General features: G+C 55.5%; 58 protein-coding genes and 2 tRNA genes (2 of these 60 only partly in view). 39 read left to right on the top strand and 21 right to left on the bottom strand.

Features of this window, described 5'->3' with window-relative positions:
* Positions 1-1440 carry the 5' portion of a DNA topoisomerase (ATP-hydrolyzing) subunit B gene (gene gyrB / locus QY332_07195; protein ID WKZ37716.1) on the bottom strand. Its footprint begins 489 nt before the window's first position, so only the first 1440 of its 1929 coding nucleotides appear in the window; its start codon is at positions 1438-1440; its stop codon lies off the left edge, out of view.
* 23 nt (positions 1441-1463) lie between these two features.
* Complete coding sequence (locus QY332_07190) at positions 1464-2453, bottom strand: hypothetical protein (GenBank protein WKZ37715.1); 990 nt, start codon at positions 2451-2453, stop codon at positions 1464-1466.
* 63 nt (positions 2454-2516) lie between these two features.
* Between QY332_07190 and QY332_07185 the strand changes: the two genes are divergently transcribed.
* Genes QY332_07185 through QY332_07175 form a run of 3 tightly spaced genes read left to right on the top strand, consistent with a single transcriptional unit; the run spans position 2517 to position 4476 of the window.
* On the top strand, positions 2517-3329 hold the full coding sequence (locus QY332_07185; protein ID WKZ37714.1) for a hypothetical protein: 813 nt from the start codon (positions 2517-2519) through the stop codon (positions 3327-3329).
* A 2-nt stretch (positions 3330-3331) separates the two neighbouring features.
* Positions 3332-3730 (top strand): M67 family metallopeptidase, encoded by a 399-nt coding sequence (locus tag QY332_07180; GenBank protein ID WKZ37713.1) that lies wholly within the window; start codon positions 3332-3334, stop codon positions 3728-3730.
* A 56-nt stretch (positions 3731-3786) separates the two neighbouring features.
* Positions 3787-4476 carry a glycerol-3-phosphate acyltransferase gene (locus QY332_07175; GenBank protein ID WKZ37712.1) on the top strand — a complete coding sequence of 230 codons (690 nt, stop codon included), beginning with the start codon at positions 3787-3789 and terminating at the stop codon, positions 4474-4476.
* A 59-nt stretch (positions 4477-4535) separates the two neighbouring features.
* Here the strand turns inward: QY332_07175 and QY332_07170 are convergent, their stop codons facing one another.
* From QY332_07170 to QY332_07150, 5 genes are all read right to left on the bottom strand, one after another.
* Positions 4536-5348 (bottom strand): type II CAAX endopeptidase family protein, encoded by an 813-nt coding sequence (locus QY332_07170; protein WKZ37711.1) that lies wholly within the window; start codon positions 5346-5348, stop codon positions 4536-4538.
* Between the two features lie 15 nt (positions 5349-5363).
* Positions 5364-5774, bottom strand: coding sequence for a VOC family protein (locus tag QY332_07165; protein WKZ37710.1), 411 nt, complete (start codon positions 5772-5774; stop codon positions 5364-5366).
* Between the two features lie 21 nt (positions 5775-5795).
* Positions 5796-6290 (bottom strand): hypothetical protein, encoded by a 495-nt coding sequence (locus tag QY332_07160; protein WKZ37709.1) that lies wholly within the window; start codon positions 6288-6290, stop codon positions 5796-5798.
* Positions 6291-6450: 160 nt separating this feature from the next.
* On the bottom strand, positions 6451-6711 hold the full coding sequence (locus QY332_07155) for a hypothetical protein (GenBank protein ID WKZ37708.1): 261 nt from the start codon (positions 6709-6711) through the stop codon (positions 6451-6453).
* Between the two features lie 360 nt (positions 6712-7071).
* Positions 7072-8085: an NAD-dependent epimerase/dehydratase family protein gene (locus QY332_07150; protein WKZ37707.1), complete on the bottom strand. Its 1014-nt coding sequence runs from the start codon at positions 8083-8085 to the stop codon at positions 7072-7074.
* Positions 8086-8350: 265 nt separating this feature from the next.
* Here QY332_07150 and QY332_07145 point away from each other — a divergent pair, with 265 nt between their 5' ends.
* The 10 genes from QY332_07145 to QY332_07100 all read left to right on the top strand — a co-directional run bounded on the left by QY332_07145 (position 8351) and on the right by QY332_07100 (position 16838).
* The gene (locus tag QY332_07145; GenBank protein WKZ37706.1) at positions 8351-9097 is read left to right on the top strand and encodes a hypothetical protein; all 747 of its coding nucleotides are present in this window, start codon (positions 8351-8353) and stop codon (positions 9095-9097) included.
* A 9-nt stretch (positions 9098-9106) separates the two neighbouring features.
* Positions 9107-9916: a DNA methyltransferase gene (locus QY332_07140; GenBank protein ID WKZ37705.1), complete on the top strand. Its 810-nt coding sequence runs from the start codon at positions 9107-9109 to the stop codon at positions 9914-9916.
* A gap of 46 nt (positions 9917-9962) precedes the next feature.
* Positions 9963-10937, top strand: coding sequence for a hypothetical protein (locus tag QY332_07135; protein WKZ37704.1), 975 nt, complete (start codon positions 9963-9965; stop codon positions 10935-10937).
* A gap of 65 nt (positions 10938-11002) precedes the next feature.
* Complete coding sequence (locus QY332_07130) at positions 11003-11809, top strand: N-acetylmuramoyl-L-alanine amidase (protein ID WKZ37703.1); 807 nt, start codon at positions 11003-11005, stop codon at positions 11807-11809.
* Positions 11806-12531 (top strand): L,D-transpeptidase, encoded by a 726-nt coding sequence (locus QY332_07125; protein ID WKZ37702.1) that lies wholly within the window; start codon positions 11806-11808, stop codon positions 12529-12531. Before QY332_07130 ends, QY332_07125 begins: the two co-directional genes overlap by 4 nt.
* A gap of 100 nt (positions 12532-12631) precedes the next feature.
* Positions 12632-13597, top strand: a complete 966-nt coding sequence (locus QY332_07120) for a L,D-transpeptidase family protein (protein ID WKZ37701.1) — start codon at positions 12632-12634, stop codon at positions 13595-13597.
* A gap of 54 nt (positions 13598-13651) precedes the next feature.
* On the top strand, positions 13652-14683 hold the full coding sequence (locus QY332_07115; protein ID WKZ37700.1) for a L,D-transpeptidase: 1032 nt from the start codon (positions 13652-13654) through the stop codon (positions 14681-14683).
* A 55-nt stretch (positions 14684-14738) separates the two neighbouring features.
* Positions 14739-15761, top strand: coding sequence for a L,D-transpeptidase family protein (locus tag QY332_07110; GenBank protein WKZ37699.1), 1023 nt, complete (start codon positions 14739-14741; stop codon positions 15759-15761).
* A 74-nt stretch (positions 15762-15835) separates the two neighbouring features.
* Positions 15836-16411 carry a hypothetical protein gene (locus QY332_07105; GenBank protein ID WKZ37698.1) on the top strand — a complete coding sequence of 192 codons (576 nt, stop codon included), beginning with the start codon at positions 15836-15838 and terminating at the stop codon, positions 16409-16411.
* 4 nt (positions 16412-16415) lie between these two features.
* On the top strand, positions 16416-16838 hold the full coding sequence (locus QY332_07100) for a hypothetical protein (GenBank protein WKZ37697.1): 423 nt from the start codon (positions 16416-16418) through the stop codon (positions 16836-16838).
* 33 nt (positions 16839-16871) lie between these two features.
* On the opposite strand, the gene QY332_07095 is transcribed toward QY332_07100, so the two are convergent.
* Positions 16872-17591: a class I SAM-dependent methyltransferase gene (locus QY332_07095; protein ID WKZ37696.1), complete on the bottom strand. Its 720-nt coding sequence runs from the start codon at positions 17589-17591 to the stop codon at positions 16872-16874.
* Between the two features lie 152 nt (positions 17592-17743).
* Between QY332_07095 and nusA the strand changes: the two genes are divergently transcribed.
* From nusA to QY332_07055, 8 genes are all read left to right on the top strand, one after another.
* Complete coding sequence (nusA, locus tag QY332_07090; GenBank protein ID WKZ37695.1) at positions 17744-19621, top strand: transcription termination factor NusA; 1878 nt, start codon at positions 17744-17746, stop codon at positions 19619-19621.
* 44 nt (positions 19622-19665) lie between these two features.
* Complete coding sequence (locus tag QY332_07085) at positions 19666-19986, top strand: YlxR family protein (GenBank protein WKZ37694.1); 321 nt, start codon at positions 19666-19668, stop codon at positions 19984-19986.
* 89 nt (positions 19987-20075) lie between these two features.
* Entirely contained in the window at positions 20076-21848 is a 1773-nt protein-coding gene (gene infB, locus QY332_07080) for a translation initiation factor IF-2 (protein ID WKZ37693.1), read from the top strand.
* Between the two features lie 39 nt (positions 21849-21887).
* Entirely contained in the window at positions 21888-22241 is a 354-nt protein-coding gene (gene rbfA, locus QY332_07075; GenBank protein ID WKZ37692.1) for a 30S ribosome-binding factor RbfA, read from the top strand.
* Between the two features lie 19 nt (positions 22242-22260).
* The gene (locus QY332_07070) at positions 22261-23217 is read left to right on the top strand and encodes a bifunctional oligoribonuclease/PAP phosphatase NrnA (protein ID WKZ37691.1); all 957 of its coding nucleotides are present in this window, start codon (positions 22261-22263) and stop codon (positions 23215-23217) included.
* 97 nt (positions 23218-23314) lie between these two features.
* Positions 23315-24238, top strand: coding sequence for a tRNA pseudouridine(55) synthase TruB (gene truB, locus QY332_07065; GenBank protein ID WKZ37690.1), 924 nt, complete (start codon positions 23315-23317; stop codon positions 24236-24238).
* A 161-nt stretch (positions 24239-24399) separates the two neighbouring features.
* Positions 24400-25323 (top strand): bifunctional riboflavin kinase/FAD synthetase, encoded by a 924-nt coding sequence (locus tag QY332_07060; protein ID WKZ37689.1) that lies wholly within the window; start codon positions 24400-24402, stop codon positions 25321-25323.
* A 162-nt stretch (positions 25324-25485) separates the two neighbouring features.
* Complete coding sequence (locus QY332_07055) at positions 25486-26433, top strand: DUF4349 domain-containing protein (GenBank protein WKZ37688.1); 948 nt, start codon at positions 25486-25488, stop codon at positions 26431-26433.
* Between the two features lie 56 nt (positions 26434-26489).
* Here the strand turns inward: QY332_07055 and QY332_07050 are convergent, their stop codons facing one another.
* Entirely contained in the window at positions 26490-28289 is a 1800-nt protein-coding gene (locus QY332_07050) for a DUF5939 domain-containing protein (GenBank protein WKZ37687.1), read from the bottom strand.
* Positions 28290-28430: 141 nt separating this feature from the next.
* Between QY332_07050 and QY332_07045 the strand changes: the two genes are divergently transcribed.
* Together QY332_07045 and QY332_07040 are read left to right on the top strand one after the other, a co-directional pair.
* Complete coding sequence (locus QY332_07045) at positions 28431-29141, top strand: response regulator transcription factor (protein ID WKZ37686.1); 711 nt, start codon at positions 28431-28433, stop codon at positions 29139-29141.
* A 26-nt stretch (positions 29142-29167) separates the two neighbouring features.
* Entirely contained in the window at positions 29168-30394 is a 1227-nt protein-coding gene (locus QY332_07040) for an ATP-binding protein (protein WKZ37685.1), read from the top strand.
* On the opposite strand, the gene ppk1 is transcribed toward QY332_07040, so the two are convergent.
* Genes ppk1 through QY332_07020 form a run of 4 tightly spaced genes read right to left on the bottom strand, consistent with a single transcriptional unit; the run spans position 30374 to position 35358 of the window.
* On the bottom strand, positions 30374-32461 hold the full coding sequence (ppk1, locus tag QY332_07035) for a polyphosphate kinase 1 (protein ID WKZ37684.1): 2088 nt from the start codon (positions 32459-32461) through the stop codon (positions 30374-30376). The two genes, QY332_07040 and ppk1, sit on opposite strands and share 21 nt — an antisense overlap.
* Positions 32458-32958: a phosphohistidine phosphatase SixA gene (gene sixA / locus QY332_07030; protein ID WKZ37683.1), complete on the bottom strand. Its 501-nt coding sequence runs from the start codon at positions 32956-32958 to the stop codon at positions 32458-32460. The genes ppk1 and sixA overlap by 4 nt, the downstream gene beginning before the upstream one ends.
* Position 32959: 1 nt before the next feature.
* On the bottom strand, positions 32960-33847 hold the full coding sequence (locus QY332_07025; protein WKZ37682.1) for a CHAD domain-containing protein: 888 nt from the start codon (positions 33845-33847) through the stop codon (positions 32960-32962).
* A gap of 2 nt (positions 33848-33849) precedes the next feature.
* Positions 33850-35358, bottom strand: a complete 1509-nt coding sequence (locus QY332_07020) for a Ppx/GppA phosphatase family protein (GenBank protein ID WKZ37681.1) — start codon at positions 35356-35358, stop codon at positions 33850-33852.
* 156 nt (positions 35359-35514) lie between these two features.
* Between QY332_07020 and QY332_07015 the strand changes: the two genes are divergently transcribed.
* The 3 genes from QY332_07015 to surE all read left to right on the top strand — a co-directional run bounded on the left by QY332_07015 (position 35515) and on the right by surE (position 38517).
* Entirely contained in the window at positions 35515-36534 is a 1020-nt protein-coding gene (locus tag QY332_07015; GenBank protein ID WKZ37680.1) for a hypothetical protein, read from the top strand.
* A 355-nt stretch (positions 36535-36889) separates the two neighbouring features.
* Positions 36890-37582: a PHP domain-containing protein gene (locus tag QY332_07010; protein WKZ37679.1), complete on the top strand. Its 693-nt coding sequence runs from the start codon at positions 36890-36892 to the stop codon at positions 37580-37582.
* 149 nt (positions 37583-37731) lie between these two features.
* Positions 37732-38517: a 5'/3'-nucleotidase SurE gene (surE, locus tag QY332_07005; protein ID WKZ37678.1), complete on the top strand. Its 786-nt coding sequence runs from the start codon at positions 37732-37734 to the stop codon at positions 38515-38517.
* Here surE and QY332_07000 read toward each other — a convergent pair.
* Complete coding sequence (locus QY332_07000; protein WKZ37677.1) at positions 38514-39455, bottom strand: class I mannose-6-phosphate isomerase; 942 nt, start codon at positions 39453-39455, stop codon at positions 38514-38516. The genes surE and QY332_07000 overlap by 4 nt on opposite strands.
* A 215-nt stretch (positions 39456-39670) precedes the next feature.
* On the opposite strand from QY332_07000, the gene QY332_06995 reads away from it, so the two are divergent.
* From QY332_06995 to phoU, 6 genes are all read left to right on the top strand, one after another.
* Complete coding sequence (locus QY332_06995; protein ID WKZ37676.1) at positions 39671-40711, top strand: PstS family phosphate ABC transporter substrate-binding protein; 1041 nt, start codon at positions 39671-39673, stop codon at positions 40709-40711.
* 182 nt (positions 40712-40893) lie between these two features.
* The gene (pstC, locus tag QY332_06990; protein WKZ37675.1) at positions 40894-41850 is read left to right on the top strand and encodes a phosphate ABC transporter permease subunit PstC; all 957 of its coding nucleotides are present in this window, start codon (positions 40894-40896) and stop codon (positions 41848-41850) included.
* A gap of 4 nt (positions 41851-41854) precedes the next feature.
* A complete protein-coding gene (gene pstA / locus QY332_06985; protein ID WKZ37674.1) occupies positions 41855-43087 on the top strand; it encodes a phosphate ABC transporter permease PstA in 1233 nt (410 codons plus the stop codon).
* Between the two features lie 9 nt (positions 43088-43096).
* Complete coding sequence (gene pstB / locus QY332_06980) at positions 43097-43879, top strand: phosphate ABC transporter ATP-binding protein PstB (GenBank protein WKZ37673.1); 783 nt, start codon at positions 43097-43099, stop codon at positions 43877-43879.
* Between the two features lie 2 nt (positions 43880-43881).
* A complete protein-coding gene (locus QY332_06975; GenBank protein WKZ37672.1) occupies positions 43882-44304 on the top strand; it encodes an arsenate reductase ArsC in 423 nt (140 codons plus the stop codon).
* 37 nt (positions 44305-44341) lie between these two features.
* Positions 44342-45031: a phosphate signaling complex protein PhoU gene (phoU, locus tag QY332_06970; protein ID WKZ37671.1), complete on the top strand. Its 690-nt coding sequence runs from the start codon at positions 44342-44344 to the stop codon at positions 45029-45031.
* A gap of 42 nt (positions 45032-45073) precedes the next feature.
* Here the strand turns inward: phoU and QY332_06965 are convergent, their stop codons facing one another.
* The 7 genes from QY332_06965 to QY332_06935 all read right to left on the bottom strand — a co-directional run bounded on the left by QY332_06965 (position 45074) and on the right by QY332_06935 (position 52081).
* Entirely contained in the window at positions 45074-46417 is a 1344-nt protein-coding gene (locus QY332_06965; protein ID WKZ37670.1) for a nicotinate phosphoribosyltransferase, read from the bottom strand.
* 15 nt (positions 46418-46432) lie between these two features.
* Positions 46433-47437: a hypothetical protein gene (locus QY332_06960; protein WKZ37669.1), complete on the bottom strand. Its 1005-nt coding sequence runs from the start codon at positions 47435-47437 to the stop codon at positions 46433-46435.
* Positions 47438-47440: 3 nt separating this feature from the next.
* Positions 47441-47881, bottom strand: coding sequence for a hypothetical protein (locus QY332_06955; GenBank protein WKZ37668.1), 441 nt, complete (start codon positions 47879-47881; stop codon positions 47441-47443).
* 95 nt (positions 47882-47976) lie between these two features.
* Positions 47977-49401: an ATP-binding protein gene (locus QY332_06950; protein WKZ37667.1), complete on the bottom strand. Its 1425-nt coding sequence runs from the start codon at positions 49399-49401 to the stop codon at positions 47977-47979.
* Positions 49402-49405: 4 nt separating this feature from the next.
* On the bottom strand, positions 49406-50077 hold the full coding sequence (locus tag QY332_06945) for a DnaD domain protein (protein WKZ37666.1): 672 nt from the start codon (positions 50075-50077) through the stop codon (positions 49406-49408).
* Positions 50078-50119: 42 nt separating this feature from the next.
* Positions 50120-51499 carry a replicative DNA helicase gene (gene dnaB, locus QY332_06940; protein ID WKZ37665.1) on the bottom strand — a complete coding sequence of 460 codons (1380 nt, stop codon included), beginning with the start codon at positions 51497-51499 and terminating at the stop codon, positions 50120-50122.
* 15 nt (positions 51500-51514) lie between these two features.
* Positions 51515-52081, bottom strand: coding sequence for a bifunctional nuclease family protein (locus QY332_06935; protein ID WKZ37664.1), 567 nt, complete (start codon positions 52079-52081; stop codon positions 51515-51517).
* Positions 52082-52199: 118 nt separating this feature from the next.
* On the opposite strand from QY332_06935, the gene QY332_06930 reads away from it, so the two are divergent.
* From QY332_06930 to QY332_06900, 7 genes are all read left to right on the top strand, one after another.
* Positions 52200-52274, top strand: a tRNA-Pro gene (locus QY332_06930).
* Positions 52275-52478: 204 nt separating this feature from the next.
* Positions 52479-52573 (top strand) — tRNA-Sec (locus tag QY332_06925).
* An 88-nt stretch (positions 52574-52661) separates the two neighbouring features.
* Positions 52662-53840: a site-2 protease family protein gene (locus QY332_06920; GenBank protein ID WKZ37663.1), complete on the top strand. Its 1179-nt coding sequence runs from the start codon at positions 52662-52664 to the stop codon at positions 53838-53840.
* Complete coding sequence (locus tag QY332_06915; protein ID WKZ37662.1) at positions 53837-55210, top strand: extracellular solute-binding protein; 1374 nt, start codon at positions 53837-53839, stop codon at positions 55208-55210. Before QY332_06920 ends, QY332_06915 begins: the two co-directional genes overlap by 4 nt.
* Positions 55211-55270: 60 nt before the next feature.
* Entirely contained in the window at positions 55271-56056 is a 786-nt protein-coding gene (locus QY332_06910; protein WKZ37661.1) for a hypothetical protein, read from the top strand.
* A gap of 172 nt (positions 56057-56228) precedes the next feature.
* A complete protein-coding gene (locus QY332_06905) occupies positions 56229-56369 on the top strand; it encodes a hypothetical protein (protein ID WKZ37660.1) in 141 nt (46 codons plus the stop codon).
* A 51-nt stretch (positions 56370-56420) separates the two neighbouring features.
* A protein-coding gene (locus QY332_06900) for an NBR1-Ig-like domain-containing protein (GenBank protein WKZ37659.1) crosses the window boundary here: on the top strand, positions 56421-57325 show its 5' portion. It continues 67 nt past the right edge of the window; 905 of the gene's 972 nt are visible here — the first part of the coding sequence; the start codon lies at positions 56421-56423; its stop codon lies beyond the right edge, outside the window.

Genomic DNA, 57325 nt, shown 5'->3' with positions numbered 1-57325 from the left:
CAACGACCGGACTTCATTATTTCCAAGAATCTTATCGAGGCGGGCGCGTTCGGTGTTTAAAATTTTGCCGCGCAACGGCAGAATCGCCTGAAAGTGACGGTCGCGTCCCTGCTTGGCGGAACCGCCGGCCGAGTCACCTTCCACGATATAGAGTTCGGTCTTGGATGAATCACGCTCCGAGCAATCCGCCAGTTTGCCGGGCAGTGTGAGCGACTCAAGCGCAGACTTGCGGATGACGAGATCGCGCGCCTTGCGCGCCGCATCCCGCGCACGGGCGGAGGTGAGGCATTTGGCAATAATGGACTTGGCTGCCTGCGGATTCTCCTCAAGGAACGTGCCAAAGGCCTCGCCCACCACCTGTGTAACATAGGTCTGCACTTCCGGATTCATCAATTTGACCTTGGTCTGCGATTCAAACTGCGGGTCCGGGTGCTTGATGGACACGATGGCGGTCAACCCTTCGCGTGTATCGTCGCCGGAGAAATTCGGGTCGGCATCCTTGAGCAGTCCATTCTTGCGCGCATAGTCATTGACCACGCGGGTCAACGAGGAACGCAGGCCTGTCAGGTGCGTGCCGCCGTCGATGGTGTTGATGGTGTTCGCAAACGAATACACCGACTCCGTGTAGGCGTCCGTATATTGGATCGCGGCTTCTATGCCGATATTATCAATGTCCTTTTCAACGTGCATGACAGGATGCAGGTTCTGACGGTTGCGGTTGAGGTAGCGCACAAAGGAAGTGATGCCGCCCTCAAAGTAGAAGGTCATCTCATGGTCGGCGCGCTCATCCGTGAAGCGGATCGTAACGCCGCGGGTGACAAACGACATCTCGCGGAAGCGCTGAACCAGCGTATCGAAGCGATAGTCTATCTCTTCCGTGAAAATCTGTTTGTCAAATTTAAAACTCTGCCGGGTGCCGGTCTCATCCTTGGCTTTGCCGATCTGTTTAATGGGACCCTGCGGTATGCCGCGCTTGTATTCCTGCCGCCAGTGTTTGCCGTCACGCCGGACCTCGGTCACCGTCCATTCAGAAAGGGCGTTCACGGCGCTGATACCCACGCCATGCAAACCACCGGAGACCTTGTACCCGCCGCCGCCGAATTTACCGCCCGCGCCGATCACCGTCATGACCACATCCACGGTTTCCATGGGGCGTCCCTTTGCATCCTTTTTCGTAGGGTGCGGACCAACCGGGATACCGCGGCCATTATCCTCAACCGTCACACTGCTGTCCGCATGGATGGTGATATTGATGGCGGTGCAGTACCCTGCCAGAGCTTCATCGATCGCATTATCAACCACCTCATAGACAAGGTGATGCAAAGCCTTGATATCCGTACCGCCCACATACATGCCGGGGCGCTTGCGCACATGCTCGATACCCTCCAGCGCCTGGATGGAACTTACATCGTAGTTTATTTTCTTCTCTTTTTCAGCCATGACAACCTCCGACGATCGATAATTTACGCCTTTTTGACCGCATGATTCGGGCGCAATCTTTCGATCACACCCTGCACCCAAACGCTCATATCCCGATAATAAATGAAACTGCCGGCCAGCAGGGCGGTTGTTACGAACGAATGGCCAAGGATGCCCACCAGCGTCATCCACGAATTCTGCGGGGGGATCCTCCACAAATAGTTCAGTCCGAATGCGAGCAGGAAGACCGTCAGCACGAACAAACTACTGGTCGGGAGCGTGAAGCGCATCAATTGCAGACTGCTCAACATGGACGTGAACACATTCTGCCTCTTCACAAAAACGCCATGCGGCCAGAAGAACACCGGCACGACCAACCGCATGGAAACCAGACAGACCAACAAGACAAATACATTCGCAAGGAATGCATTCAGCTGCAGGACAAGGAACAGGACCACCAAAAGCGGGATGCCGATGATCATCAGCAGGATGGCACAGGCAATGGAGACGAGGATCGTCTGCACAACAGCGTGGAGAGGCTGGACCCGTTGTTCCACATCTGAAACCACAACCCATGCCACACTGCGGAAGTACAACGCCCCGCCGATCCAGCCCAATACCGTGAGCAGGATGATCCAGCCGGGGAAACTCAAGGCGCTCACCTGCAAAATGGCAGGCTCCCCCAAAGGTGTTTGAGTCACATTTTGAGACTGGAGCAGGCTGGAGATCCCGACAGGAAGCGTCCGTAAAAACCAGAACAGGTTAATGGTCGGAATCGTATTCTGATACCAATCCAGCACGCGTTGAATATCCTGGGCAGACACGCCGCCCCTCTGCCAGATGAGCACCACGTCATCCACAATCGAGTCGAACAGGGCATTCATGCGCAGGCGCGGACCCAGCCAGATGAACAGGTTCAACAGGAGCGGCAGAAGAATCGCGGTGATATGTGAAGCGATTGTATCGAAACCCGCTTTAATGGAACTGATGATGCCCGGTGGAGGCGGGAGGTTTTCTATGCGTGAGACTTCCATAACCAGTTGATTCTACCATACCCCTGCTTGCGCCCGCAGGCGCGCGCAGGTACAATCCTTGACATGCAGGAGAACCGTTCCCATCTGCCCTCCGCAGACCGCATTGGCGTTTTGATCGCCTCCGTATTGCTGGCATTTGCGCTGACAAGGTTGATCCAATCGCCCCGCCTCACCCTGACCCTGAGCCTGCCCGGTTTCTACTATGCCTTTCCCCTCACCCTCGGCACGTTCATGACCATTCTTGCCGCCGCGCTGACCGCCGCCGGCATGGACTGGCTCACACGTGCCCACCCCACACTGGAAACAAAACCCAACCTCGAACACCTGCTGCTCCCCACCGTGACCACCTTTGTGATCGGCGCGCCGCTCGCACTGTTGACGGACGTCCGTGCATGGTGGATCGGCTTCGCCTTTGGCGCAGTCCTGCTCGTCGCTGTTTTTTTGGCGGAATTTATTACCATCAACCCGTCCGCGCCAGGCTATGCGGTTGCGCGTGCGGGGCTCACCGCGCTGGCGTATGCGCTGTTCCTCATCCTTGCCACTTCGCTGCGTTTTTCCGGCGCGCGCATGTTCCTGCTCGTGCCGGCCGTCTTCATCGTGGCAGGTCTGATCAGTCTGCGCATCCTCCACCTTGACGGTACGGACCGCTGGGATTTTCCCTGGGCGATCGGCATCGGCATCATTTGCGCTCAAATCGGCGCGGGCCTGCATTACTGGTATCTCACCCCCATACAATTCGGCGTTGCAATAACAGGACCGCTGTACGCGCTGACGATGTTATCCATGAGCCTCACGGAAAATATCCCGCTGCGCCGCGCGGTGGTGCTGCCCGTCATCATTCTTGGCATCGCGTGGACCACGGCGATATTTTTATAGCAATGCAATCCCTCGGCCTTTCAAAGGAACAACTGCAAGGCATGATCGCGCACGCCGCTTTGCATGCACCGCTCGAGGCGTGCGGTCTGTTGGCGGGACGCGATGCAAAGGTGGAAAAAATCCTCTGCGTGCAGAATCAGGCGCAAAGTCCCGTGCGATACGTCATGGATCCCATCGAACAGCTGCATGCCTTTGAGTGGATCGACTCCAACGGCATGGACCTGCTTGGCATCTTCCATTCGCATCCAACGGGGCCTGAGACTGTCTCGCCCACCGACATTGCAGAGGCCGCCTATGCAGTGGTCTACATCATTCTCGCACGCGTGGACGGCGAGTGGCGGGCGCGCGCCTTCTGGATCGAAAACGGCGGCTTTCACGAAGTGTCCCTGCAGGTCCTGTAAGCAACCATATTTGACTTCGCGTGTTTTATGGTTACACTCAAATCGGAGGAGTTTTGATGCAAACTGTTATAGACCTTGGGCTTATCCTTCTGGCGTATATTTTCGGATCGATCCCATTCGGATTGCTGATCGTGAAACTGAAGACAGGAAAAGATATCCGCGAGGTGGAAAGCGGCAGGACGGGCGGGACGAACGCCATGCGCGCCGCAGGCTTTTGGGCGGGATTCGGGACAGCCATGATGGATATTGTGAAAGGCGCGGGGGCGGTCTGGGTGGCGCAGTGGGTCTCACCGGACAATCATTGGGTGCATGTGATCGCCCCGCTGGCCGCCATCCTTGGACATAACCACTCGATCTTTTTGCCCGAACGTGATGAAAACGGGAAACTGATACGTTTGCGCGGCGGCGCGGGCGGGGCGCCCTGCGTAGGCGGCGCGATGGGACTTTGGCTGCCTTCCATCCTCGTCATCCTGCCGCTCGGCATGTTGACCTTCTTCACCATCGGGATCGCCTCCATCACCACGCTGGGGGTGGCATTTTTCGCCATACTTGTGTTCGCCATCCGCGCCTCGCAGGGACTGACGCCCTGGATCGATATGTGGTACGGCGTCGGTGCGTTGATCCTGCTCATCTGGGCATTGCGCCCGAATCTGAAGAAGCTGTTCGCGGGCGAGGAACGTGTGGTGAAGTACAGTTTGAATGGCTGGCTGAGGGCTAGGAAAGAGCAGGGGAGCGCCAACGGGTAATGAGTGCTGAAAAAGAGACTGCCTTCGGGCAGTCTCTTTTCGTTTGAAAAGCCGGGATACTACTTTGGCGGTTCAAACCACTTCGAACGGTTTGCCAAAATTAGAACAAGCGCGAGGAGTGCATAGAACACCATCAAGTAGAGGAAGGCAGTTTGATCCCCGCCAACGCGTTGTTCGATGGGCGGGAAAAGGGAGATGGACGTGTTGATGGCGGTGTGAAATAGCAGGGCGGTAAACAGGTTGTTACCTGTCTTCAAATAGAACCAGGTGAAGAATACGCTGAATCCAATTCCAAGAAAGACGAATACATCGAAACGCATGAAGGCTTGGGATGTGTCCGCAATATGGAAGAGCGGAAGATGCCACAAGCCCCAAATCGCGCCGAGGACGTTGCTGGCAATCAGCGGATTCCACTTCTCGAGCAGGCGCGGCAGGGCAAAGCCTCGCCAGCCGAACTCCTCCTGAAATGAGCCGCCGAGGAAGAACAGCATCAGGAAGGTCGGCAGGATCAGCAACGGCTCGGAGAGTAACGTCGAATCGGGCTGGAATCCGCTTTGGGCGACATTGATCTGCACTGCCAGAGCGGCGAGCAGAAACGGCAGGGACAGGATGACCAGCCACCAGATGAGTCCGAGGCGCAGGTCGAAGCCTGAGCGCAGAAACTTCCTGACGGCTGTCCATCCGCCTGCCTTGTACGTCAACGCCATGGACGACACGAGCGGACCGTGCGCGCCGATGATGACCAACACCATGTTAGGGAAAGGCAGTGTAAAAACCCCGAGCGAGCCCAATACGGCGATTCCCCAAAACGCCCATGAGAATGCGAATGCCCAAACGAAAAAAGAGATCAGGGATTTATTCGATGATTGCATGGATTGCATTCCTTTTTATTCTTTGTTCATCACCTGAAACAACGTGACCTGCATCCCGTCCGGGTCTTGCAGGCGGACATTGTAATCGCCCCAGGGAGTCATCACGGGCGGATGGACGAGCGTGGCGCCGTTGGCGAGCAGCCGTTCCATCGCGGACTTCAAGTCCGGCACTTCGAGCGCGAAGCGCACCTGCCCGCTGACCCGCCGCCCCGCTTCGAGTTGATCGATCACTTCCGCCTGCCGTTCGTCGAAGAGTTCGAGCGTGGCGGAGCCCATCTCCAGCATCATGGCTTTGCCGCCGTCGTTGTTCCAGATCGCGGACGGTTCGATGCCGAGACCGTCGCAATAGAATTTGACCAGCCGCTCGTAGCCGCCGGCGGTGAGCGCAATACGCAGTTGCAGCACGGGGGGATTTGGGGTGGGCATGGGGGATTCCTTTCAAATATCCTATTGCATACTCTGCATCCAAAGCTTTGTGTCCTCTGCCTTCACGGCTCGCTCCGCTTCATGGATTAACATCTTTAAGCTTCGTCTGCGCCTGAAGGGGGCATTGGGAGGTAAATAGAAATCTGGCAGAGGGGTTGGCTGACTGTTCTGCGATAGATTAAAGCAGGGTGACCAACGCTGGATCTGCAACCGCTCGGCAGCGCTCACGTCATTCCCAACATCATCGAATTGCCCGGATTGTGAGCTCAACAATTCGATGGTGAAGTTCATGGATTTTGGCCAGTTGCACCAAACAAACCGGCCCATGATCGAGTGGCCTTTGAAGCCGCTGAGAAGGTGTTCCCAAACCCGCGCAAAGGCAAAATGGGACTGACCGACGTAGAAGGCCACTGTTTCGTCTCGAAACAGATATAGATCGAGGCGCTTCCAATCTGGCGGGCATTGCCCGACGAGCAGGAAACGTTTAAGAGAAATGACAACCTTCTGATCGTTCATGGAATGGTTCTATCAGGAATTGAATTCAATTGAAAGTCGGTTAATCCGCTTCAGCGGATTTTGCAGGCGTAGCCTGACGGTTCATCGTCGGGCGGATTTGGGATTCGTCCTGTTTATCAAGGTGCCGCACGCAGCGAAGCGAGACAGAGTGTATGCTTTGTTAGGCTGAATTTATCGCTTGTCTGAGTGGATCAAGTGCTTTAAGAATTACGCGTGCAATAGCCATAAGTTGACGTACTGAAGAAGCATATCCTCCAACAGAAAAGGTTGAATCAATTTCCTTTAATACACGTTCTTTCTCAGTTTTAGGAGAACCAGCGTGAACGCCTCCCATAACATTTGCCTCAAATTGTATAACATCTCGAACAGTGTATTTGTGGTTATTGACCACTGTAACAATTGTTTGAAAAAAACTGGTCACGATTAATAGAGAGATGTTTCTTGAAGGGCGGTGCAGTATCTGGGTCGAGACCGTCTTGGATGGTCCAAAAAATTGGGTAAGGCTCATTGTTTGGAAGAGATATTGGCACCGTTGTTACAAAAACAAGCTTTATTCGATGCTCTCGATTAACTTGATCAACAAGTGGAAAGTCATCAAGAAATAGTTTCCGTATCAAACCAGAAATCAAGAGGATTTCATATGGTTCGGTCTCCGAGAGACGTTTTTCAATATCTTCGAGGGTTTTCTTAAAAAGGATTTCAGTTTCGTGAATACTTTCCTCAGCCCAACTAAGGCGTTATACAGCGCCCTGTATAACGCCTTATATACTCCATTTTACCCCTACCTCCCATACCGCTTCCGTATCTCCGGCAGGAAGTACTCCTCGAAGAAGCGGTCCACGTCGTAATCGGGAGACCAGCTCCAATCGGCGCGGGCACGGGCATCGTCCACGTCTTCGGGCCAGGAATCCACGATTCCCTGGCGGCGGGGATTCGGCTCGAAGGTGATGTTCGCGCCTGCGAAGGCTTTCTCTGCGCGCTGGCGGAACTCGTCCGCGCTGATGGCGAACGCCGCCACGTTGTAGACATTGCTCGTCAGCGACCCGCGCGGTGCGTCCATCAGCATCAGCATGGACTTGATCGCGTCGGGCATCGCCATGAAGGAGATCTTCGTATCAGGGCGCACGAAGCAGGCATAGGGTTGTCCCTGAGCCGCGGCGTGCAGCATCTCCGGTCCGTAGTCGCTCGTCCCTCCGCTGGGAACAGTAAAGGCGGAGATCAAGCCCGGGAAGCGGATCGCGCGGAAGTCCAGCATGACCGGGGGGGTTTCATCCAAATGTTTTTGACCGTAGAACCTGCTGTAATAGACCCCCAGTTTTTCACAATACAATTTATTGCATCCGTACATCGTGTGCGGGTTATCCCAATCCTCCTCCTTCACCGCGCCCGCCGCGCGCTTCGTCTCCAGGTTCGGCATGCCATACGCCGCGATGGAACTGGGGAAGATAAACTTGACCGCCTTGCCGTACTTCTCCGAACGGTACGCCGCCAGCATCAGCAATTGCATCGTCCCTTCCACGTTGATGCGGTGCGCCTCCTCGGTGGCGACCTCCGCCTTCGATGAAAGCGACGCCGCCAAGTGGAAGATGATATCGAAATCATAATCATAAAAGGTTTTTATTTTATAGACCAGGTCCCCCTGCACATGCTCCGCTGAAAGGTCTTGAATCGAATCGGGCAAGGGCATAAAATCCGCTGTCACGATCCGATAGCCTCCCCGCCTCGATAATTCCTGCACAAGCGCCTGCCCGATCTCGCCGCACGCACCCGTCACCAGCACCTGCTTATCGGTCATCGTATTCTCCTGATATGCTAGAATGATATGGCTTTATTTTACGACACATCGAATGAAATTTTGTCACAAAATGGTTATGATTTTAAAACCCTTAATGTCGTTCCCCAAAGGGGAGGCTGTGCGAGCCGCCGCTGGTCGAGTAGAGCGAGTGCTTGTCTTGCTCGTATCGAGACCAACGCGGCGACGACATCGTACCCAAAGGGTAAGCAATCTCCCAATAACCGGGAGATTGCTTCGTCGGACTATCGTCCTCCTCGCAACGACAATGTTAATTTCCTGCTCCACAATGGACGCCTGGCTGTTCACACCCACGCCCGTCACCCCGACGGAAACCCCGCCTCCCACGGCGACCATAAACTGGTTCCCCGCCACAGCCACGTCCACCCTGCAAACCTTCCCCACCAAAGCCCCCACCGCAGAGATGCGCCCCGGGCTTGGGAACATCCTGCTCAGCGACGATTTCTCCGACCCCTCGCTTTGGGACACTGCCGTCTCGAACCAGGCCAGCGCAGGCGTGGACAATAACCGCCTGACCCTCGCCGTGCAAAGCGGCGTGTATATGCTCAGCCTACGGCAGGACCTGGCGCTGAACAATTTCTACGCCGAGATCACCGCCCGCCCCAGCCTGTGCCGCAGCGATGACAATTATGGAGTGCTCATCCGCGCGACCACAGCGACGTATTATCGTTTCGCCCTCGCCTGCAATGGAACCGTCCGCGCCGAACGGATCAGCTCCGGGAACCGCGTCCCATTGCAGCAGCCTCTTCAAAGCGGTGACGTGCCGCCCGGCGCGCCGGGCGAGGTGCGCATCGGAATATGGGCGGTCGGCCGGGAAATGCGCCTCTTCCTGAACGGGCGATTCCAATTCAGCGTCAGCGACCCCACCTTCCGCAGCGGGACCATCGGTGTTTTCGTCCGCTCCGCCGGAGATACCGCCGCCGTGGTCTCCTTCTCCGACCTGAGCATCCAAGGCATAGACTACATCCCGCCGACAAACACGCCCGTACCATAGAGGTGTTCCATGGCAAAAAACAAACTCAACGACCTCGACCCAAAGACCTGGCTGAAATTCCAAAAGTCATGGTTCGTTCACAACCCGCCGCCGCGCAAGAGGGACGCACGCGTGCATCCCGCCAAATACCCTGAAACAATGGCGCAGGAATTCATCGAGTTCTTCACCAAAGCCGGCGAGACCGTGCTCGATCCCATGGCCGGGACCGGCTCCACCCTCATTGCCGCATTACGCGCGGGACGGAATTCCCACGGCATCGAACTGAATCCCAAATATGCGGAGATCGCAAAACAACTTATTGAAGAGGAACGAGTTTCATTGGGTCAACAAGCCGAAAGTCTGATATCTGAGATCGTCCATATGGACGCCATGCATGCCATTGAGCTTCAACCATTGACCTTTGACTATGTACTCACCTCCCCGCCCTACTGGGATATGCTGCACGCCAAGGGCGCGGACAATCAAAAGAAACGCCGCGCCGACGAGGAACTGGATGTCGTCTATTCGGAAGACCCAAACGACCTCGGCAACATCCACGAATACGAGGAATTTCTTGCCAGGCTGGTAACCATCTACGCAGGCTTGAAACCTTTACTGCGTGAAAAAGCCTATCTTACGATCATTGTCAAGAACGTCAAGAAGGGCGGCAGGATCTATCCCCTCGCATGGGATGTCGCCCGCGAACTCGGCAAAACCTATACCTTGAAAGACGAGAAGATCTGGCTGCAGGATAACCAGTCCCTTGCGCCGTATGGCATGGGCAGTGCCTGGGTAAGCAATACCTTTCATCATTATTGTCTGCAGTTCAGGAATGAGTAAGACCGGGAATGGATTCATGGATGGATAAACCCGATCAGCATCTACCATGATCAACGTTAATGACCTCCTCCGCCTGCCCTACACGCCCGACCTGACCGAGGGCGGGATCGCGTATGCGCTTCGTTCATTGATGTATTCCTTCGAGCGCGCGGGCAGGTCCCCTTATGACAGGCTTCGCCGCACAGTGGCAGGCGCGGCTGTGGAACTTGCCTTTCGGCGGCATCTCTCGCAGGGCAACATTCCTTTTGAAGTGCGGGCCGCAGCCCCTTTCACAGACCATGAACGCTACGATGTCACCCTGGGCGGGCGCCGGTGCGACATCAAATCCTATCTCATCTCGCATCGCGGGCAAATCGCAGAGATGCGGCGGGATCCAGCGGTGTTGTTGAACGCGCCCGCGCTCGTCCCGTCCGATCAACACGCCGGTGACGGCCACCTGCGCAGCGACATGTACATTTTCGGATTTTTATGCGGCTTGATCGCCGCCTCGCAGGCCGACCTGAAAAAAGCCATCGGGAAAAAACATCCGTATTACCTCGTCCATGCCATGCCCGAGGCATGGCGCAAGCCTATCCATTGGAATCCGCTCGGAGCGCTGAGCCTGAAATCCGATTCAGACGAGGAACTGCTGGTCGAGATCAGCGGACAGGATGAGGCGCGGGAGTTGAAACGAACGGTTGTCAGTCTCCCGCCGAGGATAAAAGTCACGGTGGACGAATCCTTTTATACCGTCACCGCGCTTCATGTCCGTCGTGTTGCAGATGCGCGGGTTGGCATCCGTTGTGAAGCGATCAGGGATGCGCACGTCGTTGCGCCGTTGGAGTGGGGCAATATTTGGGTATACGGCATGGATATCTTTCTGGCGGGATATGTTTCGCATGAAGAATTCGGCCGGAGCGCGAATACGCTTTTGCCAAACTCAAAGGTGTTTCAATATGAACATACCCGTGTAAAGAATTTATTTTTGCCGGTGTCCGATCTGAAACCGATCCAAAAATTGCTGGAGTTGCCCCAACAATAAAGGATGATCGCAATCGGTCAATTATGCCACTTGCGTACCGGTTTTTAAGGTAATATTATATTGAAATGGAACCTGCAAAAGACAGACATCCCCCACGCCCCAAAAGAAAGCCGCGCCCCCCGGGTGCCTTTGCATCCACGCTGGGTATTGCAGTTTTTCTGGCGACTCTATTCACCGCCTGGACCCCCAACAGCATCTTTGCCAGCAACCTGCAGGACCAGCTGCGCCTGATCCTCACGCCTCAAGCGGAAACGAATAGCACGTTCACCACACCCCAGCCGCAGCTGCGCATCGGCATCGTTGCGGGTCACACCGGCAATGACTCAGGCGCGGTATGCACGGACGAGAATGGACAGGTGACTTTGAAAGAGGTGGATATCAACCTGAATATCGCCAACCTTGTGCAGAAAAGCCTGGCTGCGCGGGGCTATCAGGTTGATCTGCTGAACGAGTTCGACACACGCCTGAACGGCTATCGTGCAGTGGCGCTTGTGTCCATCCATAATGATTCGTGCACCTACATCAATGAAGAAGCGACCGGTTTCAAGGTGGCGGCTTCGCTGGAGACCCGCGATGTCAACCGCGCCCAACGCCTGACAGCCTGCCTGACAGACCGCTACCAGCAGGTTACGGGGCTGACCTTCCACGCCAACAGTATCACCGCCGATATGCGCGAGTATCACGCCTTCTCTGAAATCGACCCGAACACGATCACGGCCATCATTGAGACTGGCTTTATGAATTTGGATCGCGAGATCCTCACCAAACATACGGAGCGGGTCGCGGAGGGAGTTACACAGGGTATTTTATGCTTCATCACCAACGAAAGCGTGCTTTCGACGGCGGTGCCTCTGCCCACGTTTAACCCATGAACCAGCCAAACATCCCTCCGCGAAGGAACCCGCTCTATCCGCTTATGATCCTGATCTTGATGTTATGCGTCGTGGGCGGCGCGGCATGGACGGCAACCACGGCGCCTGCACTGGGATTCAGCGGTGCAATCCCCACGCCAACACAATGGAGTTCCTTTGCCTTTGCACAGATCGCAAAACCCACCTACACCGCCTCCCCCACGGCCACATTAATAATTCCCACACAAATCCCCACGGAAACCATCGAACCGATGGTGCTGGCGGAAATCGTCTCCGAATCGTTGACGTATGATTATGTTGCCTCTGTAACACAGGACGATGAACAGGCTCCACTTTTCTACGGCGGGAACAAATACATCCTCGTGGACATCTCCGAACAGCATATGTACGTTTATGAAGGCGATGTGCTTGTGTATAGTTTTGTCGCGTCCACCGGGATGAACAATGCCACGCGCGTCGGCAATTTCAGCGTGTTAAACAAAATCCCAAGTGCCTATGGATCCACATGGAATATCTGGATGCCAAACTGGCTGGGCATTTACTGGGCCGGCAGTCTGCAGAATGGCATCCACGCCCTGCCGATCTTGCCGAACGGGGCGCAGTTATGGGCGGGGTATCTGGGTGTACCCATTTCCTATGGATGCGTGGTACTGGGCGCGTATGAAGCACAGCTGCTCTACGATTGGGCTGAGGTTGGCACGCCCGTTGAAATCCGATGGTGAAGTGGCTGTCTTTTGTTTTATAATGTGCTCAGCGTGCTTACACGCATTGGAGCTTTCCCACACGAACGGGCTGATCAGTAGACTTTAGCACAGGTGACCCATGAATGACCTCTTAAAATCACGTGAATCCACATCCGATGCGCGGATGAACGGGGAAACGCGTCAGGGTGGGGTTAAGCCGGGGAATAGGAAACCAGCCCGAACCGTCAAAAAGAAGCGAAATCTTATCCTCCCCGTCCTGCTGGTCGTGGTCGGGTGTGTGGTGCTCCTGTTCGCGGCATGGTCGGCGGTGAATTCGCCGGTACTGGCGTCCATCCTACGTATTTCATCCGCACCACAGCAGGAACAAAGTGCGCCAGCCCAATCGTTCGCGCAGGTGAATATTGCAAAGCCGACCTATACGCCGGCTGGATTTCAGCCCGTGGCGCAGGAGATTTTCCCAACCGCCACGTTCACAGCCCTGCCGCCAATAGCATCCCCTTTGGGGACCGCAACATTGACCCAGGAGCCGCAGGTCGCCCTTGTTCCCCCAACCGACATTCCAACCAGCGAATCGTTTGCGCCCCCTAACCCGACAGAGCCACAATCCCTTGAATCCATACCAACCAGCGATGGCGTTATCCTTGCAGAGATCGTCGCGGATACACCCACACCCGTTTACGTGGCTCCGACCGCCGCACCCAACGTACCTGCGCAGGTGGCGGGCACCGGCGGCAAGCGCTGGATTGACGTTGACCTTTCACAGCAGCGCCTGTATGCCTATGAAGGCGATACGCTGATCCGGTCGTTCGTTGTATCGACCGGCACATGGCAGACGCCAACCGTGACAGGCAAATACAGCATCTGGATCAAGCTGCGCTCCGCGCCGATGTCCGGACCCGGGTATTATTTGCCGGATGTGCCTTACATCATGTATTTTTACAAGGGCTATGGCATCCACGGCACATACTGGCATAATAACTTCGGCACGCCAATGAGCCACGGATGCGTGAACATGACCATCGCCGATGCGGAATGGGTGTATAACTTTACAGCGGTCGGCACCGTGGTGAACGTGCATTATTAGGACCATGTCATTGCAAGCCATGTTTTTCGGCAAGGCAATCTCCCGCACAAGTGCATGAATCAAACCAACCTGTCTCGAAGGGATTTCCTTAAACTGGGCGGATTGGGGCTGGCAGGTTTGCTGGCCCCCCCGCTCAATTTTGATGTTGACGACCCGTTCCTCTCCCAACAGGGACGCGTGACCATCCGCACCGTCTGGGTGTACGACCGTCCATCCACGGAAGCCGCGCATGTGAGGTTATTTCAGCGTGATGCGGTTTTCGACATCACCAATACCGCCATTAACGAAAACGTCGCAGTGCACAACCGCATATGGTATCAAGTCGGTACGGAGGGATACGTGTACTCCGGGGACATCCAGCCTGTGCGCACAATTCTGAACACACCGCAAATGGAAATTCCCAAAAAAGACGGGCTGCTTGCCGAAGTCAGTGTACCGTTCACCGACGCGCACGAAGCGGCCGACAAGGAATCCAGGGTCATCCATCGCATGTATTATGAAACGACCCACTGGGTCAAATCCGTGACGACCAACCCAAAGGACGGGCAGGTCTGGTATCAGGTGCGCGACGATAAATGGGACAAATACTATTACGCGCGCGCAGAACACCTGCGCACCATGAGTGCGGATGAACTTGCGCCCATCTCCGCCGAGGTGCCAAACCGCGAGAAAAAGATCGTCGTGCGGCTCGCCCAGCAAATCGTCATTGCATATGAAAATAATGCCCCCGTCTTTGTCGCGCCGGTTTCCACAGGCGGCGTTCTGCGTGTCGGCACATACACCACACCCCAGGGCAATTTCATCACCTATTACAAACGTCCCTCGCGCCACATGGCCGCCGGGGACATCGCCGCCAGCGGATTCGACCTACCCGGCGTCCCCTGGGTGCAATACATCACCCAAAACGGGATTTCCTTCCACGGCACATTCTGGCACAATGACTTCGGCAGACCGCGCTCGCACGGGTGCATCAACCTCTCCTCAAGCGCCGCAAAATGGCTCTACCGCTGGACCTCCCCACAGGTCGCGCCGAACAAGGAATTTTCCTTCGGGGGCGTGGGAACCAGGGTGGAAATCACAGCATAGTACCAAAGGGACATTCTCTAAACCTGCTCTCAACCTTTATAGTTACAATTCAAGCATGAGTATCTCTCAACTTTCCCGCCGCGACTTTTTAAAACTCTCCGCCTCCAGCGTGCTCGGGCTTGTTCTCTCCGAATTGGGCATCCAGCGCGCCCTGGCTGCCCCCCCCGCCTCACAGGGACGGGCGATCTGGAGCGGCGTTCAAATCTACGACGCCCCCCACCTGACCGCCAAAAAGATCCATCTCCTGCGCATCGATGAGGCTGTTGACCTGCTCGCAGAAGTGGAGGGGGATAACATCGACAATAAATTCAACAATACCTGGTACCAATTGGACGGCGGCTATACCTATTCGGGCTGGCTACAACCCGTTGAAACCAAGTACCAAAAACCGGTCTATGAGATCCCCACCGAAGGCAAACTGGCGGAGGTCAGTGTGCCCTACAGCCTGACCCGTCTGGCCCCGTATTACTTTGCAAAGACCGCACATCGTATTTTTTACGAAACGACGCATTGGGTACGGAAGGTCATCGTCACGCGCGAGGAAAAAAGCGTGTGGTATGAGATCTACGACAAGGAATTCAAAAAATCCTTTTACGTCCCATCGTACAACATGCGCCTCATTCCGGATGAGGAACTGACCCAGCTTTCCCCGCAAGTCCCGGACGAGGAGAAACTCGTCCACGTGGACCTCGAAACGCAAATGGTCACCGCGTTCGAAGGGGAAAAGATGGTGCTTTCCATCCGCTGCGCCAGCGGGGAACGAGGCACGGATACCCCAAAGGGCGAATGGCGCACCTACCACAAGGGACCCTCCATCCACATGACCAATTTTGGCGATGCGGTCGCAAACATCTACAACCTGCCCGGTGTGCCGTGGTGTGCATTCTTTACAGGTTCCGGTCACGCCTTTCACGGGACCTACTGGCACAACGACTATGGACGCCCGCGCAGCAACGGCTGTATCAACCTGCCGTCCAGCGTCTCCAAATGGCTGTACCGTTGGACCAGCCCCGTGCTTGCACCAAACCAGGATTATGTACATTTGCCCGGGCAGGGGACAAGGGTCGTGATCGTATAATTATCAAGTCCGCCAGCAAGCTGGCGAAAATGCAGGAGCAAGCTCCTGCAATCCCCAAACTCAGAGGAACCCAAATGAACACCATTTTTCAACACAACCAGTATTTGCTCAAACGACAGGTCTTCGCCTTGACAGGTAAGTTCCGCTTCTATGAACCCGGCGGCAACCTCGTCCTGTTCAGCGAACAAAAGATGTTCCGCCTGCGCGAGGACATCCGTGTGTATTCGGATGAAAGCAAGTCCCAGGAAGTGTTGATGATCAAAGCGCGCCAGATCATCGATTTCTCCGCCGCGTATGATGTGATTGACAGCGTTACCGGTCAAAAGGTCGGGGCGCTGCGCCGCAAGGGACTTGCCTCGATGCTGCGCGATGAATGGGAGGTATTGGATGTGAACGATAACCGCATTGGGACATTATTCGAGGACAGCATGGGCCTGGCACTTCTGCGCCGCTTTCTGAGCTCGCTCATCCCTCAGAATTATGACATGGTCATCGGCTCGAACCGTGTGGCGGACCTCAAACAAAATTTCAATCCATTTACCTATCAGTTGAACATGGATTTCAGCATGGATACCGCCCGCCAACTGGATCGCCGCGTCGGCATTGCCGCCGGCATATTGCTCGCCGCGATCGAGGGCAGGCAGGGATGATGAGTTGACCAACACTCCTCTTTTCGCCGGACTCGTCATAGACGAATCCGGCAAACCTGCCGAATCCGCATTCATCGGAAATGAACCCGCCTATGTGGTGGACGATGACGGCTTCCGCCGTCACATCCCCGCCGAGCAGGTGGACCGCGCCGTGCTGGATCAAATGGCCGGGATGATGAAAGGCAGTGAGGACCTGCTTTCCGAACAAACTGCAAAAATGCTCGGACAGGAAGATCCGTTCTCCAAGGCCATGATCGAACAACAGTTAAAAAATATCGACAAGCAGTTCGATGCGATCCTGCAGACCGGCCTCCCTGAAGATATGCGTGCCTACCTGGGCATGATGGGCTTCAAGGTGATCATCAATTACCATGGTGAGGTGGTGCGGGTGGAACAGCCGGGTGCGGCGAGCGACGAGGGCGAATAAAAAAATCCGAGGTCTTCAAGACCTCGGATTTTTTTACATCCTCTCCACCACCCAGAAATGGGACAGGCCAAACGACTTCAACGGCGTCTTTTCCAAAAACTGCAAGACCGCCCGCAAAAATTTCCCAAATATTCCAAACCTTGTGATGAGATTATCGTACGCGCCAAAGATGATCGTACGTTCGATAAATTTGACAGGCAAGCCGTCAAACAACGTTTGCACCTCGCGGCGGGAATACACGCGCACATGCGGGGCAAGTCTGTCGCGCAGGTTACGCGGCAGATAATTCACGAACAGCTTGTTGCCGAAATAATATTTTCCCTTCCAAAAGATGCCGTGGGTCTCGAAGGGATATCCGCGGTTCGGACAGAAGATGATGGCACGCCCACCCGCCTTGAGAACACGGACGATCTCTTCGATCGCGGAGCGGTCATCCTGTACGTGTTCGATCACTTCGTGGCTGAGGATCAGGTCGAACGTCGAAGATGGAAGCGGGAGGAATTCCCCGGCAGCGTTGATGATCTTCTCCGAATTGACCCGCGCATCGGCGGCGCGCTCGAAGTCATATTCCAGGCCGATCATATCCGCGCCGAGGCCTGCCAGCTTTTCCACATACATTCCCACCCCGCAGCCGTTTTCCAGCACTTTTCCATGAATGCGTTCCCCCGCAAAACGTGAAATCATCTCAAGCCGGCGCTGCTGCCCCGCGCGCCAGACATGGGAGGGTTCGCCGCGCAGTGCGGCTTTGGGCATATCTCTATCCGTCATAGCGGAAGATTATACCTTGCGCCTTCAAAGCCTTTATGCTAGAATTTTGCCCGAACGGACAACCCAATAGAGAAGACACCGAGAAGTGGGTAGCCCCCACTTCTTCGCTTGTACACAGGAGCCATGGAGCAGGAAGCATGCCAAAAAACGATTTTGCATTAGCCTTCAACGAAGTGCTGGAGGAAAAACAATTAGCCAAGGATATTGTCGTTGCCGCGATAGAGTCGGCGATGGTATCCGCCTACCGGCGCGCGGTGGGCGCGTCCACCGCGCAGCACGTGGAGGCAAAACTGGACCCCGAGAGCGGGCTTGTGACTGTATACGCCGAGAAGGAAGTAGTGGAGGACAGCATCATTGATGATCGTACGGAAGTGCTTTTGGAAGAGGCGCGCAAGGTCAACCCTGAGATTCAAGCCGGCGACATGCTTGTGGTCGAGACCACACCCGCAGACTTCGGACGTGTGGCGGCTCAGACTGCGCGTCAGGTGATCCAACAGCGCATCCGTGAGGCGGAACGTTCCAATCAAATGGAATATTTCCAACGTCAGGAAGGCGAGATCGTTTCAGGTTTGGTGCAAGCCAGCAACGCGCAGGGCATTACCATTGGTCTGGATATGAAGGCTGAAGGCGTGATGCCAAACAACCAGAAGATCCCCGGCGAGAGATTGAAACTGCACGACCGCGTCCGCGCAGTGGTGATGGAAGTGAAGGACGGCACACGCGGTCCGCAGATCATCCTGTCGCGCGCACATCGCAATTTCCTGCGCCGTTTGCTGGAAAATGAAGTTCCCGAAATCTATCATGGCATTGTGGAGATCCGCGCGATCTCACGCGAACCGGGCGCACGTGCCAAGGTGGCAGTCTCTGCCACACAGCCGGGGATCGACCCGGTGGGCGCGTGTGTGGGCATCAAGGGCGTGCGCATCCAGGCTATTGTGAAGGAACTGCACGACGAAAAGATCGACATCATCCAATGGGATGCAGATCCCATCGTCTATATTTCCAAAGCCATCAGCCCGGCGCGCGTGAACGGTGTGTATCTGGTCGATAATGAAAACGCACGCACCGCGACGGTTGTGGTGGGCGAAGATCAGTTAAGCCTCGCCATCGGGCGCGATGGACAGAACGCGCGTCTTGCCGCAAAGCTGACCGGCTGGCGCATTGACATCAAGTCACTGAGCGAGGCGGCGGGTGATTCACTCGCCAAATTGCAGAGTGACGCAGAGCTTGCAGGCATGCTGCCTGCAGCCATGGAACAAATGCCGCAGATCGAGGAGATCCTTGGGAAGAAAGCCGAGGGCCGCCCGATCACCCCGGAGGAATACACCCTGCTCGGTCAATTTGTGGACCGTGTGGAACGCCGCACGATCCAGATCAAGGAGGAAGCCGCCCGCGTGGAGGAGGAACGCACAGCCGCCGCGCGCGCAGAGATCCCTGCGGCTGCGTTCACCACGCCGCTCGATCAGGCCGGTATCAAGGAACACATCTTCAACATCCTCACGGAAGCCGGCTATGAAACGGTCGGCAACCTCATGTTCGATATGAAGATGGACGCCAACAAAGTGCTCGGGCTGGCCGGCATTGGTTCGAAGGCAATTCAACACATCGAGGAAGTGCTGGGAGCGTTGACCTTCCCTGAACCAGAGCCGGTAAAGGCTGAAGAGGAACCCGTCGCCGTGGTTGCCGAGGTGCCTGCAGAGACTGGGATCGCTCCAGCTGAAGAAATGCCGGTTGAGAAGCAGCAGGCAGAGGGCAAGAAAGAAGCGAAGAAAGTCGTCGAAGAAGAGGATGACGAACATGCGAAGGACGGCGTATCGCTGGACGAGCTGTTCAAGATGAAGCCGGAAATCTTCCAGGCTCCGGCAAACGCCGAGGATGAATCTTCCGACGATAAGAAGAAAGGCAAGAAAGTCAAGAAGAAGGGTGTGGCCCTGGAGTTCGACGAAGACCTCGGCGCAGTGGTGGGGCGCAAAAAGCATAAACGCGGCGACGAGGGCGGCGGCGAGGATTGGTAGACTGATAATCCCTCCTCCTGAATGGAGGAGGGGGATGATCGAAGGTGAAGAAGAAACCTGTCCAACGTGGTAAGCATGTGCCCCAGCGCACCTGTGTGGGATGCCGTGAGGTTTTGCCAAAAAGGCAAATGCTGCGGATCGTCCGCACTGCTGAGGGGGTGCGCGTGGACCCAACCGGTAAACTGGCTGGCAGGGGGGCTTATTTGCACGACCGCCGCGCATGCTGGGTGCGCGGCATGAGGGGAGCTTTGGCGCATGCGCTCAAAGCGGAATTCACCGCGGAAGACCGCAGTGAATTGGAAAATTTTATGAACACCCTGCCGCAGGATGCAGAACCCGACAAGTCCAGCCATGTGAACGATTAGCCACTCGCAGACAGGCGCCTCTTGTTGGGGAAACCAGGAAATATCGCGGATTTGGCTAAAAACATCCGCAAACTTGAAGGAGGTGGCTTATGAGCAGTAATGGCAATAAACTTGAATTGCCCGCCAATATCGTGATACGCGACCTGGCGCAAAAGATCGAAAAAAGCCCCATTGATCTGATCAAAAAATTGATGACAAATGGCGTGATGGCAACCATCAATCAGACTGTGGATTTTGATACAGCGGCGATTGTGGTGGCCGAGTATGGATTCGAGGCTGTGCTTGAGGCGGCGGATGAAGTTGACGCAAAGGAGGAAACCGGCGAAGTACCGCTTTGGCGTCAGATGATCGCAGGAGAGGATGGCGCACAGTTGAAGGGGCGTCCGCCTGTTGTGACGATTCTGGGTCACGTGGATCATGGCAAGACCAGCCTTTTGGACGCGATCCGTTCCACGGAAGTGGCGGCTGGCGAAGCCGGCGGCATTACCCAGCACATCGGTGCTTATCAGGTCGAAAAGAAGGGGCGTCTCATCACCTTTTTGGATACGCCCGGCCACGCCGCATTTACCCAGATGCGCGCACGCGGTGCGCAAGGCGCGGACATTGTTGTCCTGGTTGTGGCCGCGGATGATGGCGTAATGCCGCAGACGAGGGAAGCCATTGCTCATGCGAAAGCGGCGCGCGTTCCCATGCTGGTGGCCTTGAACAAAGTTGACAAACCAAACGCAAACCCCGACCGTGTAAAACAACAGCTTGCCGAACTGGAACTCGTCCCTGACGACTGGGGCGGCAGCACAATGGTCGTCCCGGTCTCCGCAAAGGAAAATCGTGGCATTGACGATTTGCTCGAAGGCATTCTTCTCGTGGCGGACAGCAACGAGATCAAAGCCAACCCCAATGGAAAAGTGATCGGCACGGTCATCGAAGCCGAGTTGGATAAATCCAAGGGTGTGCTGGCGACCCTGCTTGTCCAAAACGGCACGCTCGAAGCCGGTGACAATATCGTGGCCGGCACGGCGCATGGAAAACTGCGTGCCATTACGGATTACAAGGGCAAGCCGGTCAAAAAAGCGGGTCCGTCCACGCCTGTGGCAGTCATGGGGTTAAGCGACGTTCCCTCCGCCGGCGATCTTTTCCAGGTTGTGAAAACGGAAAAGGAGGCGCGCGCCATTGTTGCAGAACGGCTCGAAGCCATCAAAACCCAGGCGCAGGCACGCAAAAAAGTTTCACTGGAAGACCTGTTCGCAAATGTTCAAGCGGGCGAAGCGAAGGGGCTTAATCTGATTGTCAAAGCAGATGTGCAGGGTTCGCTCGACCCCATCGTCACCGAGTTGAACAAACTTGGCGAAGGCGAGATCGGCCTGCACATCCTGCACGCGGAAACGGGCAACATCGGCAACAACGATGTCATGCTTGCATCCGCCTCAAAAGCGATTATCATTGGCTTCAACGTCCAGGCAGATGTGGATGCCCGCCGCATGGCTGAAAAGGAAGGCGTGGACATCCGTCTGTATGAGATCATCTACCGCATGACCGAGGACATCGAGAAAGCTCTCAAGGGCATGCTCGAGCCAAAGCTTGTGGAAAAGACCCTCGGACGCGCGCAGGTCTTACAGGTATTCTCCGCTTCAAAATTTGGCAAAGTTGCGGGATGCAAAGTCACCGATGGTGAACTCAAACGCGGGGCTAAGGTCCGTCTCTTCCGCGGCACGGATATTGTCTATGAAGGCGATCTTTCGTCCCTGCGCCATGAAAAAGAGGACGTCAGGGAAATCCGCCAGGGCTTTGAGTGTGGCGTCGGTTTCAAAAGTTTCAATGACATTCAACCCGGCGACATGCTGGTATGTTACATAGTAGAATAGACGAGTGAAGGGGACGGGGCTTTCACCCCATCCCGGTTAATGATGCCATCAGGAATTCGATTACAACGCATTGCAGACCGCGTCAAACAGGAACTTGCGGAAATGCTCATCCGCGAGGTCAGCGATCCGCGCCTGAAACAAATCTTCGTGACCGACGTAAAAATAGACAGGGAACTCGCCTTCGCAGATGTGTACGTCTCGGCCGTGGAGGGCGCTTCGCGCGCCCCTGACGTTCTCGCGGGACTCGAATCTGCCTCCGGTTTTCTCAGGCGAACGCTGGCCTCACGAATTGAAATGCGCGCCTTTCCCAAACTAAGGTTCCATTGGGATCCAACGCCTGAAAACGCAGACCATGTCGAAAAAATACTGGCAGGATTAAGAGAAAAGAAATAATCTTGGAGAAAAACAAATAGTGGACAATCATCTTGCAGGGGAGATAAAACACAGACTCGCCGAAGCGGAGAAGATCCTCATTACTTCGCATGTACGACCAGACGGGGATGCCATCGGCTCAGTACTTGGATTGGGATTAGCCCTGCGTGATGCAGGCAAGTCCGTGCAAATGATCCTCGTGGACGGCGTACCCGCCTCTTTTAAATACCTTGAAGGCAGCGACCTCATCCAAAAAGAGCCGCAGGCAGATCACGATACTTTCATAACCGTGGACTGCGCTGATTTCAAACGCGTGGGGAAGGCCTTCGAAAACTTCAACCAGCCGGACATCAATATTGACCATCACATCACCAACGAAAATTTTGGCGTTCTCAACCTGATCGAAGCGCAGGAGGTTGCCACGGCTGCCATTCTTACCAACCACCTGCCGGAATGGGGATTGAAGATCACCCAACCGGTCGCTGCCGCATTATTGACAGGCATCATCACCGACACGCTTGGCTTCCGTACATCCAATATCACGCCCGAAGCGCTCAGGCAGGCCGCTGATTTAATGGAAGCCGGTGTAGATCTGCCAGAGATATACATGCGCGCACTGGTACGGAAAACATTTCCCGCCGCAAAGTATTGGGGGGCCGGACTCTCCAGCCTCAAAAGCAAGGATGGCATAGTCTGGGGTACACTGACCCTTGCAGACCGCAAGTCCGCCGGATATGGCGGGAATGACGATGCAGACCTGATCAACATGATCTCAGCCATTGATGGGAACAAGGTCGGAATAGTTTTCGTTGAACAAGGGGATAACCATGTCAAAATTTCATGGCGCGCACTGGAACCGGATGTGGACGTCTCACCAGTTGCAAAACACTTTCAAGGGGGAGGGCATGCCGCAGCCGCAGGAGCGGATATCCAGGGGACTTTGAGCGAAATCCAAAAGGAAGTCCTGAAAAAGACGCGCGAACTTATAAATCTGTAGGGATTAAAGGCAAATAATAGAACCAAGGTACCCCATTGCAAATTACGACAAATATGTCATAATTAAACCGTAATCAAATTCAGGAGGAATATTTTAGATGAACAGTCAGGATATAAAAAACGCCATATCAGGCGCGTTGGTTGTGGATAAACCGGTCGGGATGACATCTCACGATGTCGTTCAGGCAATCAGGAACGGCACAGGTCTGCGCCGCGCGGGACATACCGGCACACTGGACCCACGCGCTTCCGGCGTGCTTGTGATCCTTGTTGGGCCGGCTGTACGGTTAAGCGAATACGTTTCCGCATCGGATAAACGCTACCAGGCCATCATTCGCCTGGGCGGCTCAACCGATACCTTCGACGGGGAAGGCAAGTTCACACCATCGAAGGACCCGGTCAACATCACCGAAACCGAATTCGAGGAAGCGCTTAAAACCTTTGTCGGTGAGATCGAGCAGACTCCCCCGCCCTATTCTGCCGTCAAAGTGCAGGGACGCAAAGCCTATGAAATGGCGCGCAAAGGCGAGGAAGTTGATCTCGAACCGCGCAAGATCACCGTCCATCATCTGGAAGTGCTGGAATGGACACCGCCCGAAGTGGTGATTGACGTACATTGCTCTTCCGGAACATACGTCCGCTCGCTTGCGAATGACCTCGGTGTCAAACTCGGCTGCGGCGCATACCTTGTCGGTTTGCGGCGCACCAAAAGCGGCAGGTTCTCCCTGCGCGATTCCGTGCCGCTGAGAAAATTACAGGAGGCCTTCACGGCCGGCAACTGGTATCAATACTTGATCCCCGCAGCCGAAGCGCTTGCCGACTGGCCCGCAGTGGAACTCAACCCCGATGAAGTGGAGGGTGTGCGTCACGGTCACCGCGTAAAAGCGGTTGGTGAACCCACAGAAACCAAGGTGCGCGGCGTCAGCACACAGGGCGAACTGGTTGCCCTGATGGAACTCGTCACCGGCGAAGACGGCGCACCCGAATGGCAGCCAAAGAAAGTCTTCTTCACTTCCGATTAAATAAAATGTCGTTGCGAGCAGGGTGATTTTGTCCGCCGAAGCGGTCTCCCATCCATAAAGGAGATTGTTTTGGGTTGGATCTGGGTACGCCGTTTCGCGGCTATTTGACCACCCGCCCTCGCAACGATATCCTGCCGCCTCACCGGCGGCTTTTTTATAGCATGCAACATTACCTTTCCCTCGACGCATTATCCCTGCAAAACTCCTGGCTCACCATCGGCGTCTTTGACGGCGTCCATCGCGGGCATCGTCTGATCATCCAAAAACTCGTCCGCGACGCACATGAAGAAAACGCGCCGGCCGTCGTGCTCACCTTTGACCCGCATCCCGCCAGTGTGCTGACAGGCAGAGAGATCAAATGCCTGACCACAGCGGACGAACGGGCGGAACTGCTCGCCGCGCTCGGCGTGGACGTGGTCATCACGCAGCGCTTCACACGTGACCTGTCAACTGCCACCGCCCATGAATATATGTCAACGCTCAAGCAGAGCCTGGGACTCAGCCGCCTGCTGATCGGGTACGACTTCGCCCTCGGCAGGGGACGCGAAGGCAACGCAGCGCGTCTGACCGAGATCGGCTCGGAACTGGGATACACCGTCGAGGTGGTGCCAGCCGTCAGCGACGAAAGCGGCGTGATCTCATCCACAGAGATCCGCAAGCTCACCTCCACAGGCAATGTCAACGAAGCCGCAAAACTACTCGGCTATCCATATCCGCTCGCGGGAATCGTCATTCATGGCGAAGGCCGCGGGAAAAAGATCAACTTCCCCACGGCAAACATTGACTATCCAATACAAAAAGTGATTCCTTCAAATGGCATTTACGCCTGCCGGGCGGTGCTCGGCGCTGAACGCTTCATGGCGGCCACGAACGTCGGCTTCAACCCGACCTTCACCCCGCAACGACAAATCCCGAGCGTGGAAGCCTACCTGCTGGATTTCGACCGCGATATTTATGGTGAGGAACTGAAACTTGAGTTCGTCGCCCGATTAAGGGACGAATTGAAATTCGAATCGGTGGAGGCGCTGATTCAGAAAATCGGTGAGGACGTGGTTCAAACACGCGAAATCCTGACAAGGGGGTAAACGCAATGAGAGACCGTGCAGGCGCGGTCAACATCGAAGCAATTCTGGAATAAGGTTTAAGCCCTCGGAGGAATGATGCGGGGGCTGTGATTTTGGGGAACATTCCATCATCTCCTTCGTCTATTCCATAACGCCGAAATTCTATTCAAACTGGAGGATGAAATGAGATCACATTTCAACGTATTTACCTTGCCTGTTCTGCTGGGCGTGCTATTGCTCAGCGCCTGCGGAGGAGCCGCACCCGCCGCTTTTGAAGAACCCGCCGCCGCACCTGAATTTTTAGCGGGGGATTCCATGCCGGGCAGCGCCGCAGAAGCGGAGGACGCTGCAAAACAGCAGTCGGAGCCTTCCGCGGCTCTGCCTGTGGGACCCGTCTATAACACGGGGGTGGATTCGACAGTCGCCTCCACCACGCACATGATCATCAAAAGCGCCGAGATCAAACTGCTGGTGGAAAGCACGGATAACGCCATCGACCGCGCCACACAGGTCGTCGGTGATGCCGGTGGATACATCATCAGTTCACGAATCTGGTATCAAACCTATTACGACGGTGAGAATTACAAGTACGCCACCATCACCATCGGCGTGCCCGTCCAGCAATTCGAGCGCACACTCAGCCGTCTGCGCGGGCTGGCCGTCAAAGTGCTGGATGAATCCGCTTCGGGCGAGGATGTGACCGATCAATATGTAGACTTACAGTCGCAGCTCATCAACCTGGAAGCCACGCGCGAGCGCATCAAATCCTTCCTTGACGATGCCAAAACGGTGGATGAAGCCCTGCGCATCAACGCCGAGCTCTCCGAAATTGAGCGCCAGATCGAGGAGATCAAGGGACGCATGAACTATTTGCAGGATCGATCATCCTATTCCACGATCACGATCAACTTTGAGCCTGTATTGCCTGAGATCCTCCCCACCCCCACCCCGCAGCCGGAACCCTGGAATCCTGCTGAAACCTTTGAATCCGCCACAAAAACCGTCACCCGCGCCTATCAAGGCATCGTGGATTTTCTCATCTGGTTGTTCATCGTACTTGTGCCCATCTTTGCGCCGCCCGTTCTGATCATTTGGGTCATCTGGAAATTACTGACACGCAAGCCGAAGTAAACCAAGATAATCGCAAATTAAAAGACCGCCAGTTAAAAAACTGGCGGTCTCCGGTTTTACAGCTTGATCTTCCACAAATCCATCGCCTGTTCGTAGCCGCGGAGTTCGGCTTGAAAACGGGAGAGGGAGTTGGGCGGGGCGTTCTTCTCCAAAAACTCAACCACCTCAGGATCGTTGCGAATCGGCTCAGAGAGGATCGTCTCGCCGCCGGATGAGAAACCCGGCAGCCGCGCCGCAATATTCACAGTTGAACCAAAGTAATCCAGTCTGTCGTTCAGATTGACAACAATACACGGTCCATAGTGAATGCCCGCTTTAATGAATAGGGGTGGGTTGCCGCGCAGGGAAATCCGCTTCTGAACATTCCAGATCGCGCGCACCGCCGAGACGGGGGTACGGAAGGCTGCCATGATCGCGTCCCCCATGGTTTTGATGATTGCCCCGCCTTCCGCTGCAACAGCTTGTTCCAATATTTCAAAATGCTCGCGCACACGTCCGAAGGCAGGCGCATCGCCGATCTCGCGATACAGTTTTGTGGAATTACGCAGATCAGTGAACATCAGGGTGGTGGAGCCCACGGAGATCTCCTCTCCGGGACGCAGGACTTCGCTGGAGAACAGGTCACGGAACACCTGCAACGTGGTCACGTCCGCCGCCGTCGCCGCCTGATCCGACCAGGTCGTTCGTTCCAGTTGAAAAGTCTGGGTTGAATCGGTTTCATTGATCAGGCGAATGTACGGCGCAAGCCCAATGTCCATTACATCATTACGCCAGCCCAGGGCATTCGCCCGTAAGTCCATTTTCGCGGGTCCATGTTTCACTGCCAGCAACATCTGTGTGCCAGGCAGGTCGGAGGCGCGTACATGATAACGTCCTTCGTTCAACATGGTTGAAATCGGAAGTTCCTCGCGCGGCGGTACCATCAATGAAAAGATGGTATGCGGCCGTCTCTGCGGACTGCCGACGCAAAACTCCACTGCCGCATCCACCGCGCGGATGGACGGATTTGGGCGGAAGATCACTTCCACATTGTGGTCGAAGTTTGCGGTGAAGTCTATCCGGCAGGTGCTGCAATGTGCGGTGGAATGGATGTCACCCAGCCGTGCATGATCCTCTGCAATACCGCGGCACTCGGGGCAGAGCAGATCCCAATACATGTCCAGCATGCCAAGCCGTGTGGCGCGTAAAAATGATTCCAGCACCGTGCGGCGCGGCAGTCCCCAGCCATCCGCCAGCGCATACGGTCTCATACGCTGGATGGACAGGTCATCCGCGCGGTGCAAGTATTCATACAGGTGATTGAGAATCTGCCGATCCACCCCTTGATCCTGCAAGCGCTCATTCAGGACCTTGAACTTGTTATGCCCGGCGAGGGAGAGATTCCTGCCTTTGGCAACGATCAACACCGAGCCGCCGCGCGAAGCGATGCGGTCATATAATTTGAAAGCATCCCCGAAGCGTTTCGCGCTATATACCCCAATTCCCAGCGGAATGGCAATCCTACCCGGGATATTTTTCGGTTTCACCCACACCTCATACGTAATCCGCGTGCCCGCAGGCTGGAGCCGCTCCAGGCGGCAATCCACGCGCATTTCTGCCAGAGGACCCTTTCGGTAACGGCGCATAATCCCAAACTGATAGGGATACGTCCACTCGAAGGGTTCCTCCTCCCATTCGATCTGCACAAGCGGGATGTTGAACCTTACAAGTTTTACGCCATTGTGAATACCGAGCAACTGCATGGGAGGCAGGCCCGTATCGCGGTTGAAACGGTTGGTATCCGAAACAAGGGGCCAGAGCGCCTCAGCCGAGGACTCAAACTCCCACACCCACTTATAGTGATATTCTCTGGTCATAAGCTCATTGACGCCTGTAAAGAGGAAGATTTTACTCGCATTTAATGATCGCTGCATTGCAAGGGAATAACATCATAAGTTTACCTTTCATTAACCTGCCATTAACAAAATTGATTTTTCTTTAATGGTATATTCCAGTCAATGACTGAATCAATATTGATCGTTGAAGATGAACTCTCCCTTCAGGAGACGCTTGCCTACAACCTGAAAAAAGAGGGGTATATCGTTGAAACGGTTGGCGACGGGCGCATGGCGCTTGAATCCGCGCGGAAGATGAAACCCGACCTGATCGTGCTGGACATCATGCTCCCCGAAATGGACGGTTTTGAGGTGGCACGCATCCTGCGCAAGGAAATGACCACATCCATTCTCATGCTCACCGCGCGTGACGATGAAATTGACCGCGTCGTCGGTCTCGAAGTCGGCGCGGATGATTATTTGACCAAGCCGTTCTCCATGCGCGAGTTGCTGGCACGGGTAAAGGCGCAGCTCAGGCGCACTCGTCTTTTGCGCGAGGAAATGGGACAGGCCAAGGCAGCGGATGCAAAGCACGAGGCATTGAAATTCGACAATCTCGTCATCAATCTCACCCGCCGCGAAGTGACGCTGGATGACAAGCCTTTGCAGATCAAACCCAAGGAATACGAATTGCTGTTATTTCTTGCCGAACACAAGGGACAAATGCTCTCGCGCGAATTCGTACTCGAACGCGTCTGGGGCTGGGACTTCATCGGCGACAGCCGTACAGTGGATGTGCATATCCGCTGGTTAAGGCAGAAGATCGAAGCGAATGCGAGCGAACCGAAACGCATCATTACAGTGCGAGGCGGCGGATATCGGTTTGAGGGATAAGGCTGCATCAAAGGTCTACATTCAAGATGAATTCATTTCCATGGATTATCGTCATTCCTTTACTTCTTCTGGCCGGGTGGTTTGCCTGGCAATATAATGACTTGAAGAGGCGTGTCAACCAATACGCAAAAATGATACGCACGCAGCCCGAAGACCTTCCAACCGATTTGAAAAAATTGGAAAACCTCTCCAACGCAATCACCTCCCTGCAAACCAGCTTCAACCTCCAAATTTCAAGCCTGAACAATCAAACCACCCGTCTTTCCACTGTTCTCGAGCAATTGACCGACGGCGTGCTGATCGCCACATCCAATGGACAGGTGCAATTTGCCAACCCGGCGGCGCGCAAACTGTTTGATGTAAAGGACCCGACCAGCCGCAGCGTTGCACAAGTACTTCGCGATCACCAGCTGATCGAGGCATGGCAGCGCTGCCAGCAGACCCGCAAGACACAAACCGAATCGGTGGAACTCCCGGCACGGCGGAAATTCCTGCAGCTGTTCGTCATCCCGGATACACACGAGGGCGGCAGCCTTCTGCTCGTGCAGGATCTGACCCACGTCCGCAGGCTCGAAACCGTGCGGCGCGATTTCATCTCCAACGTCTCACACGAATTACGAACCCCGCTCGCCTCCCTAAAAGCGCTCACCGAGACGTTACAAGACGGCGCACTTACGGACCCTGAGGCTGGTCCTCGTTTTCTGGGCAGAATGTCCACGGAGGTGGATGCGCTCACGCAGATGGCGCAGGAACTGCTCGACCTTTCACGCATCGAGTCGGGGCAGGTGGAACTGGTCTTCGCGCCGCTTTCTCCAAGGCAGTTGTTGTCCGCTGCGGCGGAGAGAATGAAAATGCAGGCCGAACGCGCAGGATTGAAACTGATTGCCGTGTGTGATGACCATGTACCCGCTGTCCGCGCGGACGGTTCCCGTCTGGAGCAGGTGCTGGTAAACCTGATACACAATTCGGTGAAGTACACAAAGCCGGGCGGGGAGATAACCCTCGAAGCAGAAGCAGTCAGCGGCGCGGTTCGATTCGCGGTGCGGGATAGCGGCGCCGGCATCCCTGCGGAAAGTCTATCGCGCATCTTCGAGCGCTTTTATCGAGTCGATTCATCCCGCAGCGGTTCAGGCACAGGCCTGGGTCTGTCCATTTCAAAACATATCGTGGAAGCGCATAATGGGAAAATCTGGGCGGAAAGCGCGGAAGGCCGCGGCAGTATCTTTTATTTCCTAATTCCCAATCAAGTGTGATTGCACGTCAAAGGGTTTGTCGTCCGAGTTGGGGGCGGCGCGGGTATAGGAACCGTCGGCGTTGAGGAAGCGCGCGCGGATGTTGTCTTTGAAATACACCTCCAGCACCTTGGCACGCAGATAGCGGATGTGCTTCTTGTCTTCCACGGGGAAAACCACTTCGACGCGGTGGTTGAGGTTGCGCGGCATAAGGTCGGCGCTGCCAAGATAAATTTCCTCTTCTCCATTGTTTTGGAAATAATACAAACGGCTGTGTTCGAGATAACGTCCCACGACACTGATCACGCGGATGTTCTCGCTCACGCCCTTGATACCGGGACGCAGGCAGCACATCCCGCGCACGAGCAAATCCGCTTTGACGCCCGCCTGCGAGGCTTCATATAGGAGTTGGATCATGCCCTTGTCCACGAGGGAGTTCATCTTGAAGATGAGGCGGGCGTTTTGACCGGCGCGAGCGTGTTCGATCTCGCGTTTGATGAGCGCTTCGATATTCTCGCGCAAGTTGACGGGTGCGACCAGCAGTTTGCGGTAACTCTGTTTTGTTGAATAGCCCGTGAGATAGTTAAACAGGTCGGTGGCATCGGCGCCCATGTCCTCGTCGCAGGTGAACATACCGAAGTCCTCGTAGATGCGCGAGGTGACGGCATTGTAGTTGCCTGTGGCAAGATGCAGATAGCGGCGGATGCCCTCCCCTTCCTTGTGGACGACCATGGTGGTCTTGCAGTGCGTCTTCAAGCCGACCAAGCCATAGACGACGTGTACGCCTGCTTGCTCCAGCGCGCGCGCCCAGCCGATGTTGGATTCTTCGTCGAAGCGGGCTTTCAGTTCCACCAGTACGGCGACCTGCTTGCCACGTTCCACGGCCTCGAGCAGGGCAGCCACCACAGGGGCGTTGGAGCCGACGCGATAGACCGTCTGTTTGATGGCCAGCACGTCGGGGTCCCGCGCGGCGGCGTTGAGAAAGTCAATGACAGGCGCGAAGGAATCATACGGGTGATGGAGCAGGATGTTCCCGGCACGGATGGCCTCGAAAATATCACCCGGCTTCTCGATGAAACGGAGCGCCTTCGGCGTGCGCGGTTTGTAGGGCGGATATTTCAGGTCATGGCGTTCGACGTTATTGTACAACTCCATCAGGTGCGCGAACCCCAGCGGATGGTTCAGGACATATACGTCATTGCTGGTAACTTCGAGGTTTTCCATCAGCAATCCACGGACCTCGTCGGGCATGGTGGTATGCATCGCCATCTGCACCACCGAGAGGAATTTGCGCCTGCGGATGCTCTGCTGCATGGTCTCCAGCAGGTCATCAGCTTCGAGTTCCTGAATCTCCACATCCGCATCGCGCACCACGCGGAAGGGATACGCGGCGGCGACCTCCAACCCGGGGAACAGGTCCTGCAAATTCGCGGCGACGACCTGCTCCAGCCAGACGAAGTAATGATGATGCGGGATGGTGCCATCCTTGCGCGCACTCCCCGACGAGCGTTTGACGGGGATCAGGCGCGGCAACGTGCCAGGCATTTTAAGGCGCGCAAATTTCTCATTCCCCTTTTTATCGCGGATGACGATGGCGAGGTTGAGACTCATGTTCGAGATGTGAGGGAACGGATGGCCTGGATCAAGCGCAAGCGGAGTCAGAACCGGATAAACAACATCCCTGAAGTATTTATCGGCGCGTTCCTTCTGGACCTTGCTCAGTTTCTGATATTCGAGGACATGAATCCCGGCCTTTTCCAGTTTGGGCAGGAGTTTGCGCTGGAAGCACTGCTGGGCGTCCTGGTATAGTTCCTGCGCGAGTTTGCGGATGGCGGCGAGTTCGTCACGCGGGGTCATACCGTCGGGTGAGATTTCCAGCACACCCGCCTCGACCTGCTTGCGGATGCCCGAGACGCGCACCATGAAGAACTCGTCCATGTTGGATCCGAAGATGGCGAGGAACTTCAGCCGTTCGAGCAACGGGTTGCTCTCATCGCGCGCCTCCTCCAGCACGCGGCGCTGGAACTCCAACATGCTGAGTTCGCGGTTGATGTAGAGGGAGGGGGCGGAAAGGTCAATGACGGTCATTTATTTGCTATTTCCACCAGCACGCCAGGGCTGAGCAGCCATTCAAGGGTGGCGCTGCGGGTGTGATGCAGGTCGTCGGTGGAGAGACGGCAGACGCCGCCTTTTTTGAAAGTGATGTCCACCGCCGCGCCTTCGGCGACCAACATGCTGACCAGCCTGGACAGATACGGTTCATGCCCGACGAGGGCGATACTGTCCACACTGTATTTTTCGTTGATCTCGGCGATGAGGGGGTTCGGGTCCGCCATGGGGGCGAGATGGTCGCTGAACTCAAGTTTTTTCTTGATCTTGAACACATCCGCCAGAATCTCCGCCGTCTCTTTCGCGCGGACGTAGGGACTGGACAGGATGAGGTCGAACTTCGCTCCGAGCGTCCGTAGAGCTTTAGCGATCTGGCGCATTTTCTTCGCGCCCTTTTCGGTCAGCGCGCGCTGGCTGTCGTCGCCCGACGGGGCTTCATCTTCGGCAATGGCATGACGGATGAGATACAGTTCCATTTTACTTCTCCCAGGGGAAAGATCCTTCCGGCGCGGGACGCCAGAAGGTCAATACTTCGCCTTTGTCTTCGAGATATGCCAGCAGGACGTTTCTGAAGCGCGAGGCGTAATGTTCATGGATGGAAAGCGCCTTTGCTTTGTCCAGCTCCCACAATGAGCGTGGGCTTTCCGGATCCGGTTTTTGCAGGGTGTCCATCAATTCCGACAAACCATCCAGCGCGACTTCCATATCCTGAATGTCGCCCATCATGGTCTGGTAGGTGTGCATCCGTTCGAAATTATCGAGCAGAAACGTTTCCAGCAGGGGATGGAGCACCTCGACCGTATAACGGAACCTCTTGAATGCGATCCGCAGTTTGTGGATGGTGGCAACCCGCTCCGCATCGACGGCACCATACAGGCGGAGGACCCGCGCATACGCCTCGTCCGCGGCTTCAAGCAGTTGCTCCGCCAGTTCTTCCCCGGGCAGTTCGGTTATCATGATACGCGCTTTTTCCACCCGCTCGGACAAATTCCCCGCCTTGTGAGAAGCCACCATCGTACGGGCGGCCCGTAAATATTTCCGTTCCTTCTTTTCCAAATACTCGCGGAACACCTCCAGGTCGGGTACTTCGTGGATGTATTCGGAGATATCCGCCAGCAGGACTTGCGCATCGCGCAAATCGTCGAGTTCGGCGAGTTGGTTCTTCAACGCGCGGCGGATGGTCTGAATCCGCGCATGGTGCAAGACCGATCTCAGGAGGTCGAAGAATGCCAGCAAACGCCGAGCAGCCACACGCACGTCGTGAACCGCCTCCTCTGAAAACTCCGCGCGGCAGAGTTTCAATTCCGAGCGGTATTTCTTCCAGCGCGTATCCAGCGCGTTCAACAGCAGGGCTTTGGCGTCCATGGTCATGTCTCGATCACAAGTTTCATCCCAAACACGTTCTGGAACATAGCGCGCCGTTTTGCCAGCGCCCAGTTCTCCAAACTCAAGCCGTTTTCGCCTTCGAGTTTAAGAAACCATTTTTTTCTGGAGCCTTTCATCGTCACGTTTTTTACGCGGCGCGTATGACTGACATCCATCGCATCGGCGAGCCGCAAAAGCACGGTGAGTTTGATGACCGCCAGCCTGTCGGCGGAATCCAACGCGCAGAAGTTCTCGTCCTGCGCGCCCGGCATGGACTTGCGGTGATAACGCATCATATTCGCGACGATGGCTTGCTCGCGTTCCGTCAAGCCGATCAACGGGTTGGCTTGCATGATGTAATAGGCGTGTCTGTCGTGGTCGAGCGTGCCGATGAAATGACCGATGTCATGCAGGAGCGCGGCAACCTCCAACAGCAGTTTGTCTTCGGGGTCGAGGTTGTGAAGTGGATGGGTCTGCTCGAACAGACTGCCCGCGAGACGCGCCACCAGTTCGCCATGCTCGGCATCGAATTGATACTTCTCACCCAGCCGAACCGCGGACGTCCAGACCTGCTCGCGCGGAGAAGGTTGGGACGCTTTACTCAGGCTGTGTGCCAGATCCAGGAGAATGCCGTCCTTCAAGCCCACATTGGGGATTTTGACTTCCTTGACGCGCGCCTCCTGCGCGATGATCTTCAGCACGATGGACGCGGGCAGGATGACATCCGCGCGGTCGGGTTTCAACTTGAACCTGCGCATCCTTTGCTTGACCGTCAGCCTGCTCAATTCTTCGATGAGATATCCCAACTCATCAAGCGTAATCGCCTGATCGCTATTCCTCTTGAACAGTTTCTTTCGCAGCACGCCCATCTCTTCGATGTTGCCGCCCGTACCGGCGCATAGGTCAATTTTCTCGTCGCCGATCTCGCGCCGGATGCGACGGCGAGTCGCGGCGGCGTATTCACGCACCAATTCATCGAAGGGAACATTGGACGGCTTCTTGCTCAACTTTTGCAGGAGACGCACCGTGCCCATGTTGTAACTTTCGGTGGATAGGATGGTATCCCCCTTCGAGAGTGTGACTTCCACACTGCCACCGCCGATGTCTATCAATATGGAGTATTTATTTTTCAGATTAATCGCATGTGCCACAGCCAGATGGATCAGCCGCGCCTCCTCCTCCCCGCTGATGACCTCGATCCCGATGCCGGTCGTCTGAGCGATGCGGTCGCACAGGAGGTCGTTGTTTTCCGCTTCGCGCATGGCGCTGGTCGCCACCGCGCGGATGCGTTCCACGCCGAAGTCGTCCGCCACCTTGCGAAAGCGGATGAAAGCGTCCAGCATTTGCTGGGCGGTCTGCTCGCCGATCGATCCCTGTGAAAAAGCGTCCTGCCCCAAACGCACAGGCAGGCGCAGATTCTCGAGCGTCTCCAGTTTGTCGTGGTAGCCCAGCCTGCCGACCACCAGACGCATCGCATTCGAGCCAACATCAATTGCAGCGATAGTTTGCATGGATTTTCCAAATTATACAGTGCCTTTGCCGCCCTGTCCCGTCCAGGATGTTAACGATTGGTAAAGGAACGAAGATTTAAACGCTTCTTAACCCGATATTCGCCCTCGTTTAACACGCGTCTGCTACATTCACCAAAAAACAACGGAGCAGACGCGATGAAACGAATATTATTCATCTGCGGGTCTTTGAACCAGACCATGCAGATGCACAAGATTGCCCAACAGTTGATGGATGAGAACGAATGTTATTTTACGCCCTATTACGCAGACGGAGTTGAGAACTTCGCAGCAACAAGGGGCTGGCTGAATTTCACCGTGCTGGGCGGCAGGCACTTGCGCGAAACGAATGAATATCTCGACCGCAACAACCTCAAAGTGGATCTGCGTGGTGAAGCGAATTCCTACGACCTCGTCGTCACATGCAGTGACCTGATCGTCCAGAAGAACCTGCGCGGCAAACGCCTGGTCCTTGTCCAGGAAGGCATCACCGAACCCGAAGGGCTGGTGTACACACTCGTCAAGTGGTTCAAACTTCCCCGCTACCTCGCAAACACGGCCACCAACGGACTTTCGGACGCCTACGAGGTGTTCTGCGTCGCTTCGCAGGGATATGCCGAGCAATTCATCCGCAAGGGTGTGAAATGCGAAAAGATCGCTGTGACCGGCATCCCCAACTTCGATGACGTGACGGCATTGTACGATAACAATTTCCCGTTCCGCGATTATGTGCTGGTGGCGACCACGCCCCTGCGCGAAACCTTCCGCCCCGACGACCGCAACGCCTTCATCCGCCGCTGTGTGGATATTGCGGCGGGACGCAGGCTGATCTTCAAACTGCATCCCACCGAAAACGCCAAACGCGCCACGCGGGAGATCAAGGAAATCGTCCCGGCCGCGCTGGTGCTGACGGAAGGAAATCTCTCGCACATGATTGCCAACGCACGGGTGGTCATCACCCAACAGTCCACATCCACCTTCGTCGCGGTGGCATTGGATAAGGAAGTGCATACCAGTCTCAACCTCGAGGAATTGAAGCGTTTAATGCCCATCCAAAACGGCGGGATGTCTGCCATGCAAATCGCCAGGGTCTGCGCACGCCTGCTCCATGCACCCGTCTACGAAACTGCCCGGATTCCCCACAAAGCCCGTCCGCACGCACTCCCCGAACAGCCCTGACACCTTGCGGATTTGTTTACCAGATGTTAACTGTCTCTTAAGTGCGCCATAAAAGAAAGGATGTATCATGGGGGTATGGAAACGATTATCGCGTCAGCCCTTTTTGTCAGTCTGGTGACCGTCTTCAGCATAGACGCATCTCGCAAGCGCCGCGAGTTCCTGCACAAGCAAAACCGCGCGTAGTTTTTATTCTTCTCCTCCTTTTTTCTCCACCCGCCCCTTCAGGCGGGTGGAAATCTTTAACAAGACGGTCACAATCAGTTTATACGTCATTAACAACCGTCTGGTACACTGCAAAACGAAGAAGGACAATTTTGCGTATATATCCGTCAGAGGATATGCTTCGGAGAAACGAATGGGACTTGCTGACTTGCATGTACACACAACCTACAGCTACGACGGCACGGCAACCGTGAACGCCGTATTGCGCCGTGCGCGCGAGATCGGTTTGAACGTGATCGCCATCACCGACCACGACGAGATGCGCGGCGCATTGGAGGCGGTTCAACTCGCCTCACGCTACGGGATCGAAGTGATTCCCGGCATCGAGATCACCACCGCCGACGGCGACCTGCTGGCATTGTTCATTACCGACAAGGTGGCGGCGGGGCTTCCTGTGATCGATACGATTCTGAAAGTGCGCGAACTTGGCGGTATATGCATCGCTCCGCACCCGATGGCAGGCGGCATGGGCATGAAAAGCCTGAGCGCACTCTCCATTTTGAAGGCCTTGCGCAACCCACAGGCGGCTGAGACATTGATCGGAATCGAGACCTATAACGGCACTGCCATTGACCGGTTGAGCAACCATTATGCGCGCATCTTCGCCAACGGACTGAACATTGCGCAAACCGGAAGCAGCGATGCGCATGTGATTGATACCATCGGTTTTGGCGTAACCGAATTCGAAGGCAACACCGCAATGAATTTTCTAAAGGCCTTGCGCGAACGCACGACCCGCGTCCACAAGCTGAACGAATGGAGCGCTCTGCACGTGATCGGCAATTGGGGACTTCGTTACCTGGAACGGACCTTCGCGCGGGTATAATACCTTTTTATGTCATCCTTGGCCGGGCAAAGGAATAAGCAAAGGGTTTCCACCTGAAATAAGGGATTCTTCGTTCGGCTCACGCATGACAACCGAAAGCCTGGATGGTTTAGAATTGGGGAAATGCAGTCCGAGGAGCTGCCTTAAAAATGACAAAACAAATATTGGTCACCAACGACGACGGTGTGCTTTCAGCGGGTCTGCTTGCCCTTGTGCAGGAAATGCGAAAACTTGGCAGCGTCACCATCCTCGCGCCGGATAGGAACTGGTCCGGCGGGGGACACGTCAAAACCCTGGACCGCGCCCTGCGGGTGCGTGAATTCCGCCTCGAGGACGGCACACAAGCCTTTGCCAGCGACGGGGCGCCCTCCGATTGTGTATCCCTTGCCCTGCTCGGTTATTTCAAGGAGAAATTCGACCTGGTGGTTTCCGGGATCAATTATGGCGCGAACCTGGGTCACGACGTGACCTATTCCGGAACTGTCACCGCCGCCATGGAGGCTGTCATAGCCGGGGTGCCCGGTGTGGCAGTCTCGCTGGAAACGCCGGAAAACCACATGGGACAGATCGATTTCGCCCCTTCCGCTCATGCGGCTGGCATTGCCGTCAAAAACGTGCTGGCGCACGGCCTGCCCCCCGAAACCCTGCTGAATGTCAACATCCCCTTCCTGAAACAGGACGAGATCAAAGGCTTTCGCGTCACCCGCCAGGGACTGCGCGTCTATCACAGCCGCCTCGACGAACGCCTCGACCCGCGCAACCGTCCCTATTACTGGATCGGCGGCGATGCACCCACAGGCGTTCCCGAACCCGGCACCGACGTCGGCGTGTTATCCGAAGGTTACATCTCCGTCACGCCTCTCCAGCTGGACCTGACCGCCTATCGCGCCCTCTCCGATGTCAGCACCTGGGAATGGCAGGAAGAAACTCATTAGATGCCCGCCTTCAATACGCGCGACTTTTTCATTGGACTGATTTGATACGCTCCGCAACAAGCGGGAATCAAGAGCGTATCAAATTTATTTAAGACAAACACCTTTGCCTGCGCTGACACCTGGACCTGTCCCTCGATCACCGTCAAGGCGTGAAAGGACTCATCCCTCGTATCCATTACAACGGTATTCCTTTCAAGGAATACCGTTTCCAGCTTGAAATACTCGCATTGAGTCAGGGTCTTTACCCCCCCATCGTCCACCTGCGGCAACGCCAAAACCGACGATGCCGCCCCGGGGTCTGAGACGGCCAGCGCCTTGTCGATATGCAATGTGCGGGTTTCGGTTTCGGGCCGCCCCCAATCATAGACGCGATAGGTAATATCCGAGGTCTGCTGGATTTCATAGATGAGCAATCCCGGCCCCAATGCATGGATCGTGCCGGGACTCATAAACAGGGTATCCCCCGCCTTCACTTCAACATAGTTAACAGTTTCAACAACGGTTCCATCCTTAATGGAATCCGCCAATTCCTGCGAGGTGACGTTGGGCTTGATGCCTGCGATCAGCTTCGCATTGGGTTCCACTTCCAGCACGTGCCAGGCTTCGGTCTTGCCGAAGAAACCATCCCCTTCCATTTTCCCCGCCTGCTCATCATTCGGGTGCACTTGTAACGAAAGCCACTGGGCGCAATCGAGAATTTTAATCAGAACGGGAAAGCGTTTCCCTGTCTGTGCAGCCGCGCGGGAGCCGAGCAGGTCCATGCCGAATTCAGAGGAAAGATCTGAGAGAGTCCGACCAGCATAGGGTCCGGAAGTGACGCGGTTGCCTGCGTAGACGATCCAGGCCTCGGCGGTTGGGACAATTCCGGGACGGAGTCGCGATCCACCCCACACATAGTCACGATATTCAGGGGCAAGGGCGAAGGGTGTATTATCCATTTAGGTATTGTACCCGGAGAGGGTGTGTCGCACCTGATTTGGCAGGACTCTCTGGTAAGCGGAAGATTCCCATCAAGCGGATTAATCTGATCCGTGTGGTGCGACACACTCCCGCCGTCAAACCCTTAACAAGACGTTAACCCATCCTTCAATTAGCCTTAAAAGCACGCTGATAAGATCACCAAAGTAACCATATCATAAGGAGAAATAGAGAAATGTCTAAAACAGTTCGTTTGTTCGTTTTTGTTCTGGTGGCAATGAGCCTCGTGCTCGCCGCCTGCGGTGCGCCTGCGGCGGAAACTGCGGCACCCGCTGAAACGGAAGCCCCCAGCGCTGTCGCCACCGAGGCCCCGATGGAGGAACTTCAGGCTATCGTCCTGCCCCTCATCCCCGACCCTGATGAAGTAACCGGCGACATCATCACGGCGGGTTCCTCGACCGTGTTCCCCGTCTCCGAGCGCATGGCGGAACTCTTCCAGCAGGAAGGCTACACCGGAAACATCACCGTCGACTCCATCGGCTCCGGCGCAGGCTACGAACGCTTCTGCAAAGCCGGTGAAAGCGATATTTCCAACGCCTCCCGCGCCATCAAAGACAGCGAAGTCGAAGACTGCCGCGCCATCGGTCGTGAACCGCTTGAGTTCCGCGTCGGCACCGATGCCCTGGCTGTCGTCGTCTCCACCCAGAACGACTTCCTGACCTCCATCTCCATCGAAGACCTCGCCAAGGTGTTCTCCGGCGAAATCTCCAACTGGAACCAGCTCAACCCCGCCTACCCCGATGGCAAGATCGCCGTCTACAGCCCCGGCTCCGACTCCGGCACCTTCGACTACTTCGTCGAAGAAGTCATGGAATCTGTCTACGGCGATGAGGGCGGAGCCAAACTCCTCGGTCTCGAAGGCATCCAACTCTCCGAAGACGACAACGTCCTCGTCCAGGGCGTCGCCGGCGACCCGTTCGCCATCAGCTACTTCGGCTATGCCTATTTTGTCGAAAATACCGACAAGCTCAACGCTCTCAACGTCAATGATGTCGAGCCTTCCCAGGCGAACGTGGACAACGGCACCTACCCGCTCGCCCGCCCGCTCTTCATCTACTCCACCGCCCAGATCATGCAGGACAAGCCGCAGGTGGCTGCCTTCATCGGCTTCTACCTCAGCCAGTTGGATGATAATATTGTCGATGTCGGCTACTTCCCCGCTCCCGCCAAGGAACTCTACTCCGCTTGGGGCGCCTGGCTCGCCGCTGTACGTTAGTTTGCAAATAATCAACACAGAGAGGGCTGGCTCCGCCATGGCGGAGCCAGCCTACATTCGTTTTTTTCTGAAACGGATTGAATGTTAAGCGTAGGACACGTTCTCTAATGTGTCTATCGGCGAAAGACTCCCTTGAGCCGTGCCGATGGGAGAGCGCCGACTACACAATCCCGGAGAAGATAATGACCGAAGAAACCAACCTGAATCCCGCCTCCCCGCCGCCGGATACCTTTCGACCGTCCGACTTGAAGCGTAAACTGCGTCTCGGCGAAGGCGCGATCGAAATATCCCTGTTTGTGGTGGGTTTTTTGACCATCTTTATCACGATCAGCATCGTAATCGTCCTGGGCGACCAGGCGCTTTTGTTCTTCAACGACCCGCAAGTCGGGTTCAGGGAATTCTTTCTGACCACCCAATGGCAGCCCCAGATCGGTCAGTTCGGCATCTGGGCGCTGGTCAGTGCTACGTTGACCACAAGCGCGATTGCTATCCTGGTTGCGCTTCCGCTCGGCTTGAGCGCGGCGATCTACTTGAGTGAGTACGCCAGCCCGCGCGCCCGCTCGATCCTAAAACCTGTTTTGGAAATTCTGGCGGGCGTTCCCACCGTGGTATACGGGTACTTTGCCCTGCTTTTTGTCTCTCCCATTTTACGAGACCTGATCGGACCGGAAAAACTCGGCGTGTATAACATGCTCTCGGCGGGTCTGGTGATGGGAATTATGGTCCTGCCCCTGATCGCCTCGATGAGCGAGGACGCCCTGAGCGCGGTGCCAAGCTCACTGCGTGAAGGAGCCTATGCCATGGGCGCGACACCGTTCGAAGCCAGCACCCAGGTAATCGTTCCCGCGGCGCTTTCCGGAATCGGCGCGGCAGTCATCGTCGGCATTTCCCGCGCCGTCGGGGAGACCATGATCGTGGCGGTCGCATCAGGCGCGACCTCCAAATTCACCTTCAATCCGCTCGAAGCCGCCGAGACAATGACCGCCCACATCGCCCGCATCAGCGGCGGCGACCTTTCGTACAACACCATCGACTACAACAGCCTGTTCGCCATCGCGTTGATGCTCTTCCTGGTGACGCTGGTGCTCAACCTGATCAGCCAGTGGATCGTGTCAAGATTTCGCGAGCAATATGAGTAACCCCATGACAAAATATTCCTATCCCGATGAAAAACAATTGAACAGGTTGGTTGCCGGACGCTATCGTACGGCATGGGTCTGGCAATTCATCTTTCTGCTCTCGTTGATCATCGCCATCTTCAGCCTGTCCGCCCTGATCTATGACGTCGTGGACGGCGCATTCGGGTATGTGGCGTATGAGTTCAAAAAAGACCCGACCCTGATCAGCGAAAAACCGCTCGACGACCTGGAAAAAGAGGAACTGCTCCTGATTTTGCAGGAGAACCTCTCGCGCGGCGCGTACAACAAACTCAACGAAGAAAAGGCGATGGAAACCCGCAACGAGGCCGAGCTATACAACCTTGTCATCGAACGCCTCGTCCAGATCAAGACACTGGAGACCTATTCCCTGTCCGACTCGCTTTTCCGTAAAGCCGAGGTCGAAGCGGACGTGGCGGAGAACTTTCCCGAAGCGCGGCTCGAATTCCGTTCGTGGCTGTCGCCGCAGTTCCTGACGACGCCCATGTCCAGCCGCGCGGAATTTGCCGGCGTGCGCACCGCCATGCTTGGCTCGATGTGGCTGGTGGGCATCGCCATCTCCTTTGCCATGCCAGTCGGCATCGGCGCGGCAGTTTACCTGCAGGAATACGCCCGCAAGAACTTTATCAACAGTGCCATCCAGACCAATATCAACAACCTGGCCGGCGTGCCATCCATTGTGTATGGGATGCTGGGTCTGGCGATCTTTGTCCGCGCGATGGAGGCGTTCACCAGCGGCGCGATGTTCGGCATCACTGATACCAACGGGCGCACGCTCATGTCCGCGGGGCTGACGATGGGCATCCTCGTCCTGCCATTGGTCATCATCAACGCGCAGGAAGCCATCAAAGCCGTGCCGGATTCGATCCGTCAAGCGGCCTACGGCGTGGGCGCAACGCGCTGGCAAACGGTGTGGAGCCACGTCCTGCCGAATGCCCTGCCCGGCATTTTGACCGGAAGCATCCTGGCGATGTCCCGCGCTGTAGGCGAGACCGCCCCGCTCATCATCGTGGGCGCATCCACCTTCATCAGCCTTGATCCCAGCGGACCGTTCAGCAAGTTCACCGCCATGCCGATCCAGATATACCAGTGGACTGCGCGCGCGCAGGGGGAGTTTCACAGCATTGCGGCGGCGGCGATTATCGTCCTGCTCGTCCTGCTGTTGACCCTCAATGCAACCGCCATTCTGTTACGCAACCGCTTCCAGCGGCGTTATTAGGAGAAAGAAATGCAACCTGAAAACGGCGATTACGCCATCGAAACCAAAAAACTGAGTATCTATTACGGTCCGTTCGAAGCCGTCAAGGAAGTGGACCTGCTGATCGAAAAGCAGAAGATCACGGCCATCATCGGTCCGTCGGGATGCGGCAAGTCCACGCTGCTGCGCGCCTTCAACCGCATGAACGACTTCGTGCCAACCAGCCGCGTGGAGGGCGAGATTCTCATGCACGGCACGAACCTGTACAGCAAACAGATCGACCCTGTGGAAGTCCGCCGCCGCATTGGGATGGTCTTCCAAAAACCGAATCCCTTCCCAAAATCCATCTATGAGAACATCGCCTGGGGCGCGCGCATCAACGGCTATAGGGGAAATATGGACGAACTGGTCGAACAATCCCTGCGCGGCGCGGCCTTGTGGGATGAAGTGAAGGACATACTCAAGCAAAATGCCTACGCCCTCTCCGGCGGACAGCAGCAGCGCTTGTGCATTGCCCGCACCATCGCCATCCAGCCCGAGATCATCCTGATGGACGAACCCGCCTCCGCGCTCGACCCGATCTCGACCCTGCGCATCGAAGAGTTGATGCAGGAACTGAAGAAGAACTACACCATCATCATCGTCACCCACAACATGCAGCAGGCGGCGCGCGTCTCCGATTTCACCGCCATGATGATGCTCTACGAAGAAACCCGTTCCGGCACGGTCATCGAATACGACGAGACCAAGACCATCTTCACCCGCCCGAAGGACAAGCGCACGGAAGATTACGTGACAGGAAGGTTCGGATAACCATGAACAAACCAAAAGTCTTATTCCTGTGCACGGGCAATTCCGCGCGCAGTCAGATGGCGGAGGGATTGCTGCGCGCCATGGCGGGCGAACAGTTCGACGTGTTCAGCGCAGGCACCGAGCCAAAGGGCAGTATCCTGCCCGAGGTCCAGGAGGCGATGCGCGAGATCGGGATCGACATATCGAGTCAGTGGTCGAAATCCGTCACCGAATATCTCGGCAAAGCCGTCTTCGCGCACGTTGTCACGGTCTGCTCGGATGCAGAGGAGAAATGTCCAGCCGTGTTTTTGAACATGGGAACTCATGACCACTGGCCCTTTGACGACCCCGCAAAAATTGGCGACGAGCACCGCCTCGAATCGACCCGCGTCGTGCGCGACCAGATCGAACAGCGCCTGCGCCTGTGGCTGGATTCAAAAAAATAGTACAATCGACATACATAGCCATTGGAAAAGAGGTATTATGATCCGCAAGAATTTTGAAAACGACCTGCAGCAGATCAAGGATGAGATCCTTGTGCTTGGTTCAATGGTAGAACAGGCACTGATCGGTTCGGTGGAGGCATTGAAAAAACGCGACATCCAAACCGCCGAAGCCATTATTGCCCGGGACAAGGAGATCAACAAGAAACGCTTTGATCTCGAAGACCGTATCATGGTGTTGATCGCCACCCAACAGCCAATGGCAAAGGACCTGCGCCTGCTCGCCTCGTGCATGGAGATCACCTCCGAACTGGAGCGCATGGGCGATTACGCCAAAGGCATCGCCAACATCAACATCCGCATGGGCGACGAGAAATTGCTCAAACCGCTGATCGACATCCCACGCATGGCACAGATCGGCGTGGATATGCTCCACCGCGCGCTGACCGCCTTCGTCAACGAAGATGCGGAGACCGCCAAGACCATCCCCATCGAAGACGACCAGGTCGACGCGCTCTACAACCAGATCTATCGCGAGTTGATGATCTTCATCATCGAAGACCCGAAGAACATCGAGCGCGCCAACTGGCTGTTGTGGGTGGCGCACAACATCGAGCGCTTCGCCGACCGCGTCACCAACATCTGCGAGCGCACGGTCTTCATCGTAACCGGCAGCTTCGACGAGATCAAATCCAGTGATGATGAGTTCTGGAAAAGCCAGGGACACTAACGAAAAATGGCGGTCACTTTGAAAGTGACCGCCATTTTTTATCTACCACACCCGTTCCAAATTCGGGTTCTCCCCCACCTTGCGTCCCACCTTCGCCATATCGATCCATTCGCCATGGATCTTCACACGCACCACGTCGGCTGTGTAATCCGTCGTGGTCGAATTCCCGTTGTTGAACAGATACGAACCGACCGCATAAATATCCGCTGGGACGCTCAACTTTTCGAACTTGCGGATCTTCTCCGGGTTGAACCCGCCCGAAACGACGATCTTTACATTGTGACAAAATTCCCTCGCCGCTTCCTTCCATGACCCTGGCAGGCTCCACCGTTCCCAGGCCGAATCCAATGCCTGGCGGACGTTGAACACCAGTCGTGGGTTGACCCCCAGGTCCAAAACGGGGTCGCCCAGCGGCAGGACAGAGACATCGCGCAGGCTGCCGCTCGTATCCAAACGCACGCCGAACAACTTATATTTCTCCGCTTCGTCCTTTTTTCCACCATCCATCAGCTCGCGATACTTCGCAAACATCGCATCCAGCACACGCAAGGTATCCTCAATCGAATCATTATTAAAGTCCACCAGCGCAATGCGCGGAATTCGCGCAGGCAAAATGCGCGAGAATTCCATCATCGCTTCGGCGGTATCGCCCAGGAAGGATGCAATTGCGGCATGAGCCACCGTCCCCCCGCCTGCGCCGCCCCACCAGTCACCCTGTGCATCGGTGGAGACAAATGCCCCCAATTCCTGTGCATGGTCTTTGTTGAATCTTTGCAGAGCAATGTTGTATGCATATCCATCCGCAGCCTGCACTTCATGCACATCGAACCGCGCGGGGAAGAACAGCACGGGCTTGCCGCGTGAAGCGACCAGCGTTTCATACACGTTCGTTGCCACGCGGCTGGAGCGGGTCAGGATGCCGAGCGTGGGCGTTTCGAGCAATGCAAAATCGCGGTAGCGCCCGCGCACCTTGATGACGGGCTGGATCTTCAACGGGTCGCCTTCATATTTGACGATCGTCCCGTCATGCACCGCCCACACTTCCAGTTTGTCCGAAGTATCGAAGAAAGTATCACCATCGAAATACCCCGTGCAGTGACGCAGCATCGCCAGCGCCTTATCCACGCCAACGACGGTGGTCTTGCCCATGCGGCGCGTGAACCACTGCATCTCCACTTCGATATCGCCCACCGCGATATTTTTAGACAGGATGCCGTCCGGCAGGTTGTGGAATTTGCCGGAATAGGTATACCCCTCCCCCGCCAGCGTAATCAGCATGCGGTTGATATTCTCAAAATATTTATCCGAATACCAGCCATGCCGCATGCGCTCGATATCCAATTTGAACGTCTCATTTGTCAGGCGCTTGCCGTCAAAGATGGTCATGCTTCCTCAATTAAGCTATGCGATCGGGTCTGTGGATTTGACGATCTTCATCCCCGCCTCTGCAAAGCGGACATACGCCTCATTCGCCGCCTCGGTATGGTCCACCACTCCGGGCACCACCACCGCTGACGAACAGTCGTCGAGCAGACGGACCTTCTGTGCAAGATTCGGGTCGGTCCCCTGAATGTCTTCAAGCAGATCGGAGACCGTCCATGCCACGCAGTGACTCTTCGCCTGCCCCGCAATGTACAGCCTGTCCACTTCCTGCAATTGCTGGATGAACTTTGGGTTGCGCGTGCCAAGCGCCTCGTCCATGGGACCGGTCAGCACCTCGGGACCGATGACCGAATAATTCTCGGTGAACGGTTTATCGCCTTTGATCTCGAAATCGGGCTGGTCAACCCGTGCAATGGAATGGAAGAATACGGCTTCCTCCACTGCCGGCACAAGCGCGTGCCCTATCCCGCCGAGCATGGCGTGATAGGGCCAGATGGTCAACGCATATTTGCCGCGATGTTCCAACGTCTCGGCATAATGGATCAACATTTGCTGGGCATACTCTGGAGCAATATTAAAGCGCGGCGCGAGGGCAGGGTTGAAGGTCCATTTGCCTTCCCGTAAATCGGCGGCATGAATATCCGTGTAGGGCGCGGGGTGATCGCCTTGCCTGTCGATAAAAAAGACGGGGTGGAAGATTTGCTGAGCGGTGTGCGTGTCCATTGTGGCGATGATATGCGCAATATTGCCGATATTGCGATAGATGAATTCACACAGGCGGATGTTATCTTCGACGGCACCATGTCCACTGCGCCCGCCAACGAATAGTTCAAAGCCGGGGATGCAGAATGTATTTTGCGCGTCGATCAGCAAAAGGGAGATGCGCTCCGTCGAAGCAGAGGCAGGTTTGAGGTCATGCTGAAGCGCGTACTGGCGGGCATCTTCAGCACGGGCGGCGTAGTCCACTTTCCAGACTTCACCCATGCGGGCAGGGTTAAAAAAAGAAGGGATGGGAGTTGTCATCTGTCAGTCAATCAGATTTGGTGCAGGTTGGTTGGGCCGGGCTTGTTTCTTCCTGCGAATCAAAATGGGCGGGAGGATGAGGGCGAGTAAGCCGCCGGGGATGCAAAGCGGCAAAAAGCAGGCGAGGAATGACCCAGCCAGCGCCACAAGGATGGCGGTGCCGGTAATATCTTTTGTCACCGTGCCATCGGGACGGATACATTCGACAAACGGCGTGGATTCACCGGGGCGGTGATAACTGTAACGCTCGGAGCGATATTGTAATTCAGTGCCATCCGTACAGAGGATGGGTGCGAATAATTTGAAAGTCGGTTCAGGAGCCGCCGCAATCGAGACACCGCCGACTGCGCCGAAGGTGATCAGCGCGACAAAACTTGAAATGGAACAGACAATGACCAGCCCGATGATCTGTCCCACAATTACACCGCCGAAACGATTTTTCATAAAATCTCTCCTCGTTATTTTATGAAGCAGGGGCGACCCAAAAATGAAGCTACAAACAATTCGCTTTCACTCGGCGGGTTGCCCCTGCATTTCATTTATTTCTTCTTGCCCGCCCTGCTCCCCTTCGTCACACGGCGATACGGCGGCATGTTGATCGCCATTATCTGACATTTGGCCGGGTCGAGCAGTTTGTTCCATAAATTCGGATAACTTAGCGCAAACGAATCAGGCCGCAGGGTGGAGGTCAACACCGTCGGTAAATGCGCGTTGTACCGATAATTCAAAACGCTGTACAGCTTGTCCTCCGCCCATACGGAGCCGGCGCCGCTTTCTTTCAAATCGTCCAAAATCAACAAAGGCGTGGTGCGGATTTCATGGAAACGCCTGTCAAATGAAACGTCCGAACTGGGGCGAAAGGTCTGGCGCAGATAATCGAGCAAGGAGGTCACTTCAACAAGAAGCGCCTGTCCGCCGAGCCCGATGCGGTAATTGCCGATGGCGGCGGCGAGATGCGTCTTTCCGCTGAACGACTGTCCCAAAAATACAAGCCAGCCGTTCGGCTCCTCGGAAAACCCCGCCGCCGCACTGTAGGCTTCATGCAGGGTCTTCACATCCTCCTTGGTGACCTTGACGCGTGTGATCTCCTTGTCCTTGTATTTGTTCCCAAATTTATCAGACTTTTCCGTGGTCGTGGTCGTGACCGCCTCCTGTCCAATCTCATCCTCGCGCATTTGGAAGGTTTTGAACGTCATGGCCTTCATCTCCGGCAGGGACAACATGGAAATGCCGGGATTACTGGTCTCTTCGGGACGGCGATAATCAGGCGCGGTGATCATGAGGTGGTTCACATAGCTTTCATCCTGCAAGCGCGAGCGGATGCGTCCCTCGATCTCATCCAGCATCAAATTGGTCGTGATCACTGTCGGCAGTTTATTGATATAACGATAATTGATGATCTGGAATAATTTCTCCTGCGCCCAGGCGGTCGCATTCTGCGTGCCAAAATCATCCAATATCAACAAGTCCGCGTTGCGGATTTCCTCAAAACGTTGTTCAAATGTCGTTTCAGGATCACCGTAGGCAAAGCGCAGCGAATCGAGAAGATCCGGCACTGTGATAAACAAGGTCGGCGTGCCGTTATTCACCGCAAAATTTGCAATGGCCGCCGCAAGGTGGGTCTTGCCGCAACCGTATCCGCCCTCGAGTAAAAGCCAGCCCCTGGGAGTGCGCGCAAATTCTGCACAAATCTCAAATGACGTATGCAGGTTCTCACGGTCCTGCGCAGACATGAATTTTGCCCTATCGTTTCCAGAGGCGTTAAAGTTTTCAAATGTCAGGTGACTCAAACGGTTCAAATTGCTCATCGCAAACAGGCGCGCGCGCGCGCCTTCCGCCACATCCCTTGCGCGGCAGACACACGATTCCAGCCTGCCGAACTTCTCATGACCAAGCGGCACATCATAACGCACATACCCGGCGCCAGCGCAATGCGGGCAGTTCGGGTCGCCGAGGGTCTTCACAAGATTACTCCCGGTTGAGGAATTCGGAGAACTCGCTGTCGGTATATCTTTTTGAATCTTCGACAAGGTCTTGTTTATCTCTGCTTTCATCTTTTCCGTTTTCCTTCCAGCGCAACAGGATCGCCTCGATATATTTCCACTTGCGGATGTTGCGGCTGACCGCGATCTCAAATGCCTCCTGAAACCACACACCCGGATAATTCTTCTCCGCTTCACGCAGCATATCCGACAATAAAGGCGTGAGCGGACCAATGTTCTCTTCATATAATTTAAATACGTTGGACTTGTTCAACAGGCCATAGGGCTGTGCGGCTGCACGCCATTGACCTTTGGCAAACGCCTCCGCCGCGAGACGTCCGCGCGGCGAGTTGAGGAAATAAAAAACCTGCCTGTCCCCTTTAGGGGGCGCCTCATTCTCCGCCTTGAGCAGGATCCGTCTCTCGACGGCTTTTCCCAGCCCGCGCTGAATCTCCTCAAACCTCAACCCAAGCGACTCGGCCTCGAAATCCGTTTCACACAATGCGCGGAAATTTCCCTCGATATGCTCGATGCGATGGATGGCATACAGCGTCACCTTCAACTCCGCGATATCTTCCATCTCGTTCAACAAACGAAGAAACGAATCCGGGATCTGGGTGAAGGTTTCGGAGGAGGTGAAGCCGGGGAATTGGTTCATGGCATTTATCGCAGGGGCGCAGCGGCGCTGCGCCCCTGCGTTTTATTCATTCGGTCGAAAGACCTTCGTGGCCGCGTTTTCGAACTTCGCCAATGCGCCGCGGAAGATCAATTCCACTTCGCCCACGGGCCCGTTGCGATGTTTTGAAACAAGGATCTGGGCGATATTCTGTTTATCCGAATCCTTCTCATATTGGTCGGGACGATAGATGAACATGACAATATCCGCATCCTGCTCCAATGAACCGGATTCCCTCAAATCCGAGAGTACGGGACGCTTGTCCGTACGCTGTTCGACGGCGCGGCTCAACTGCGCAGCAGTGAGGACGGGCACATTCAATTCCCGCGCCAGAACTTTCAAGTTCCGGGAGATATGCGAAACCTCCTGCACACGGTTGTCATTGCGGCTATCGCCGCCCATCAACTGCAAATAATCCACAATGACAAGGTCAATGCCGAATTCCATGTGCAAGCGGCGGCATTTGGTTCTCAATTGCAGGGGCGTGATGGCGGGGGTATCATCAAGGTAGATATGGGTATCGGAAAATACCTCAATGGCATGCGTGAACAGGGGCCACTCGTTCTCCAGTAATTTTCCCGTGCGCAGACGCTGCGAGTCAATGCCTGTTTCCTGCGCGATCAAACGCTGCACAACCTGCTCGTTGGACATTTCCAGCGAAAAGATGGCGACATGCTTTTTATGCGTGAGTGCGGCGTTCTTCGCGATCGAAAGCAGGAAGCCCGTCTTACCCTGACCGGGACGCCCTGCAATGATCAACAGATCGGACGGCTGTAAACCGCCCAGCAGTTTATCCAGGTCATAGAAACCGGTCGGCACACCATGAAAATCCCCGGGGCGCTTGGAGAGGTCATCAATGCGGTCGTAGTATGTGGAAAGGACCGAGCGGATCGGCTGCAGGTCGTGTTTCAGCCGCTTCTCACTGACGTTGAACACGGCCTTCTCCGCCTCGCCCATCACGTCATCTATTTTGTCGCCTTTGTATGCCAGGGATGCGATTTGATTCGCCGCGGTGATCATCCTGCGGCGGATCGAATTTTCCTCCACGATCCGTCCGTATGCCTCCGCATTCAAGGAGGTGGGGACCTGATTGATAAGCGAGGTGAGGTAGGCCGAGCCGCCAATTTCCGCAAGCTGGCCTGCACGCTCCAATTCCTCAGATAACGTCAGCAGGTCAACCGGGATGCGCTGTTCATGCAGGCGCGAAAACGCCTCCCAGATCCATTTGTTGCGGTGGATGTAGAAATCATCCGCCGTAAGGAACTGGGCCACGTCGTAATAAACTTCGGAGTTAATCAATACCGCCCCTACGACTGCTTCTTCGGCTTCACGGCTGTGCGGGACTACCGTTGACATCGGGCTGGCGGGGGCGGTGGATTCTTCGAGAGGGTGGTAATCTGTCATTTGAGTGTATCAGCTTCAAGTTGGGTCGGAATCGGGTTTGTCTTTATCAGGGCTGTCAATATCCAGCTTGTCAATAAAATCCTTGAACACGGATAATCGGTCGCTGGCCTCCTCCGATAATGGAGGCGGTGGTTCTTTTCTGGCGGGGGCGCCGCCCGTTTCAGGCAGGTCCTGGTCGGGCGTCATGCCCGCCGTATCCATCACGCTGGCATGGACGAGGATGGGCACATGCGCGCGCACGGCAATTGCGATCGCATCCGAGGGGCGGGAGTCGACATGGATCTCGCGCCCGTCTGCCTCCGCAACAATGTTGCCGTAGAAAATATCGTCCTGCAATTTGACGATTTCCACGCGGATGACGCGCGCATTGAAGGCGTTGAAGACATTTTTGAGCAGGTCATGGGTCAGCGGGCGCACCATTTCGACCTCCTGCAGGGCGACGGTGATCGCTTCCGCTTCGTAGGGACCCACCCAGATGGTAAGATAACGCTCGGTGTTCACCTGCTTAAGGACAACCACCCGCTGAGGCGCCATCAGATGCACGCGGATGCTGTCAATGATCACTTCAATCATGTCGGACATAAGGGGACTCCAATGGGTCTATTTTAGCATAAAGGCTCGTGGATTTTGCATAAGAATTGAAATCGCGAATTCGATTTGCCAGAAAGGGAAAACAAGGCTATAATCGGCTTCGCTCAATCGGGGCGTGGCGCAGCCCGGCTAGCGCGCTTGCATGGGGTGCAAGAGGTCGGAGGTTCAAATCCTCTCGCCCCGACAGCAGTACGAGAACCATCCTCACCGGGAGGATGGTTTTGTTTAAGGCATACGTTTCCCCATTGAGGGGATGATACAAATCCTCTCGCCCCGGCAGCAAAAATAAAACCGTCCGCCGGCAGGACGGTTTTATTTTTCTATTTCATCTTAGTAAGCGTTAACGTGCAACTTGCCAATCCATCCTGCCTCGGTTATCCTTGCGGGCGGGAGTGGTTAGGTCCCGGTGGGCTTCCTGGTCTTCAAAACCTGTGGCGGGTCGCGTTGCGGGTCGCGGTGGGTTCGACTCCCATCCACTCCCGCTCAATGTATGGAAAAACCCTAAAGGTCTGTTTGCATATCCAAGTGTGCAGGCAACAAAGGATCTTTAGGGTTTCTTGCAAGGAGAACCATGTCTTTTCCGGAAGTCGAAGTATTCACAAAAGTAGTCGCACGCGTCCTTCACATTGATGATGTGACCAGCGAAGACCCGGGCAAGGGGTTCTTCCTGCGCTACCGCGGGCACCTGCTCATGGAGGATTCCGCGGAGGCCTACGACCAGCTGGCTGACTCATTGAGCCAATACAACGCGACGCCGCTCTTTCGCGTGGAGGATGGACGTCATGTCATTTATCTTATGGCAATGCAGCCCGCGGCAGGGAAGGAAAAGATCTCAACGAATATCATCCTGTTCCTGCTGACCGTGTTCAGCGTGATGCTGGCCGGCATCCAACCCGAGGGGCCGCCGCCGCAGGAAACCGCAGATCTTTTTCTGTATCTGTTTAAGAATATTTTCACAGGCTGGCCCTTTGCGTTGAGTCTGCTGGGCATCCTGCTTGCACACGAACTTGGCCATTATTTCATGAGCCGCTATCACAAAACGCCGGCCAGCCTGCCCTATTTTATTCCCTTTCCCTTCAGCCCGCTGGGGACGATGGGCGCGGCGATCCTGATGCGCGGCATTCCGAAGAACAAGCGCGTCCTTTTTGACATCGGTATTGCAGGTCCCATCGCGGGGCTGGTCGTTGCCATTCCTGTTTTGTTTTTGGGGTTATCGCTTTCAGAATTGAACATTCTCCAGCCGACCGCAAATAGTTTCATGGAAGGCAACTCGCTTCTTTATCTCTTTGCGAAGTATGTCACCTTTGGTCAATTGCTGCCTGCGCCCCTTGAACCGCAGGGAATCGTGTACTGGCTGAAATATTTCTTCACGGGGCGTCCCATTCCATTCGGCGGCATGGATGTGCTCATTCATCCCGTCGCATTCGCGGGCTGGGCGGGCATCCTCGTCACGGCCTTGAACCTCATCCCGGCCGGCACCCTGGACGGCGGACACGTCATCTATGCCATGTTTGGGGAGAAGGCACGAAAGGCGTTTCCATTTATCATCGGCCTGCTGGTCCTGCTCGGCATCTCGTGGAGCGGGTGGTGGTTATGGGCGGCATTGCTGTTCTGGCTGGGACGTGTCCATGCACAGCCGTTGGACCAAATCACCACGCTCGACCCCACACGCCGCCTGATCGCCTATACGATGGTCGTTGTCTTCTTTTTGGTATTCATGCCTGTCCCATTCATGGCGATGGTGCAATGAAAAAAATAATCCCACTGGTCTTTATCGTCTCCATTCTCTTAACTGCCTGCGGCGGGGAAAACCTCACAGGCACGGCGGAACCTTCCACCACGCCGGCCGGCGCGAAAACCCAGACGCCGCAACCCGCCGTCGAAGCAGCCAGCAGGCTTGAGGTCAGCGAAGAGGCGTTGAACGGGCTGGAGATCACAGTTTGGACTCCGTGGTTCGGCATCGAGTCGGACCTGTTCAATTCATTCGTCAATGATTTCAACCGGCAGAATGAATGGGGTATTCTTGTGAATGCGCAATCACAGGTCAGTTTTGCGAACCTGTATGAAACGACAACCGCCTCCCTGCCGAGACAGGAGAAGCCGCAGCTTGTGATCGCACTGCCGGAACACGCACAGGAATGGTTTGCAAACGGCGTGGTTACAAACCTGACGGAGTACGTGGAAGATCCAAAATATGGACTTGATTCGCGCGATATTCCCTATGTCTTTTGGGGACAGGATACAGCGGAGGACGCGCGGGTGGGCATCCCGGCGCAACGCACTGCACAGCTTTTACTTTGGAATGAAACCTGGGCGGACAGGCTTGGTTTTGACTCTGCGCCCAATTCAATAGAGGATTTTCGCGAACAAGCCTGCGGCGCACGGGCATCCATGCTTGCAGATGATTCCCCGAAAAACGATTCTCTCGGCGGCTGGCTGGTGAATACCGAGGCGATGACCGCCTACGCATGGATGCTGGCTTTTGGCGGCGGCGTTTTGCATGAAGGCAATTATCGTTTCCTCGCGCCGGACAATGTTGAGTCTTTCAAATTCCTGCGCGAGCTTGCCGAGGAAAGCTGTTCCTGGCAAAGCGCAAGTGTGGATCCGATTGCAGCGTTCGTAAACCGCGAGGCGTTGTTCATCACTGCAAGCCTGCGCGACCTGCCCTTCGTCACACGCGCGTTTGCAGGCGCAAACAGCACCGACAAATGGAGTGCGCTTGCCTTCCCTGGCGAAAAAGACGGGGCGATGGCTGTGTATGGTTCCTCCTACGTCATTCTGGATTCAACCGAAGAGGAACAGCTCGCCGCCTGGCTGTTCGTCCGCTGGCTGTTGGAGAATGAACAGGATGCCCGCTGGGTGGAGACCACTCACCTCTTCCCGCTTCGCACCTCGACCATGGACCTGCTCGACGATTACAGGAAGACTCATCCGCAATGGGCACAGGCGGTTGGCCTGCTTCCCGAGGGCGAGATGCAACCTCAACTGCCCTCGTGGCGCACCGTTAAAATAATGCTCGGCGACGGGTTCGCGCACATGTACCGTGTCGATGTCCCCAGCGGACAGGTGGCGGTGATCCTCGCGAACATGGAATCATTGGCGAAGGATTTGATCAGGTAATTCCCCCTACCCCAGCCCCCTTCCCCGGGAGAAGAGGGGATAATCTTAAGGAGAGAGAACATGCCGCAATCGGAATATAAAGCGCGCCAAATGCGTGATAAAACACATGAAGTTTATGAGTACGATCACGATGAGACAAAACCCGGCAAGCCATTGCACATGCTCGTCCCCGGCGGGCTGATCGCGCTGGCAGCACTCGCACTGATCGTTTTTATTGGCTATCAGACCTGGTTCGAGGAAAGCCTGACTCAGGAATTGGGGATGCTCCTGATCTTGATCCTTGCACCGTTCTATGTTGGGGGCGTGTTCCTGTTTAGTTACGGCTATGAGTTGTACAACATCCCGCGCGCGCTGCGGTTGACCGCGATCATCGTTTTCGTCACGCTGGCGGCGGTTGTGATCGTGGCTGTGCTGTTCTTCGTGCTCGGGAACATGAAGGGCGGGTCAGGGTCATCCTCAAAATCATCGTCCAAACCATCCTCCAAATCAACATTGAAGTCATCCGGCTCTGCAAAACCCTTGGCGCACAACAAAAGCGGGGTGGGAGGCGTCATTGGCGGTGCGGCCATTAAGAAATCATCCTCCTCGTCATCCAGCCCTTCCTACAGAAGCAGTTCCTCGGGCGGCGGGGATGTAATCGTGCTCGGCGGCGGAGGCAGGACCCGCGTGGAAACCCGCGAGGTGACAAAGGAGGTTGTCAGGGAAGTTCCCAAGGAGCCGATGCCGATCACCTGTCCGTTCTGCACACGCTCGTATGTGCCGCTGGAATACAAATATATCTGTCCGAGCTGCGGAGCGGCGACGCCGAAGGATCTGATCGAGGCCTCGCAGATGCGGAAGGAATAACGCAAGACCATGACCAGCCAGACAGGCTCAAATGGAGATCATAGTACAGCGGCTTTTGAGAGTCCGTACATTCAAGGCGTGAAGCCGCGATCCCATATCTGAAAAATCATACAATTACTTTCAGCTTTCCGCACCGATCCCTGATACTGCTCCGAAAGGCGTTGTCCAAATTATGGACCAATGGGCTGCCGACCCCCAGCATTGGGACGCCATGCTCGATCTCATCATCATCACCGAATTCGGCGCGGGATACGCGCATTATTCCGGTAGCGACTTTGGAGGATACATCACTGTGGATATGGGAAGGCCGTAACCGAAGGGCAATTCCGGGTTCTAATCCTTAACCCCGACTAGAGGAGTAGCCATGTCTATAAAATTAAAGATTCTGGTTGTTATAACCGCATTGATCATTTCCTCCTGTGGCAGTACATCAAACCAAAGCGGGACCGACGCACCGGCATCCGATCCCAACCAAACCGCACCGGCCGACCCATTGGATTGCACAAGCAGCGCAGCGTTCGTAGCCGATGTGACCCTGCCGGATTATACAAATATCAAATCCGGGGAATCGTTCAACAAGATCTGGCGGGTGAAGAACAGCGGTACCTGCACTTGGACGGATGAATATTCGCTGGTCTTCGTCAAAGGCGAGCAAATGAACGCGCCGAAATCAACGCCTTTAACCCCGGCCAGGCCCGGTGACATGCTTGACATCGAAGTGGAATTGAAAGCCCCGTCCGAAGACGCGCAATATCGTGCGGACTTTGAATTGCACGACCCATCCGGAAAAGCCATGCAAATCGATAAAGGCACGCTTTTATGGGTGATCGTTTCGGTTGGCAATGTCTCGACGGCCAACTCCGGCGGCTCGGATTCCGGCTCAACCGACAGCTTCAGCCAAGCGGGATTTGCAGACGTGTCCTGCGCCTATACCACGAGCCAAACGAATGTCGATGCGGCCATCGCGTCCATCAACGCTTATCGCACAGCAAACGGACTGCCCGCGTATACGGTCAACCCGCAGTTGAACCAGGCGGCGCAGGTACACAGTGCGGACATGGCCTGTAATAATTTCTTCACCCACAAGGGCACAAACGGATCAACCCCGGATTCACGTGTGGCTGCAACCGGTTACAGCGCCTCGAATGTTTCGGAGAACGTGTATGGCCGCTACCCGCCGCCGACCGGGCAGGAAGTCGTTACCTGGTGGGCCACCGACCAGTCAGATACGCGCCATAATGCCAATCTGCTAAGTTCGGAATTCACTCA

It is taken from the genome of Anaerolineales bacterium (assembly GCA_030583885.1).
Classification (GTDB): Bacteria; Chloroflexota; Anaerolineae; order Anaerolineales; family Villigracilaceae; genus Villigracilis.
The sequence above is the reverse complement of the archived record's forward strand: the minus strand, read 5'-3'. Positions and strand labels throughout refer to the sequence as shown.

What these genes read in the sequence shown, in the direction of transcription:
- QY332_07190 (WKZ37715.1), bottom strand. Translation starts at nt 2,453, where the DNA reads ATGGAAGTCTCACGCATAGAAAACCTCCCGCCTCCACCGGGCATCATC.
- QY332_07185 (WKZ37714.1), top strand. Translation starts at nt 2,517, where the DNA reads ATGCAGGAGAACCGTTCCCATCTGCCCTCCGCAGACCGCATTGGCGTT.
- QY332_07180 (WKZ37713.1), top strand. Translation starts at nt 3,332, where the DNA reads ATGCAATCCCTCGGCCTTTCAAAGGAACAACTGCAAGGCATGATCGCG.
- QY332_07175 (WKZ37712.1), top strand. Translation starts at nt 3,787, where the DNA reads ATGCAAACTGTTATAGACCTTGGGCTTATCCTTCTGGCGTATATTTTC.
- QY332_07170 (WKZ37711.1), bottom strand. Translation starts at nt 5,348, where the DNA reads ATGCAATCATCGAATAAATCCCTGATCTCTTTTTTCGTTTGGGCATTC.
- QY332_07165 (WKZ37710.1), bottom strand. Translation starts at nt 5,774, where the DNA reads ATGCCCACCCCAAATCCCCCCGTGCTGCAACTGCGTATTGCGCTCACC.
- QY332_07160 (WKZ37709.1), bottom strand. Translation starts at nt 6,290, where the DNA reads ATGAACGATCAGAAGGTTGTCATTTCTCTTAAACGTTTCCTGCTCGTC.
- QY332_07150 (WKZ37707.1), bottom strand. Translation starts at nt 8,085, where the DNA reads ATGACCGATAAGCAGGTGCTGGTGACGGGTGCGTGCGGCGAGATCGGG.
- QY332_07145 (WKZ37706.1), top strand. Translation starts at nt 8,351, where the DNA reads ATGTTAATTTCCTGCTCCACAATGGACGCCTGGCTGTTCACACCCACG.
- QY332_07140 (WKZ37705.1), top strand. Translation starts at nt 9,107, where the DNA reads ATGGCAAAAAACAAACTCAACGACCTCGACCCAAAGACCTGGCTGAAA.
- QY332_07135 (WKZ37704.1), top strand. Translation starts at nt 9,963, where the DNA reads ATGATCAACGTTAATGACCTCCTCCGCCTGCCCTACACGCCCGACCTG.
- QY332_07130 (WKZ37703.1), top strand. Translation starts at nt 11,003, where the DNA reads ATGGAACCTGCAAAAGACAGACATCCCCCACGCCCCAAAAGAAAGCCG.
- QY332_07125 (WKZ37702.1), top strand. Translation starts at nt 11,806, where the DNA reads ATGAACCAGCCAAACATCCCTCCGCGAAGGAACCCGCTCTATCCGCTT.
- QY332_07120 (WKZ37701.1), top strand. Translation starts at nt 12,632, where the DNA reads ATGAATGACCTCTTAAAATCACGTGAATCCACATCCGATGCGCGGATG.
- QY332_07115 (WKZ37700.1), top strand. Translation starts at nt 13,652, where the DNA reads ATGAATCAAACCAACCTGTCTCGAAGGGATTTCCTTAAACTGGGCGGA.
- QY332_07110 (WKZ37699.1), top strand. Translation starts at nt 14,739, where the DNA reads ATGAGTATCTCTCAACTTTCCCGCCGCGACTTTTTAAAACTCTCCGCC.
- QY332_07105 (WKZ37698.1), top strand. Translation starts at nt 15,836, where the DNA reads ATGAACACCATTTTTCAACACAACCAGTATTTGCTCAAACGACAGGTC.
- QY332_07095 (WKZ37696.1), bottom strand. Translation starts at nt 17,591, where the DNA reads ATGCCCAAAGCCGCACTGCGCGGCGAACCCTCCCATGTCTGGCGCGCG.
- nusA (WKZ37695.1), top strand. Translation starts at nt 17,744, where the DNA reads ATGCCAAAAAACGATTTTGCATTAGCCTTCAACGAAGTGCTGGAGGAA.
- infB (WKZ37693.1), top strand. Translation starts at nt 20,076, where the DNA reads ATGAGCAGTAATGGCAATAAACTTGAATTGCCCGCCAATATCGTGATA.
- rbfA (WKZ37692.1), top strand. Translation starts at nt 21,888, where the DNA reads ATGATGCCATCAGGAATTCGATTACAACGCATTGCAGACCGCGTCAAA.
- truB (WKZ37690.1), top strand. Translation starts at nt 23,315, where the DNA reads ATGAACAGTCAGGATATAAAAAACGCCATATCAGGCGCGTTGGTTGTG.
- QY332_07060 (WKZ37689.1), top strand. Translation starts at nt 24,400, where the DNA reads ATGCAACATTACCTTTCCCTCGACGCATTATCCCTGCAAAACTCCTGG.
- QY332_07055 (WKZ37688.1), top strand. Translation starts at nt 25,486, where the DNA reads ATGAGATCACATTTCAACGTATTTACCTTGCCTGTTCTGCTGGGCGTG.
- QY332_07050 (WKZ37687.1), bottom strand. Translation starts at nt 28,289, where the DNA reads ATGACCAGAGAATATCACTATAAGTGGGTGTGGGAGTTTGAGTCCTCG.
- QY332_07045 (WKZ37686.1), top strand. Translation starts at nt 28,431, where the DNA reads ATGACTGAATCAATATTGATCGTTGAAGATGAACTCTCCCTTCAGGAG.
- QY332_07040 (WKZ37685.1), top strand. Translation starts at nt 29,168, where the DNA reads ATGAATTCATTTCCATGGATTATCGTCATTCCTTTACTTCTTCTGGCC.
- ppk1 (WKZ37684.1), bottom strand. Translation starts at nt 32,461, where the DNA reads ATGACCGTCATTGACCTTTCCGCCCCCTCCCTCTACATCAACCGCGAA.
- sixA (WKZ37683.1), bottom strand. Translation starts at nt 32,958, where the DNA reads ATGGAACTGTATCTCATCCGTCATGCCATTGCCGAAGATGAAGCCCCG.
- QY332_07025 (WKZ37682.1), bottom strand. Translation starts at nt 33,847, where the DNA reads ATGGACGCCAAAGCCCTGCTGTTGAACGCGCTGGATACGCGCTGGAAG.
- QY332_07020 (WKZ37681.1), bottom strand. Translation starts at nt 35,358, where the DNA reads ATGCAAACTATCGCTGCAATTGATGTTGGCTCGAATGCGATGCGTCTG.
- QY332_07015 (WKZ37680.1), top strand. Translation starts at nt 35,515, where the DNA reads ATGAAACGAATATTATTCATCTGCGGGTCTTTGAACCAGACCATGCAG.
- QY332_07010 (WKZ37679.1), top strand. Translation starts at nt 36,890, where the DNA reads ATGGGACTTGCTGACTTGCATGTACACACAACCTACAGCTACGACGGC.
- surE (WKZ37678.1), top strand. Translation starts at nt 37,732, where the DNA reads ATGACAAAACAAATATTGGTCACCAACGACGACGGTGTGCTTTCAGCG.
- QY332_07000 (WKZ37677.1), bottom strand. Translation starts at nt 39,455, where the DNA reads ATGGATAATACACCCTTCGCCCTTGCCCCTGAATATCGTGACTATGTG.
- QY332_06995 (WKZ37676.1), top strand. Translation starts at nt 39,671, where the DNA reads ATGTCTAAAACAGTTCGTTTGTTCGTTTTTGTTCTGGTGGCAATGAGC.
- pstC (WKZ37675.1), top strand. Translation starts at nt 40,894, where the DNA reads ATGACCGAAGAAACCAACCTGAATCCCGCCTCCCCGCCGCCGGATACC.
- pstA (WKZ37674.1), top strand. Translation starts at nt 41,855, where the DNA reads ATGACAAAATATTCCTATCCCGATGAAAAACAATTGAACAGGTTGGTT.
- pstB (WKZ37673.1), top strand. Translation starts at nt 43,097, where the DNA reads ATGCAACCTGAAAACGGCGATTACGCCATCGAAACCAAAAAACTGAGT.
- QY332_06975 (WKZ37672.1), top strand. Translation starts at nt 43,882, where the DNA reads ATGAACAAACCAAAAGTCTTATTCCTGTGCACGGGCAATTCCGCGCGC.
- phoU (WKZ37671.1), top strand. Translation starts at nt 44,342, where the DNA reads ATGATCCGCAAGAATTTTGAAAACGACCTGCAGCAGATCAAGGATGAG.
- QY332_06965 (WKZ37670.1), bottom strand. Translation starts at nt 46,417, where the DNA reads ATGACCATCTTTGACGGCAAGCGCCTGACAAATGAGACGTTCAAATTG.
- QY332_06960 (WKZ37669.1), bottom strand. Translation starts at nt 47,437, where the DNA reads ATGACAACTCCCATCCCTTCTTTTTTTAACCCTGCCCGCATGGGTGAA.
- QY332_06955 (WKZ37668.1), bottom strand. Translation starts at nt 47,881, where the DNA reads ATGAAAAATCGTTTCGGCGGTGTAATTGTGGGACAGATCATCGGGCTG.
- QY332_06945 (WKZ37666.1), bottom strand. Translation starts at nt 50,077, where the DNA reads ATGAACCAATTCCCCGGCTTCACCTCCTCCGAAACCTTCACCCAGATC.
- dnaB (WKZ37665.1), bottom strand. Translation starts at nt 51,499, where the DNA reads ATGACAGATTACCACCCTCTCGAAGAATCCACCGCCCCCGCCAGCCCG.
- QY332_06935 (WKZ37664.1), bottom strand. Translation starts at nt 52,081, where the DNA reads ATGTCCGACATGATTGAAGTGATCATTGACAGCATCCGCGTGCATCTG.
- QY332_06920 (WKZ37663.1), top strand. Translation starts at nt 52,662, where the DNA reads ATGTCTTTTCCGGAAGTCGAAGTATTCACAAAAGTAGTCGCACGCGTC.
- QY332_06915 (WKZ37662.1), top strand. Translation starts at nt 53,837, where the DNA reads ATGAAAAAAATAATCCCACTGGTCTTTATCGTCTCCATTCTCTTAACT.
- QY332_06910 (WKZ37661.1), top strand. Translation starts at nt 55,271, where the DNA reads ATGCCGCAATCGGAATATAAAGCGCGCCAAATGCGTGATAAAACACAT.
- QY332_06905 (WKZ37660.1), top strand. Translation starts at nt 56,229, where the DNA reads ATGGACCAATGGGCTGCCGACCCCCAGCATTGGGACGCCATGCTCGAT.